Source organism: Streptomyces sp. NPDC051569 (genome assembly GCF_044454085.1).
GTDB lineage: Bacteria > Actinomycetota > Actinomycetes > Streptomycetales > Streptomycetaceae > Streptomyces.
In genome coordinates, this window is the sequence record NZ_JBITDJ010000027.1 from 1 (window position 1) to 57119 (window position 57119).

50 protein-coding genes and 4 pseudogenes (1 of these 54 running past the window's edge) are annotated in these 57119 nt (G+C 70.7%); 36 read left to right on the plus strand and 18 right to left on the minus strand.

All coding sequences use genetic code 11. The annotated features are described in order from the left end of the window. The 4 genes and pseudogenes from ACIBAE_RS27090 to ACIBAE_RS27105 all read left to right on the plus strand — a co-directional run. Window positions 1–154, plus strand: a pseudogene (locus ACIBAE_RS27090) (4-hydroxy-3-methylbut-2-en-1-yl diphosphate synthase); the annotation flags it as partial. A 251-nt stretch (window positions 155–405) separates the two neighbouring features. Further along, window positions 406–1248: a GNAT family N-acetyltransferase gene (locus ACIBAE_RS27095; protein ID WP_399290397.1), complete on the plus strand. Its 843-nt coding sequence runs from the start codon at window positions 406–408 to the stop codon at window positions 1246–1248. A 16-nt stretch (window positions 1249–1264) separates the two neighbouring features. Beyond that, complete coding sequence (locus tag ACIBAE_RS27100; RefSeq protein ID WP_399290301.1) at window positions 1265–1834, plus strand: GNAT family N-acetyltransferase; 570 nt, start codon at window positions 1265–1267, stop codon at window positions 1832–1834. 103 nt (window positions 1835–1937) lie between these two features. Next, on the plus strand, window positions 1938–3629 hold the full coding sequence (locus tag ACIBAE_RS27105; RefSeq protein WP_399290302.1) for a proline--tRNA ligase: 1692 nt from the start codon (window positions 1938–1940) through the stop codon (window positions 3627–3629). 137 nt (window positions 3630–3766) lie between these two features. On the opposite strand, the gene ACIBAE_RS27110 is transcribed toward ACIBAE_RS27105, so the two are convergent. From ACIBAE_RS27110 to ACIBAE_RS27120, 3 genes are read right to left on the minus strand one after another with little or no spacing between them, the layout of a single operon-like run. Beyond that, on the minus strand, window positions 3767–4660 hold the full coding sequence (locus ACIBAE_RS27110; RefSeq protein WP_399290304.1) for an aminoglycoside phosphotransferase family protein: 894 nt from the start codon (window positions 4658–4660) through the stop codon (window positions 3767–3769). A 32-nt stretch (window positions 4661–4692) separates the two neighbouring features. Next, window positions 4693–5121 carry a DUF4439 domain-containing protein gene (locus tag ACIBAE_RS27115; protein ID WP_399290306.1) on the minus strand — a complete coding sequence of 143 codons (429 nt, stop codon included), beginning with the start codon at window positions 5119–5121 and terminating at the stop codon, window positions 4693–4695. Then, window positions 5118–5642: a hypothetical protein gene (locus tag ACIBAE_RS27120; protein ID WP_399290308.1), complete on the minus strand. Its 525-nt coding sequence runs from the start codon at window positions 5640–5642 to the stop codon at window positions 5118–5120. Before ACIBAE_RS27120 ends, ACIBAE_RS27115 begins: the two co-directional genes overlap by 4 nt. Before the next feature lie 186 nt (window positions 5643–5828). Here ACIBAE_RS27120 and rimP point away from each other — a divergent pair, with 186 nt between their 5' ends. The 8 genes from rimP (at window position 5829) to ACIBAE_RS27160 (ending at window position 14162) form a co-directional block, all read left to right on the plus strand. Beyond that, entirely contained in the window at window positions 5829–6326 is a 498-nt protein-coding gene (gene rimP / locus ACIBAE_RS27125; RefSeq protein WP_399290309.1) for a ribosome maturation factor RimP, read from the plus strand. A 2-nt stretch (window positions 6327–6328) separates the two neighbouring features. Beyond that, complete coding sequence (gene nusA / locus ACIBAE_RS27130) at window positions 6329–7423, plus strand: transcription termination factor NusA (RefSeq protein WP_399290311.1); 1095 nt, start codon at window positions 6329–6331, stop codon at window positions 7421–7423. A 154-nt stretch (window positions 7424–7577) separates the two neighbouring features. After that, window positions 7578–7856, plus strand: coding sequence for a YlxR family protein (locus tag ACIBAE_RS27135; RefSeq protein WP_399290399.1), 279 nt, complete (start codon window positions 7578–7580; stop codon window positions 7854–7856). Between the two features lie 149 nt (window positions 7857–8005). Continuing rightward, complete coding sequence (gene infB, locus ACIBAE_RS27140) at window positions 8006–11161, plus strand: translation initiation factor IF-2 (protein ID WP_399290313.1); 3156 nt, start codon at window positions 8006–8008, stop codon at window positions 11159–11161. A 137-nt stretch (window positions 11162–11298) separates the two neighbouring features. Next, entirely contained in the window at window positions 11299–11592 is a 294-nt protein-coding gene (locus tag ACIBAE_RS27145) for a DUF503 domain-containing protein (RefSeq protein WP_399290315.1), read from the plus strand. Window positions 11593–11683: 91 nt separating this feature from the next. Next, entirely contained in the window at window positions 11684–12172 is a 489-nt protein-coding gene (gene rbfA, locus ACIBAE_RS27150) for a 30S ribosome-binding factor RbfA (protein WP_399290317.1), read from the plus strand. Further along, complete coding sequence (gene truB, locus ACIBAE_RS27155) at window positions 12169–13068, plus strand: tRNA pseudouridine(55) synthase TruB (protein ID WP_399290319.1); 900 nt, start codon at window positions 12169–12171, stop codon at window positions 13066–13068. Before rbfA ends, truB begins: the two co-directional genes overlap by 4 nt. 140 nt (window positions 13069–13208) lie before the next feature. Beyond that, entirely contained in the window at window positions 13209–14162 is a 954-nt protein-coding gene (locus ACIBAE_RS27160) for a bifunctional riboflavin kinase/FAD synthetase (protein ID WP_399290320.1), read from the plus strand. A 55-nt stretch (window positions 14163–14217) separates the two neighbouring features. Here the strand turns inward: ACIBAE_RS27160 and ACIBAE_RS27165 are convergent, their stop codons facing one another. The 5 genes from ACIBAE_RS27165 to ACIBAE_RS27185 all read right to left on the minus strand — a co-directional run bounded on the left by ACIBAE_RS27165 (window position 14218) and on the right by ACIBAE_RS27185 (window position 20234). After that, window positions 14218–15231 carry an ABC transporter ATP-binding protein gene (locus tag ACIBAE_RS27165; protein ID WP_399290322.1) on the minus strand — a complete coding sequence of 338 codons (1014 nt, stop codon included), beginning with the start codon at window positions 15229–15231 and terminating at the stop codon, window positions 14218–14220. Between the two features lie 88 nt (window positions 15232–15319). Beyond that, window positions 15320–16318, minus strand: a complete 999-nt coding sequence (locus ACIBAE_RS27170; RefSeq protein ID WP_399290324.1) for an ABC transporter ATP-binding protein — start codon at window positions 16316–16318, stop codon at window positions 15320–15322. Further along, entirely contained in the window at window positions 16315–17280 is a 966-nt protein-coding gene (locus ACIBAE_RS27175; RefSeq protein ID WP_399290326.1) for an ABC transporter permease subunit, read from the minus strand. Before ACIBAE_RS27175 ends, ACIBAE_RS27170 begins: the two co-directional genes overlap by 4 nt. Further along, window positions 17277–18353, minus strand: coding sequence for an ABC transporter permease (locus ACIBAE_RS27180; RefSeq protein ID WP_399290328.1), 1077 nt, complete (start codon window positions 18351–18353; stop codon window positions 17277–17279). The genes ACIBAE_RS27175 and ACIBAE_RS27180 overlap by 4 nt, the downstream gene beginning before the upstream one ends. A 3-nt stretch (window positions 18354–18356) precedes the next feature. Next, window positions 18357–20234, minus strand: coding sequence for an ABC transporter substrate-binding protein (locus ACIBAE_RS27185; RefSeq protein WP_399290330.1), 1878 nt, complete (start codon window positions 20232–20234; stop codon window positions 18357–18359). 284 nt (window positions 20235–20518) lie between these two features. Between ACIBAE_RS27185 and ACIBAE_RS27190 the strand changes: the two genes are divergently transcribed. After that, window positions 20519–20749, plus strand: a complete 231-nt coding sequence (locus ACIBAE_RS27190; protein ID WP_399290332.1) for a DUF397 domain-containing protein — start codon at window positions 20519–20521, stop codon at window positions 20747–20749. 139 nt (window positions 20750–20888) lie between these two features. On the opposite strand, the gene ACIBAE_RS27195 is transcribed toward ACIBAE_RS27190, so the two are convergent. The 3 genes from ACIBAE_RS27195 to eccE all read right to left on the minus strand — a co-directional run bounded on the left by ACIBAE_RS27195 (window position 20889) and on the right by eccE (window position 25626). After that, the gene (locus ACIBAE_RS27195) at window positions 20889–23315 is read right to left on the minus strand and encodes an SCO5717 family growth-regulating ATPase (RefSeq protein WP_399290334.1); all 2427 of its coding nucleotides are present in this window, start codon (window positions 23313–23315) and stop codon (window positions 20889–20891) included. A 158-nt stretch (window positions 23316–23473) separates the two neighbouring features. Next, window positions 23474–24328: a hypothetical protein gene (locus ACIBAE_RS27200; RefSeq protein WP_399290336.1), complete on the minus strand. Its 855-nt coding sequence runs from the start codon at window positions 24326–24328 to the stop codon at window positions 23474–23476. After that, window positions 24328–25626 (minus strand): type VII secretion protein EccE, encoded by a 1299-nt coding sequence (eccE, locus tag ACIBAE_RS27205; protein ID WP_399290338.1) that lies wholly within the window; start codon window positions 25624–25626, stop codon window positions 24328–24330. Before eccE ends, ACIBAE_RS27200 begins: the two co-directional genes overlap by 1 nt. 220 nt (window positions 25627–25846) lie before the next feature. On the opposite strand from eccE, the gene eccB reads away from it, so the two are divergent. From eccB to ACIBAE_RS27270, 13 genes are all read left to right on the plus strand, one after another. After that, a complete protein-coding gene (eccB, locus tag ACIBAE_RS27210) occupies window positions 25847–27433 on the plus strand; it encodes a type VII secretion protein EccB (protein ID WP_399290340.1) in 1587 nt (528 codons plus the stop codon). 224 nt (window positions 27434–27657) lie between these two features. After that, window positions 27658–27969: a WXG100 family type VII secretion target gene (locus ACIBAE_RS27215; RefSeq protein WP_399290342.1), complete on the plus strand. Its 312-nt coding sequence runs from the start codon at window positions 27658–27660 to the stop codon at window positions 27967–27969. 58 nt (window positions 27970–28027) lie between these two features. Then, window positions 28028–28318, plus strand: a complete 291-nt coding sequence (locus ACIBAE_RS27220) for a WXG100 family type VII secretion target (protein ID WP_399290344.1) — start codon at window positions 28028–28030, stop codon at window positions 28316–28318. Window positions 28319–28400: 82 nt separating this feature from the next. Then, window positions 28401–29798, plus strand: coding sequence for a type VII secretion-associated serine protease mycosin (gene mycP / locus ACIBAE_RS27225; RefSeq protein ID WP_399290346.1), 1398 nt, complete (start codon window positions 28401–28403; stop codon window positions 29796–29798). 52 nt (window positions 29799–29850) lie between these two features. Then, entirely contained in the window at window positions 29851–30210 is a 360-nt protein-coding gene (locus ACIBAE_RS27230; RefSeq protein WP_399290348.1) for a hypothetical protein, read from the plus strand. A 40-nt stretch (window positions 30211–30250) separates the two neighbouring features. After that, window positions 30251–31840, plus strand: coding sequence for a hypothetical protein (locus ACIBAE_RS27235; RefSeq protein WP_399290350.1), 1590 nt, complete (start codon window positions 30251–30253; stop codon window positions 31838–31840). 83 nt (window positions 31841–31923) lie between these two features. After that, window positions 31924–33300 carry a type VII secretion-associated serine protease mycosin gene (mycP, locus tag ACIBAE_RS27240; protein WP_399290352.1) on the plus strand — a complete coding sequence of 459 codons (1377 nt, stop codon included), beginning with the start codon at window positions 31924–31926 and terminating at the stop codon, window positions 33298–33300. A 134-nt stretch (window positions 33301–33434) separates the two neighbouring features. Further along, a complete protein-coding gene (locus tag ACIBAE_RS27245; protein WP_399290354.1) occupies window positions 33435–33677 on the plus strand; it encodes a winged helix-turn-helix domain-containing protein in 243 nt (80 codons plus the stop codon). Next, window positions 33640–33906 carry a hypothetical protein gene (locus ACIBAE_RS27250; RefSeq protein WP_399290356.1) on the plus strand — a complete coding sequence of 89 codons (267 nt, stop codon included), beginning with the start codon at window positions 33640–33642 and terminating at the stop codon, window positions 33904–33906. The genes ACIBAE_RS27245 and ACIBAE_RS27250 overlap by 38 nt, the downstream gene beginning before the upstream one ends. A 596-nt stretch (window positions 33907–34502) precedes the next feature. Next, a complete protein-coding gene (locus ACIBAE_RS27255) occupies window positions 34503–34961 on the plus strand; it encodes a hypothetical protein (RefSeq protein WP_399290358.1) in 459 nt (152 codons plus the stop codon). A gap of 422 nt (window positions 34962–35383) precedes the next feature. Continuing rightward, on the plus strand, window positions 35384–35725 hold the full coding sequence (locus ACIBAE_RS27260) for an ArsR/SmtB family transcription factor (protein WP_399290360.1): 342 nt from the start codon (window positions 35384–35386) through the stop codon (window positions 35723–35725). 3 nt (window positions 35726–35728) lie between these two features. Next, window positions 35729–36235 carry an SRPBCC family protein gene (locus tag ACIBAE_RS27265; RefSeq protein WP_399290362.1) on the plus strand — a complete coding sequence of 169 codons (507 nt, stop codon included), beginning with the start codon at window positions 35729–35731 and terminating at the stop codon, window positions 36233–36235. After that, window positions 36235–36855, plus strand: coding sequence for a dihydrofolate reductase family protein (locus tag ACIBAE_RS27270; RefSeq protein ID WP_399290364.1), 621 nt, complete (start codon window positions 36235–36237; stop codon window positions 36853–36855). Before ACIBAE_RS27265 ends, ACIBAE_RS27270 begins: the two co-directional genes overlap by 1 nt. Window positions 36856–37391: 536 nt before the next feature. On the opposite strand, the gene ACIBAE_RS27275 is transcribed toward ACIBAE_RS27270, so the two are convergent. From ACIBAE_RS27275 to eccCa, 5 genes are all read right to left on the minus strand, one after another. Beyond that, on the minus strand, window positions 37392–38813 hold the full coding sequence (locus ACIBAE_RS27275; protein WP_399290366.1) for an SUKH-4 family immunity protein: 1422 nt from the start codon (window positions 38811–38813) through the stop codon (window positions 37392–37394). Continuing rightward, a complete protein-coding gene (locus ACIBAE_RS27280; RefSeq protein WP_399290368.1) occupies window positions 38810–40741 on the minus strand; it encodes an ATP-binding protein in 1932 nt (643 codons plus the stop codon). Before ACIBAE_RS27280 ends, ACIBAE_RS27275 begins: the two co-directional genes overlap by 4 nt. Before the next feature lie 49 nt (window positions 40742–40790). Beyond that, window positions 40791–41087 carry a hypothetical protein gene (locus ACIBAE_RS27285; RefSeq protein WP_399290370.1) on the minus strand — a complete coding sequence of 99 codons (297 nt, stop codon included), beginning with the start codon at window positions 41085–41087 and terminating at the stop codon, window positions 40791–40793. A 234-nt stretch (window positions 41088–41321) separates the two neighbouring features. Continuing rightward, window positions 41322–41708 carry a hypothetical protein gene (locus tag ACIBAE_RS27290; protein ID WP_399290372.1) on the minus strand — a complete coding sequence of 129 codons (387 nt, stop codon included), beginning with the start codon at window positions 41706–41708 and terminating at the stop codon, window positions 41322–41324. A gap of 407 nt (window positions 41709–42115) precedes the next feature. After that, on the minus strand, window positions 42116–46060 hold the full coding sequence (gene eccCa / locus ACIBAE_RS27295; protein ID WP_399290374.1) for a type VII secretion protein EccCa: 3945 nt from the start codon (window positions 46058–46060) through the stop codon (window positions 42116–42118). A gap of 228 nt (window positions 46061–46288) precedes the next feature. On the opposite strand from eccCa, the gene eccD reads away from it, so the two are divergent. From eccD to ACIBAE_RS27325, 6 genes are all read left to right on the plus strand, one after another. After that, complete coding sequence (gene eccD, locus ACIBAE_RS27300; protein WP_399290377.1) at window positions 46289–47749, plus strand: type VII secretion integral membrane protein EccD; 1461 nt, start codon at window positions 46289–46291, stop codon at window positions 47747–47749. Window positions 47750–48010: 261 nt separating this feature from the next. After that, a complete protein-coding gene (gene rpsO / locus ACIBAE_RS27305; protein WP_399290379.1) occupies window positions 48011–48301 on the plus strand; it encodes a 30S ribosomal protein S15 in 291 nt (96 codons plus the stop codon). A gap of 354 nt (window positions 48302–48655) precedes the next feature. Continuing rightward, the gene (locus ACIBAE_RS27310) at window positions 48656–50872 is read left to right on the plus strand and encodes a polyribonucleotide nucleotidyltransferase (protein ID WP_399290381.1); all 2217 of its coding nucleotides are present in this window, start codon (window positions 48656–48658) and stop codon (window positions 50870–50872) included. After that, window positions 50869–52245, plus strand: a complete 1377-nt coding sequence (locus ACIBAE_RS27315; RefSeq protein ID WP_399290383.1) for a M16 family metallopeptidase — start codon at window positions 50869–50871, stop codon at window positions 52243–52245. Before ACIBAE_RS27310 ends, ACIBAE_RS27315 begins: the two co-directional genes overlap by 4 nt. 50 nt (window positions 52246–52295) lie before the next feature. Then, a complete protein-coding gene (gene dapB / locus ACIBAE_RS27320) occupies window positions 52296–53048 on the plus strand; it encodes a 4-hydroxy-tetrahydrodipicolinate reductase (protein ID WP_399290385.1) in 753 nt (250 codons plus the stop codon). 13 nt (window positions 53049–53061) lie between these two features. Next, complete coding sequence (locus ACIBAE_RS27325) at window positions 53062–53514, plus strand: hypothetical protein (protein WP_399290387.1); 453 nt, start codon at window positions 53062–53064, stop codon at window positions 53512–53514. Between the two features lie 83 nt (window positions 53515–53597). On the opposite strand, the gene ACIBAE_RS27330 is transcribed toward ACIBAE_RS27325, so the two are convergent. Next, on the minus strand, window positions 53598–54146 hold the full coding sequence (locus ACIBAE_RS27330; RefSeq protein WP_399290389.1) for a hypothetical protein: 549 nt from the start codon (window positions 54144–54146) through the stop codon (window positions 53598–53600). Between the two features lie 93 nt (window positions 54147–54239). Continuing rightward, window positions 54240–54479: a hypothetical protein gene (locus tag ACIBAE_RS27335; RefSeq protein WP_399290391.1), complete on the minus strand. Its 240-nt coding sequence runs from the start codon at window positions 54477–54479 to the stop codon at window positions 54240–54242. A 203-nt stretch (window positions 54480–54682) separates the two neighbouring features. Here ACIBAE_RS27335 and ACIBAE_RS27340 point away from each other — a divergent pair. From ACIBAE_RS27340 to dapA, 4 genes and pseudogenes are all read left to right on the plus strand, one after another. Beyond that, window positions 54683–54970, plus strand: a pseudogene (locus ACIBAE_RS27340) (FAD-dependent thymidylate synthase); the annotation flags it as partial. Beyond that, window positions 54950–55876 (plus strand): annotated as a pseudogene (locus ACIBAE_RS27345) (HNH endonuclease); the annotation flags it as partial. The pseudogenes ACIBAE_RS27340 and ACIBAE_RS27345, both read left to right, overlap by 21 nt. Window positions 55877–55879: 3 nt before the next feature. After that, window positions 55880–56329, plus strand: a pseudogene (thyX, locus tag ACIBAE_RS27350) (FAD-dependent thymidylate synthase); the annotation flags it as partial. A 206-nt stretch (window positions 56330–56535) separates the two neighbouring features. After that, window positions 56536–57119 carry the 5' portion of a 4-hydroxy-tetrahydrodipicolinate synthase gene (gene dapA / locus ACIBAE_RS27355; RefSeq protein ID WP_399290393.1) on the plus strand. Its footprint extends 316 nt past the window's final position, so 584 of the gene's 900 nt are visible here — the first part of the coding sequence; its start codon is at window positions 56536–56538; the stop codon falls past the right edge of the window.

The window sequence follows — 57119 nt, forward strand, 5'->3', positions numbered from 1 at the left end:
CAAGGGTCAGATCTTCGTCAAGGGCGAGATCATCAAGACCGTCCCGGAGTCGAAGATCGTGGAGACCCTCATCGAAGAGGCGATGAAGATCGCCGAGCAGATGGAGCGCGACGGCATCGCCTCCGGCGAGCCCGAGGTCTCCGTCAGCGGCTGACCCCTCGCCCCCCGGCCGACCCGGTTCGTCACGGGCCCCGCTGCCTCCGCCCCAGGGCGCCGGCGCGGGGCCCGCTGCCGTACGGAACCCACCGCCCCAGGGGCCCGACCCGTACGGGACCGGCTGCCGTACGGGTCGGAACCGCCTCCCGTACGGGCCCCGAACGGCTGTGACCGACCAGGCTCGGCATACCGCGAAAGTGGCGGGTAAAGTGCGGAGAATCAGCAGACCGCATGGTGAGGCCCCTCGTGTTGACGCAGACCACCACCCGGGTCCTCGAACCCAGTGACCTCGGCGCCGCGCTCGCCATCCTGGAGAGCGAACCCGTCGCCAACGCCTTCGTGACCTCCCGTGTGCGGGTCGCGGGACTCGACCCCTGGCGCCTCGGCGGCGAGATGTGGGGCTGGTACGCGGACGGGCGGCTGCGCTCCCTCTGCTACTCCGGCGCCAACCTCGTCCCCATCTGCGCCACCCCCGAGGCCGTACGCGGCTTCGCCGACCGTGCCCGCAGGACGGGCCGCCGCTGCTCCTCGATCGTCGGCCCCGCCGAGCCCACCGCCGAGCTGTGGCGGCTGCTCGAACCGAGCTGGGGACCGGCCCGCGAAGTCCGCTCCAACCAGCCGCTGATGGTCACCGAAGAGCTCCCGGCCTCGGTCGCGCCCGACCCCCTCGTCCGCCGCATCCGCAAGGACGAGCTGGAAGTGATCATGCCCGCGTGCGTGGCCATGTTCACCGAGGAGGTCGGCGTCTCACCGCTCGCGGGCGACGGCGGGCTCCTCTACCAGGCGCGCGTCGCCGAACTCGTCGGCGCGGGACGCTCGTTCGCCCGCATCGACGACGGCAAGGTCGTCTTCAAGGCCGAGATCGGCGCGGCCACCCAGCAGGCCTGCCAGATCCAGGGCGTCTGGGTCGACCCCGCGTACCGTGGCCGGGGTCTCTCCGAGAGCGGCATGGCGGCCGTCGTACGGTACGCGCTCGCCGATGTCGCACCGGTGGTGAGCCTGTACGTGAACGACTACAACACCCCGGCCCGCGCCGCCTATCGCCGCGTCGGTTTCCGCGAGGTGGGCGCCTTCATGAGTGTGCTGTTCTGAAAGTAGGGTTCGGCCCATGCTGAGCATCCCCGGGGACGACCCCCGGACCCCGGACGTACAGGTAGGGCCGGTCGATCTCGCCGAACGCGTCGACGAGGCGCTCGCCGTACAGGCCCTCGCCTTCGGGCTCAGCGACGAGGAGATCGCGGTACGCCGCCACATCGTCCTGCGACACCTGATGTACCCCGGCTGCCGCGCCTACGGAGCGACGACCGGGAGCGGCCGGCTCGTCGCGTTCGTGTACGGCCTGCCGAACGACCGCGCCCACTGGTGGTCCACGATCGTCGAGCCGTATCTGCGCACCACCGGCTCCGACGGCTGGCTCGACAACTCCTTCGTGATCACCGAGCTGCACGTCCATCCGGAGTTCCAGGCACGGGGCATCGGCCGGGCCCTGATCACCACCATCACGGACGGCGCCGCGCAGCCCCGCTCCATCCTCTCCGCCATCGACACGGAGAGCCCGGCCCGCCGGCTCTACCGCTCGCTCGGCTACGAGGACCTCGCCCGCCAGGTCCACTTCCCCAGCGCCCCCAGGCCGTACGCCGTGATGGGCGCCCCGCTCCCGCTGCGCCGGGCCCGCTGAGAGCGGCCCCCGCGCGGCGGGAGCGGGGCTTACTGATTTCCGCCCGCCCGGGCGCCCCGGATAACCTCCTGGCATCACCCGAGAGAACGCAGGAGTGCTCCCCATGTCCCAGGTCCAGCGCATGTCCCGTTTGATGGTCAAGACATTGCGCGACGACCCGGCGGACGCCGAGACCCTCAGCCACAAGCTGCTCGTCCGCGCCGGGTACGTCCGCCGCTCGTCCGCAGGCGTCTGGAGCTGGCTGCCGCTGGGCAAGAAGGTCCTCGACAACGTCTCGCGCGTCGTCCGCGAGGAGATGGACGCGATCGGCGCGCAGGAGGTCCTGCTGCCCGCGCTGCTGCCCAAGGAGCCCTACGAGGCGAGCGGGCGCTGGGAGGAGTACGGCGACCTGCTGTTCCGCCTCAAGGACCGCAAGGGCGCCGACTACCTGCTCGGCCCCACCCATGAGGAGATCTTCACCCAGCTGGTCAAGGACCAGTGCTCGTCCTACAAGGACCTGCCGGTGACGCTCTACCAGATCCAGACGAAGTACCGCGACGAGGCCAGGCCGCGCTCCGGCGTGCTGCGCGGCCGCGAGTTCCAGATGAAGGACTCGTACTCCTTCGACACCACGGACGAGGGCCTCGCCGAGTCGTACGCGCTGCACCGCGCCGCGTACCAGAAGATCTTCACCCGCCTCGGGCTCGACTACCGCATCGTGTCGGCGGTCTCCGGTGCGATGGGCGGCTCCGCCTCCGAGGAGTTCCTGGCCCCCGCCGCCGCGGGCGAGGACACGTTCGTGGACTGCCCGGCTTGTGACTACGCGGCCAACTCGGAGGCCGTGACCTACACCGCCCCCGCCACCGGCGCGGTCGAGCACGGCCCCGTGGAGGAGCTGGACACCCCCGACACCCCGACCATCGAGACGCTCGCCGCGCTCCTCGGCGTACCGGCCTCGACGACCCTGAAGAACCTGCTGGTCAAGATCGACGGCGAGATCGCCGCCGTCGGCGTCCCCGGCGACCGCGAGGTGGACCTCGGCAAGCTCGGCGAGCTCCTCGCGCCCGCCGTGGTCGAGCTGGTCACGGCCGAGGACTTCGAGGACCGCCCCGACCTGGTACGCGGCTACGTCGGCCCGCAGGGCCTCAAGCTCCGCTACATCGCCGACCCGCGCATCGCGGGCGGCACCGCCTGGGTGACCGGCGCCAACAAGCCCGGCACGCACGCGCGCAACGTGGTGGCCGGCCGTGACTTCGAGGTCGACGAGTACCTCGACGTCGTCGTCGTCGAGGAAGGGGACCCCTGCCCGTCCTGCGGCACCGGCCTCAAGCTCGACCGCGCGATCGAGATCGGCCACATCTTCCAGCTCGGCCGCAAGTACGCCGACACGTTCCAGCTGGACGTCCTCGGCCAGCAGGGCAAGCCGGTGCGCGTGACCATGGGCTCGTACGGCATCGGCGTCTCCCGCGCCGTGGCCGCCCTCGCCGAGCAGACGGCCGACGAGCAGGGCCTGAGCTGGCCCCGCGAGGTCGCCCCGGCGGACGTCCACGTCGTCGCCGCCGGCAAGGCGCTCCAGACGGAGCTGGCGCTGGACGTCTCCGAGCAGCTCTCGGCGGCCGGCCTGCGCGTGCTCGTGGACGAGCGCCCCGGCGTCTCCCCGGGCGTGAAGTTCACCGACGCCGAGCTGATCGGGGTCCCCCACATCCTGGTGGCGGGCCGCCGCTCCGCCGAGGGCGTCGTGGAGCTGAAGGACCGCCGCACGGGCGAGCGCGAGGAACTGACGGTCGCCGAGGCGATCGCCCGCCTCACGGCCTGACGGCCCGCACGGACCGACCGCGAGGCCCGGCGCACCACGCGCCGGGCCTCGCGGTCGGTCCGGAACGGTGACGGACCGCCCCTGCCGGGCCCGGCAGATCAGGCCGTCCGCCGCCACCGCAGCAGCCGTACCCCCAGCTACAGCCAGCCCGCGAACTCCAGCAGCAGCTCACCGGTCTGCCGGCGGCCCGCCCGCAGTGCGCGGGTGGCCGCTTCCACCGCCCGGAAGAGGGTCCAGCCGCGCAGCCGCTCGGCGTCCACGTCCAGCGAGTCGGCGAGTCTCCTGACGCGGCGGCGGGCCGACGAGGCGCCGGTGGCGGCGGCGACCTGGTCCTCGACGCGGTCGCGCGGCAGCCGGGCGAGGTCGTAGGCGCGCTCGCCGACCAGGGGTTCGGGGCCGACCGCCAGCCAGGGGACACGATCGCCCGCGAGGACCTTGCCCTGGCGGAAGGCGCCGTGCAGCAGCGACGCCTCGGCGGGAGGCCCGGCACAGAGTGCGTCGCGCGCCGCGAGGGCCGGGGAGATGAACGGCTCCAGCGTCTCGTCGGTCACCGCCCGCAGCGCCGACGCCTGGCGGGCGGTCCGCTCGGCGACCGTCTCGAAGTGGTGCCCCACGGGCGGCTCGATCCACAGCCGCCGGACCGCACCCGCCGCTTCGAGCAGCGCCTTGGCCTCGGGCAAGGAGCGCAGTGACATCTCGGGGTGCAGGCGTTCCAGCAGGAGGGCTCCGTCGGTGGCGCCGAACGACTCGACCGCCCCCGCGCCCTTCCAGTGCTCCAGCGCCGCCTGTTCCTGTGCGGGGGCGGCGAACGGCGGGACGATCTTCAGGGTGGCGGGGGAGCCCCCGGCCCGCCGCACGAGCACGACCAGACCGCTCCGGCCGCCCGGTGCCACCACCCGCTCGACGTCCAGCTCCCGCCGCGCGAGCGCCGCTCCCAGGAGGCCGGGCAGCCGGCCGAGCCACTCGGCGGCGCTCTCCCCGTACGTCTCGCCCAGCGCGCGCGCCAGCCGCCGGGGCGGTTCGAAAGCCATGCGTGTGCTGTTCCCCTCCGGAGCGGCGGGGCTCACACGCGCTCGGCGAGCCCCGGAAAGGCTACGCCGGTCCCGCGCCACCGGACCGCACGCACCGCGGCCTCCCGCAGCGCGGCCGCCGCCTCCTGGCGCAGCGGACCTCCGGCGGCCCGTACGAGATCGGAGTAGACGTCCGCGACCCGGTCCTCCAGTTCGGCGGCGAGCCGCACGGCCGCGGCGGAGTCCGGGACCGGGAACGGCAGGGCGTACGCGGCCGCCGCCACGGCCGGCTTGCCGCCCAGGTCCCGTACGGTCCTCGTGAGGGAGTCGCGCCGGGCCCGGTGCGCGGTGTACGCGGCGGTGGCCTCGTCGCGGCGCTTGCCGCCGACCCTGCCGCCGACGACTCCGTACCCGTACACGGCCGCGTGTTCGGCGGCGAGAGCGGCCTGTGCGGCGGTCAGCGCACCGGTGCTGCTGCTCACGAGCGGGATCCTTCCGTCAGCAGATAGGCGTGGGCGGCGCTCGCCGCCGCCAGGGAGGCCAGCAGCCGGGCCAGCTCCGGGGGCGCCTGGAGGAGTGCGGCGGTGTGCGCGTCGGCGGTACGGCGCTCGGCGGCGGACAGCGCGGCGAGGGCCCCCGCCGGGTCGGCCGCGACCGCCGTGACGGGTTCGACGCCGGCCGGGTCCGGGGCCGCCGTGGTCGCGGAGGCGGTGGGTGACGGCTCCTTGGAGTGACGTTCCTTCGGCGTCAGCGCGGCGATATGGAGCACGACGGCCGCACGCAGCGGAGTCAGCCGCGCGCTCTGCCCGGGATGCCGCTCCAGCACCGCGTCGTACTGCCCCAGCAAGCCCCGGCTCGTGGCCGCGGAGCGCAGCCGCAGCGCGTTCTCGGCGCGTACGGCCCGGGCGGCGGCAGCGGCCGGGCCCCCGGAGGTGCCCCCGTCGCCACGATCCGCCGAGGAACATGCGGTCAGCAGACCGGCGGCCGCGGCGCCCGCGGCCATGAGGGCGTGCCTCCGTGTCGTCCCCGTGCGCCCCACGCGTCTCTCCTCGGGCTCGCGATGATCACCGCAGGCGAGCGTACCTTCGGGTCACTCGTTCGTGGACGGCAACACCCCTTGGGACCGGATACCCTTTGATCTGACACACGACGATCCCACAACAGCACACGCGGCCGAGGAGTCACCCGGATGAGCACGACCGAGAGCGAGAGGCTGCGCGGACTGCTGGAACCGCTCGTCAGCGCGAAGGACCTTGATCTGGAAGAGATCGAGCTGTCCCGGGCGGGCAGGCGTCGTGTGCTGAGAGTCGTGGTGGATTCCGACGAGGGCGTGGACCTCGACGAGTGCGCCGAGCTGAGCCGCACCATCTCCGATCTGCTCGACGAGACGGATGCGATGGGCGAGGACGAGTACCAGCTCGAAGTGACCTCGCCGGGGGCGGAGCGCCCGCTGACCGAGCACCGCCACTACCTGCGCGCCGTGGGCCGGCTGGCCAGGATCCAGCCTCACGAGGGCGACGAGGTGGTGGCCCGCATCCTCGCCGTGGACGACGACGGACTCGACCTCGAGGTGCCGGGTGTGAAGGGGCGCAAGCCCACCGCCCGCCGCGTCGAGTTCTCGCAGATCGCCAAGGCGCGCGTGGAGATCGAGTTCAACCGCAAGGACAAGAAGGAAGAGGAGGCGTAGCCGTGGACATCGATGTGAAGCTCCTGAAGGGCTTGGCACAAGAGAAGGAGATCCCCTTCGATCTGTTGGTCGAGGCGATCGAATCGGCCCTCCTCATCGCGTATCACCGCACGGACGGCAGCCACCGCCGCGCCCGTGTCGTGCTCAGCCGTGACAACGGCCACGTCACGGTGTGGGCCAAGGAGGACCCGGCCGATCTGGAGGAGGGGCAGGAGCCCAAGGAGTTCGACGACACCCCGTCGGACTTCGGCCGGATCGCCGCCACCACCGCCCGCCAGGTCATCCAGCAGCGGCTGCGGGACGCCGAGAACGACATGACGTTCGGCGAGTACGCGCGCCGCGAGGGCGACATCGTCGCCGGCATGGTGCAGCAGGGCAAGGACCCGAAGAACGTCCTGGTCAGGCTGGACGACAAGCTGGAAGCCATCCTTCCGGTGCAGGAACAGGTGCCGGGCGAGAACTACACGCACGGGCTGCGGCTGCGTACGTACGTGGTCCGCGTGGCCAGGGGTGTGCGCGGTCCTTCCGTGACACTCTCCCGTACCCACCCGAACCTGGTGAGGAAGCTTTTCGCCCTGGAGGTCCCGGAGATCGCCGACGGCTCCGTCGAGATCGAGGCGATCGCCCGTGAGGCCGGTCACCGCACCAAGATCGCCGTGCGGTCGACGCGGTCCGGTCTCAACGCCAAGGGCGCCTGCATCGGTCCGGTGGGCCAGCGGGTGCGCAATGTCATGGCCGAGCTGCTCGGCGAGAAGATCGACATCGTCGACTGGTCGGACGACCCGGCCGAGATGGTGGCGAACGCGCTCTCCCCGGCCCGGGTCAGCAAGGTCGAGATCGTCGACCTCGGTGCCCGCTCGGCGCGGGTGACCGTGCCGGACTACCAGCTGTCGCTGGCGATCGGCAAGGAAGGGCAGAACGCCCGCCTGGCCGCCCGGCTCACCGGCTGGCGCATCGACATCCGCCCGGACACGGAGCAGACCGAGGACGAGGGAGCGGCCGGGGCGGACCGCGGCAACGACCGCGACCGCGGCAACGACCGTGGCGGTGACCGCGACCGCGACCGCGATCGCGGCCGTGGCGCCGAGCGTCGCTGACCACCGCTGACCGTCACCGGGGAATGATCGACGGCGGGATCCCTCGCGTTTCGCGAGGGGCTCCCGCCCGGAGCCGGCGCGATCTTTTTCGCCCGGCGCGTGTCCGAACCTTGCCCCCATGGGGTTGGCTCGGCGCGGGGAGGTAGACTTGAAGATGTCTGGCCGGACGAGCGACCGAGCCTGCCCTGAGCGAACCTGCGTGGGGTGCCGGGAGCGAGCGGCCAAGAGCGATCTACTGCGCATCGTGGTGGTCGGCGGACAATGTGTTCCCGATCGACGCGGTACGCTGCCCGGCCGGGGTGCGTACATGCACGCGGCCTTGGTCTGTTTCGATCTGGCGGTCCGCCGCCGGGCGTTCCCCCGGGCCTTCCGGGTCCAGGGACCGCTCGACAGCGCGGAAGTGCGCCGGTGTGTCGAGCAGGCAGAACGGTAAGAAGAAGCACGGCACGGGTCCCCGTGCGGTTCAAGTACCTCGCGAGTTGGAAGTAGGTCGAGATTGCGATGAGCACTCGATGAGTACGCGATGAGTACGCCCATGAAGTAGAGACGGTCCGGCGGTAACCCGGACCTAAAAGGAGCGAAGTGGCTAAGGTCCGGGTATACGAACTCGCCAAGGAGTTCGGCGTAGAGAGCAAGGTCGTCATGGCCAAGCTCCAAGAACTCGGTGAATTCGTCCGTTCGGCTTCCTCGACGATCGAGGCGCCGGTTGTACGCAAATTGACTGATGCTTTGCAGGGTCCCGGCGGCAACGGCGGCAAGACCGCCGCGAAGCCCGGGGCGCCCCGTAAGGCGACCCCCGCACGTCCCGCCGCGCCGTCCCCGGCGCAGGCCGCACGTCCCGCTGCCCCCAAGCCCGGTGTCCCGGCTCCCAAGCCGGCCGTCGCCGAGGCCCCCAAGAGCAGCACCCCCTCGCCCGCGCCGAGCCCCGGACCGCGTCCGGCCCCGGCCGCGCCGAAGCCCGCCGCTGCCGCGGCGAAGCCGGCACCGGCCGCTCCGGCCGTCCCGGAGTTCACCGCGCCCCCGTCGGCCCCGGCTCCGGCCGCCGGCCCCCGGACCGGTGCGACCCCCGGCCCGCGTCCCTCCGCCCGCCCCACCGGCGGTCAGGGTGACCAGCGCCAGGGTGACCAGCGCCAGGGCGCCGGTCAGGGCGATCAGCGTCAGGGTGACCAGCGTCAGGGCGGCCGCCCCGGCGGTGCGCGTCCCGGCCAGGCCGCTCGTCCCGGTGCCCGCCCCGCGGGCCCGCGTCCGGGCAACAACCCCTTCACCTCGGGTGGTTCCACCGGCATGGCGCGCCCGCAGGCGCCCCGTCCCGGCGGCTCCCCCCGTCCCGGCGGCCCCGGTGCTCCCGGTGGCGCGCCGCGTCCCCAGGGCGCCGGTCAGGGCGGACCCCGTCCGCAGGCCGGTCCCGGTGGACAGAGTGGTCGTCCCACCCCCGGCGGCATGCCGCGTCCGCAGGCTCCCCGTTCCGCGGGTGGCCCCGGCGGCGCCCCCGGTGGTAACCGTCCGAACCCGGGCATGATGCCGCAGCGTCCCGCTGCCGGCCCGCGTCCCGGCGGCGGTCCCGGTGGTGGCCGTGGTCCGGCCGGCGCCGGTCGTCCCGGTGGCGGCGCCGGTGGCGCCGGTCGTCCCGGTGGCGGCGGCGGCTTCGCCGGTCGTCCCGGTGGCGGTGGCGGCGGCGGTGGCTTCGCCGGTCGTCCCGGCGGTGGCGGCGGCGGTGGCGCTCCGGGTCGTCCCGGTGGCGGTGGCTTCGGTGGCGGCGGTGGCCGTCCCGGCTTCGGCGGACGTCCGGGTGGCCCCGGTGCCCGTGGTGGCACACAGGGCGCGTTCGGCCGTCCCGGCGGGCCCGCCCGTCGTGGCCGCAAGTCGAAGCGGCAGAGGCGCCAGGAGTACGAGGCCATGCAGGCCCCGTCGGTCGGCGGCGTGATGCTGCCTCGCGGCAACGGGCAGAGTGTCCGCCTGTCGCGCGGTGCGTCCCTCACCGACTTCGCGGAGAAGATCAACGCCAACCCGGCGTCGCTCGTCGCCGTGATGATGAACCTCGGCGAGATGGTCACTGCCACGCAGTCCGTCTCCGACGAGACCCTCCAGCTGCTCGCCGGCGAGATGAACTACGTCATCGAGATCGTCAGCCCGGAGGAGGAGGACCGCGAGCTTCTCGAGTCCTTCGACATCGAGTTCGGCGAGGACGAGGGCGGCGAGGAGTTCCTCGTGTCCCGTCCGCCGGTCGTCACCGTCATGGGTCACGTCGACCACGGTAAGACCAGGCTGCTGGACGCGATCCGCAAGACGAACGTCGTGGCGGGCGAGGCCGGCGGTATCACGCAGCACATCGGTGCGTACCAGGTCGCGACCGACGTCAACGGTGAAGAGCGCAGGATCACCTTCATCGACACCCCCGGTCACGAGGCGTTCACCGCCATGCGTGCCCGTGGTGCCAAGTCCACCGACATCGCGATCCTGGTGGTCGCGGCCAACGACGGTGTGATGCCTCAGACGATCGAGGCGCTGAACCACGCCAAGGCGGCCGACGTGCCGATCGTGGTCGCGGTCAACAAGATCGACGTCGAGGGCGCCGACCCGACGAAGGTGCGCGGTCAGCTCACCGAGTTCGGTCTGGTGGCCGAGGAGTACGGCGGCGACACGATGTTCGTCGACATCTCCGCCAAGCAGGGTCTGAACATCGACAGCCTGCTGGAGGCCGTGGTCCTCACCGCGGATGCCTCGCTCGACCTCCGGGCCAACCCGGAACAGGACGCGCAGGGTATCGCCATCGAGGCTCACCTCGACCGTGGTCGCGGCGCCGTCGCCACCGTGCTCGTCCAGCGCGGCACGCTGCGCGTCGGTGACACGATGGTCGCCGGTGACGCGTACGGCCGAGTCCGGGCGATGCTCGACGACAACGGCAACAACGTCGAGGAAGCGTCCCCGTCGACGCCCGTCCTGGTCCTGGGTCTCACCAACGTCCCCGGTGCCGGCGACAACTTCCTGGTCGTCGACGAGGACCGCACCGCCCGGCAGATCGCCGAGAAGCGTGCCGCTCGTGAGCGGAACGCGGCGTTCGCCCGCAGGGGTGTCCGGTTCTCCCTGGAGAACCTGGACGAGGCCCTCAAGGCCGGTCTGGTGCAGGAACTCAACCTCATCATCAAGGGCGACGCGTCCGGTTCGGTGGAGGCTCTCGAGTCCTCGCTGCTCCAGCTCGACGTCGGCGACGAGGTCGACATCCGCGTCCTGCACCGCGGTGTGGGTGCGGTCACCGAGTCGGACATCGACCTGGCGATGGGCTCCGACGCCATCGTGATCGGCTTCAACGTGCGCGCCGCCGGGCGTGCCGCGCAGATGGCCGAGCGCGAAGGTGTGGACGTCCGGTACTACTCGGTCATCTACCAGGCGATCGAAGAGATCGAAGCGGCCCTCAAGGGCATGCTCAAGCCGGAGTACGAAGAGGTCGAGCTCGGTACGGCGGAGATCCGCGAGGTCTTCCGCTCGTCCAAGCTGGGCAACATCGCGGGTGTTCTCATCCGCTCCGGCGAGGTCAAGCGCAACACCAAGGCCCGGCTCGTCCGCGATGGCAAGGTCATCGCGGAGGACCTCAACATCCAGGGTCTGCGCCGCTTCAAGGACGACGTCACCGAGATCCGCGAAGGCTTCGAGGGCGGTATCAACCTCGGAAACTTCAACGACATCAAGATCGACGACGTCATCGCGACGTACGAGATGCGCGAGAAGCCGCGAGGCTGACAGGCGTAACCGATCCGGGGCCGGTCGACGGGACGTATTTCCGTCGATCGGCCCCGGCCGTTGCGTGTACGGTTCTTGTGCCCCCGCCAAGCGCTGGCAGGGGTCTGAACCCGCACCGGCGGGACATCCGGACACGCATGTATGTGGGGACACTGTCCTTCGATCTGCTCCTCGGCGACGTACGGTCGTTGAAGGAGAAACGCTCCGTCGTCCGCCCGGTCGTCGCCGAGCTCCAGCGGAAATTCGCGGTGAGTGTGGCGGAGACCGGCGACCAGGACCTCCATCGCAGGGCCGAGATCGGCCTGGCGGTGGTTTCCGGGGACTGGGGACATCTCACGGACGTCCTGGACCGGTGCGAGCGCATGGTCGCCGGTCATCCCGAGATGGAGCTGCTGTCGGTACGCCGGCGGCTGTACGGCGCCGAGGACTGACCCGGCGCCACGCGTGCCCCGGCGCCAGGACCGACCCGGAGCCAAGACTGACCTGCACGACAAGAAACCCAGAAGGAAGAGTGACGGACCGGTGACCGACAACGCGCGGGCCCGCAAGCTGGCCGACCGCATCCAGGTCGTGGTCGCGGAGACCCTGGACCGGCGTATCAAGGACCCCCGACTCGGCTTCGTGACCATCACGGACGCCCGCGTCACCGGCGACCTGCGGGAGGCCACGGTCTTCTACACGGTCTACGGCGACGACGAGGAGCGCGCGGCCTCGGCGGCGGCTCTGGAGAGCGCCAAGGGCGTCCTCCGCTCCGAGGTGGGCCGCCAGACCGGCGTGCGCTTCACGCCGACGCTGACGTTCGTCCCCGACGCCCTGCCGGACAACGCCCGCACCATCGAGGACCTCCTCGACAAGGCGCGTGCCAAGGACGCGGAGGTGCGGCAGGTGTCGACCGGCAAGACGTACGCCGCCGGGGCCGACCCGTACCGCAAGGACGAAGAGGACGACAGCGCCGACGAGGCCGGCGGCACCGGTGCCACCGGCGGCACGGACGGCGCCGCCGCCGAATGACTCAGCACAACAGGACGCCCGACGGGCTTGTCATCGTGGACAAGCCGTCGGGCTTCACTTCGCACGACGTCGTCGCCAAGATGCGCGGCATCGCCAGGACCCGGCGCGTCGGCCACGCCGGCACGCTCGACCCCATGGCCACGGGCGTCCTCGTCCTCGGCCTGGAGCGGGCCACGAAACTCCTCGGGCATCTCGCGCTGACCGAGAAGGAGTACCTCGGCACGATCCGGCTGGGCCAGGACACCGTCACCGACGACGCGGAGGGGGAGATCACCTCCTCCACCGACGCGTCCAAGGTCGCGCGCGAGGCCATCGACGCCGGGATCGCGGCGCTGAGCGGCCCCATCATGCAGGTACCGTCCAAGGTCAGCGCCATCAAGATCGACGGCAAGCGGTCGTACGCGCGCGTGCGCGGCGGCGAGGAGTTCGAGATCCCGGCCCGGCCGGTGACCGTCTCCTCCTTCCGGCTCTACGACGTCCGCGAGGGCGTCGCGGAGGACGGCACCCCGGTGCTCGACCTGGTCGTCTCCGTCGTCTGCTCCTCGGGTACGTACATCCGCGCCCTCGCCCGCGACCTCGGGGCCGGCCTCGGGGTCGGCGGCCACCTCACCGCGCTGCGCAGGACCCGGGTGGGTCCGTACGCGCTGGACGGGGCGAGGACGCTCGACCAGCTCCAGGAGGAGCTGACCGTCATGCCGGTCGCCGACGCGGCCGCGGCGGCGTTCGCGCGCTGGGACGTCGACGAGAAGCGGGCCAAGCTGCTGCTCAACGGCGTACGGCTCGCCATGCCGGAGTTCGCGACCGGACCGGTCGCCGCGTACGACCCGGAAGGGCGCCTGGTGGCCCTGGTCGAGGAGCAGCACGGCAAGGCCAAGAGCCTCGCCGTCTTCGGCTGAGCGCTCCCGCCGGTCATCCGTGCCACGGTCCCCCTTTCCAGGGGACCGTGGCCGATGCGGGCGGTGAGCACCGGGCATGGCAGTCTTAGAGCTGCGTAACCGGCAATGACGTACACAGTTTCGGGCGAGGAGCGGTCACAGTGCAGCGCTGGCGTGGCTTGGAGGACATTCCCCAGGACTGGGGGCGCAGCGTCGTCACCATCGGCTCCTACGACGGAGTGCACCGCGGGCACCAGCTGATCATCGGCCGGGCCGTGGAGCGGGCGCGCGAGCTGGGTGTGGCCTCGGTCGTCGTCACCTTCGACCCGCACCCCAGCGAGGTCGTGCGCCCCGGCAGCCACCCGCCGCTGCTCGCCCCGCACCACCGGCGCGCGGAGCTGATGGCGGAGCTGGGCGTGGACGCGCTGCTGATCCTGCCGTTCACCGTCGCGTTCTCGAAGCTCTCGCCCGCCGACTTCATCGTGAAGGTGCTCGTCGACAAGCTGCACGCCCGGGCGGTCATCGAGGGCCCCAACTTCCGCTTCGGCCACAAGGCGGCCGGCGATGTCGCCGTCCTGTCGGACCTGGGCGTGACCTACGACTACGAGGTCGACGTCGTCGACCTCCATGTGACCGGCGTGGCGGGCGCCGGGGAGCCCTTCTCGTCCACGCTGACCCGCAGGCTGGTCGCCGAGGGCGACGTCGCCGGCGCGGGAGAGGTCCTGGGCCGCCCGCACCGGGTCGAGGGCGTGGTCGTGCGCGGTGCGCAGCGCGGGCGTGAGCTCGGCTATCCGACGGCCAATGTGGAGACGCTGCCGCACACGGCGATCCCGGCGGACGGTGTGTACGCGGGCTGGCTCACCGCCGGCGGCGAGCGCATGCCGGCGGCGATCTCGGTCGGTACGAACCCGCAGTTCGACGGCGTCGACCGGACCGTGGAGGCGTACGCGATCGACCGGGTCGGGCTGGACCTCTACGGCCTGCACGTGACCGTCGACTTCCTGTCGTACGTACGCGGCCAGCAGAAGTTCGAGTCCATCGAGGCGCTGCTGGAAGCGATCGCGGACGACGTCAAGCGCTCCCGTGACCTGGTCGGGGCGTACGACGCCCGGTAGCGCGGGCGGGGCGTCGCCGCGCTACCGGGCGCCTTTCCCGGTGCCGGGAGAGGGACTAGTTCCCGACGCCCGCCCCCGCGCGCGCCGCCGCCCAGTGGCAGGCGACCTGGGCCGTGTCACCGCCGGTGAGTACGGGCAGCGCCGCCGTACGGCACCGCTCGTCGACCCCGGCCCGCGCGGCCTCGCCCGAGGCGAGGATCTGGCAGCGGGCGTGGAAGCGGCAGCCGCCGGGGATGCGTGACGGGTCCGGGGGCTCGCCCGTCAGGACGACCGGCTCACCGTCCGATTCGGGAAGGACGGACAACAGCGCCTGGGTATAAGGATGCTGAGGATTCGTCAGCACCTGCTCGACCGGCCCTGTCTCGACGATCCGGCCGAGATACATCACCGCCACCCGGTCCGCGATGTTCCAGGCGAGCCCCAGGTCGTGTGTCACGACCAGCGCGGACAGACCGAGTTCGTCGCGCAGCGACAGCAGCAGCGCCAGGATCTCGCCCCGTACGGACGCGTCCAGGGACGCCACCGGCTCGTCCGCGACGATCAGCTCCGGCTGCAGGACCAGGGCGCCGGCGATGACGACCCGCTGGCGCTGGCCCCCGGACAGCTCGTGCGGGTAGCGCAGGAAGAACCGCTCCGGCGGACGCAGCCCCGCACGGGACAGCGCCTCGGTGACGGCTTCGCGTTCATCTCCCGGGTAGCCGTGGATCCGGAGCCCCTCGGCCACCGCGTCGTACACGGTGTGACGCGGATTGAGCGAGCCGCTCGGATCCTGGAGCACCAGCTGCACGCGCTTGCGGTACGCCTTGAGGGCGCGGGAACCGTACGCCAGTCCTTCCCCGGCGAAGGTGATCCTGCCCGCCGTGGGCGGCACCAGACCGAGCAGGCTCCGTGCCAGGGTGGTCTTGCCGCAGCCCGACTCGCCGACCAGGGCGACGATCTCCCCGGCGCCGATGTCGAGGTCGACGCCGTCGACGGCCCGGGCGGGAGGGGCGCCGCGCCGCCCGGGGAACGTGACGTTCAGTTCGGCGGCCGAGAGCAGCGGGCCGGGCGGCGGAGGGGTGGTCGTCATGGGTGGCTCCTGGGGGTCGCGGTCCTGCTGCCGTGCGTGCGGGGGCGTCGGGGAGAAGCCCCGTCCGGCCCGTCGGGCCGGCCGGCCGTCATGACCGCGGCTCCGCTCCGGCGGTCGCCGCCGGAGCCGCCGCGTCCACCCGTACACAGGCCGCGCGCCGACCGGGTCCCGCGATCCGCAGCGGCTGGTCCTCCGTCGCGCAGACGTCGAGGGCGACCGCGCAGCGCGGGTGGAAGGTACAGCCGGACGGCAGCGCGGAGGGGTCCGGCGGATCGCCGGGCAGCCCGCGCGGGGCCCGCCGTGACGCGGGGTCCCCGATGCGCGGGAAGGCGGCGGAGAGCGCGCGCCCGTACGGATGCGCCGCCGCGTCGTACACCGCCCGCGCCGGCCCGTCCTCGACGACGCGTCCCGCGTACATCACCGCGAGCCGGTCGCAGGTGTCCGCGAGCACCGCGAGATCGTGGCTGATCATCAGCAGGCTGATGTCCTGCTCCGCGACGAGCCGTTCGATCAGCCGCAGGATCTGCGCCTGGATCATCACGTCCAGCGCGGTCGTCGGCTCGTCCGCGACGATCAGCCGGGGATCACAGGCGAGCGCCATCGCGATCATCACCCGCTGGCGCTGTCCGCCGGAGAGCTCGTGCGGATAGGCCTGCGCGCGGGCGGCCGGCAGCCCGACCTGTTCCAGCAGCTCGGCGGCGCGGGCGCGGGCGGCGGCCGGGGTGGCGCCCCGGTGCAGCAGCACCGGTTCGGCGATCTGGTCCCCGATCCGGTGCACCGCGTTGAGCGAGTGCATCGCCCCCTGGAAGACGATCGAGGCCCCGGCCCACCGCACGGCGCGCAGCCGGCCCCACTTCATGGTCAGCACGTCCTCGCCGTCGAGGAGGATCTCGCCGGACAGCTTCGCCGAGGGCGGCAGCAACCGGAGCAGTGCCAGTGCCAGGGTGGACTTGCCGCAGCCGGACTCGCCCGCGATGCCGAGCTTCCGGCCGGCGTCGACGGTCAGGTCGACGCCCCGTACGGCGGCGACGGCCGACGCCCCCGAACCGTACGTCACCCGCAGGTCCTTGATCTCCAAGGTGTTCAACGAGCCACTCCCAGCTTCGGGTTGAGCACGGCCTCGATGGCACGGCCGCAGAGCGTGAAGGCGAGCGCGACGCAGGCGATGGCGATGCCGGGCGGTGCCAGGTACCACCAGTGCCCCGACGACACCGCGCCCGCGTCGCGCGCGTCCTGGAGCATGCCGCCCCAGGAGACGACGGACGGGTCGCCGAGGCCGAGGAAGGCGAGCGTCGCCTCGGTGAGGATCGCGCTGGAGATGCCGAGCGTCGTCTGGGCGAGCACCAGCGGCAGCACGTTGGGCAGTACGTGGCGCCTCATGATGTGGCCGTGGCCGCCGCCGAGGGCCCGGGCGCGCTCGATGTACGGACGGGACTCCACGGCGATCGTCTGGGCCCGCACCAGCCGCGCCGTCGTCGGCCAGGTGGTCACCCCGATCGCGATGATCACCGTCCAGACGGAGCGGGACATGACGGTCGCCAGCACGATCGCCAGGACCAGCGTCGGCATCACCAGGAACCAGTCGGTGATCCGCATGGTCACGGTCGCGAACCAGCCGCCGTAATGCCCGGCGATGACGCCGACCAGGGTGCCGATCGCCACGGACAGGGCGGCGGCGAGCAGTCCCACGGTCAGCGAGATCCGGGCTCCCCAGACCAGCAGTCCGAGCAGAGACCGCCCGAACTGGTCCGTTCCGAGGAGGAACGCACCGCTGGGCGCCTCCAGAGCCGTCCCCGGGGCGTTGGTCACGCTCTGTACGTCACCGCCGACGAGCAGCGGCGCGAGAAGCGCGGTCAGCGCGATCAGGACGAGGCCCGCGAGGCCGGCCAGTCCGGCCCGGTGGGTGCGGTACTCCCGCCAGAAGCGGGTGACCGAGCCGCGCCGTCGCGCCCAGGCCAGTGCGGAGGCCGAGCGGGGCGCCGGCGGCAGGGAGTCCGGGGCGGGCCCCTCCGGCGGGGTGCTGTCCGGCGGATTCTTGGCGAGAGTCATCGGCCCACCCGGGGATCGAGCAGCGGATAGAGCAGGTCGGCGAGGAGGCTCATCAGGATCATCGCACCGGCGATGACCACGAACAGCCCCTGCACGAGCGGCAGATCGGGCACACTCAGCGCCTGGTAGAACAGTCCGCCGAGGCCGGGCCAGGAGAAGACCGTCTCGACGAGGATCGAACCGGCCGCCACATGACCCAGGTTGATGAAGACCATCGTGACCGTGGGCAGCAGGGCGTTGGGCACCGCGTGCCGGCGCCGTACGAGATCGTCCCGCAGCCCCTTCGCCCGCGCCGTCGTCAGGTAGTCGCTGCCCATCTCGTCCAGCAGCGAGGAGCGCATGACGAGCAGCGTCTGGGCGTAGCCGACCGCGACCAGCGTCGCCACCGGCAGTACGAGGTGGTGCGCCACGTCGAGGACGTACGCGAAGCCGGTCGTGTCGCCCGACTCCATGCCGCCGGTGGGGAACAGACCGGGGACCGGCCCGATGCCCACCGAGAAGACGATGATCAGCAGCAGACCGAGCCAGAAGGCCGGGACCGACCACAGGGTCAGCGCGACACCGGTGTTGAGCCGGTCGCCGAGGCTCCCGTTGCGCCAGGCGGAGCGGGTGCCGAGCCAGAGGCCGAGCGACGAGTAGATGACCACGGCGATGCCCGTGAGCAGCAGCGTCGCGGGCAGTTTGGCGGCGATCAGCTCGCCGACCGGCGCGTGGAACTGGTACGAGGTGCCGAGATCACCGGTCAGCGCGCGGGCGCAGTAGTCGGTGAACTGCTGCCACAGCGGCAGATCGAGGCCGAACTGCTTGCGCAGGGTGGCCATCTGCGCGGCGGACGTCGGTATGCCATGGGTCATGGCCTTGACCGGATCACCGGGGATGACCCGGAAGAGGAAGAAGCTGGTGACGAGGACGGCGAGCAGCGAGACGGCCGCGCCGCCGAGCTTGCCCGCCACGTACAGGGGATACGCGGTGTTCCTGCCGGAAGTGGTACGGGGAGTGGAGCCGGACGGCCCGGTGTGCGCCGGGCCGTCGGCAGCGTCCCGCACCGCACCGGGGGTGCGTGCGGTAGTCATGCGTTATTCACGGTCTCCTGCGGTGGAACGGCGGCGCTTCGTGAGGAAGAGCCCGAGCGCGGCGGCGACCACCACGACCCCGGCGACTCCGATGATCATGCCGGTCGAGGAGGACGAGGAGCTGCCGGAACCGGCGCCGTCATCGGCGGGCACGGCGGACCACCAGCTCCAGTAGCCGTCCTGGCCCCAGAGGTTGCCGGCGGCCTCCGGCATCGTCGTGATGGACTTGATCTGGTCCGTGCGGTACGCCTCGACGGCGTTCGGGTAGGCCATGACGTTCATGTACCCGGTGTCGTACAGCCGCGACTCCAGCTGCTTGACCAGATCGGCCCGCTTGGCCGCGTCGTACTCCACCGCCTGCTGGGCGTAGAGAGCGTCGTACTGCTTGTCGCAGATGAAGTTGTCGGTGGCGCCGCTGTCCTTCGGCGTGGCCGGGAGCGCGTCGCAGGTGTGGATGGAGAGGACGTAGTCCGGGTCGGGGTTGACCGACCAGCCGTCGAAGGCCAGGTCGTAGTCGCCCGCGAGCCAGGGGTCGGAGACGTTGTCGAGGCACTCGACCTTCAGCCCGACGCCGAGCTTCCCCCACCACTCCTGGAGGTACTGGCCGACGGCCTTGTCGTTCGGGTCGGTGGCGTGGCAGAGGATACGGAAGTCGAGCGGCTTGCCGTCCTTGCCGACGCGCTTGCCGCTGCCGTCCTTCTTGTAGCCGGCCTGGTCGAGTGTCAGCGCGGCGGCGGTCGGGTCGTACGCGAGCTTCTGCGCGTCCGAGGGCTGCCAGAAGTACGAGTCGAAGCGCGGCGGTATGTAGCCCTGGCCCTCGACGGCGTGGCCCTGGAAGACCTTGTCGATGAGGGTCTTCCGGTCGACGGCCTGGAAGAGGGCCTTGCGGACCGCGGGGTCGAGCAGCGCGGGATTGCCGTTGCCGAACTTCGCGCCGTCCCTGGACCGGGCGCCGGGGTTGGTGGCGAGGGCGTAGAAGCGGCGGCCCGGGGCGTCGTTGACCTTGATGTCCGCCGCGTTCCCGAGCGCCACGGACTGGGCCGGGGTGAGGTTCGAGACGAAGGAGACCTCGCCCTTGCGCAGCGCGGCCACGGCCGCGTCCCCGTCCTTGTAGTACTTGAAGACCAGCTCGTCGAACTTGGGCGCGCCACGCCAGAAGCTCTTGTTCGGCTTGAGCTTGATGTACTGGTCGACCTTGAAGTCCGTGATGACGAACGGCCCGTTGCCGACGACCGGGAAGGTCTTGTCGTTGTTGAACTTGGAGAAGTCGGTGACCTTCTCCCAGACGTGTTGCGGCACGATCGGCACGTCGAGCGCCGTCATCGTGGCCTGCGGCTTCTTGAGCTCGATGACCAGCGTCCGCGGGTCCGGAGCCGTGACCTTCTTGAAGTTGGCGGTGAAGCTGCCGTTGGCGGTGGCCGCGTTCTCGTCCGTCATCATCGTGTTGAAGGTCCAGGCCGCGTCCTTCGCGGTCGCCTTCCGGCCGTCGGACCACGTGGAGTCCTCACGGATGGTGAAGGTCCACGTCAGCTTGTCCGCGGACGCCTTCCACGCGGTGGCGAAGCCGGGGATCGGGTGGGCGTCCTTGGGGTCGTAGTTCGTGAGGTACTCGTACGACAGCCGCTGAATGCTGGTGCTGGTCAGCTTCTGCGCCAGGAAGGGGCTGAGCGAGTCGATGCTCTGGTTGACCGCGACGGTGAGGACCTTCTTGCCGTCCTCGGCGGCCTGGGCCTGCTGGGGCGCCGGGAGCAGCGGACCGAACGGGATCACGGTTCCGGCCACGAGCGCGGCGGAAGCGGCACCGGAAGCCAGCAGCAGACGGAGGCGGGGGCGTTGCCGGGCGGGCTGCCGCGATGTGCGCGGGGAAACTCTCTGGGCCATGGGACGGTGACCTCGTGTCATCACTCGTACGGAGAATCCGGGTTGATTCTGGTGTGCCAATTGATGAAGCGAAGGTCTATCAGCGCTGGTCGGGCCCCGTCAACGGTCGTCCAAACCCCTTGTGGTCTGCGGTAATGCGAGTGAAGGCCGATATCACGGCGGAGGCGTCGCCGTCATTGGTTTACACCAATACCGCCTCGCTGTTGAGGAACTGAAGTGGCCGCCGACGGGCTGACGGTACAGTCCTCGCAGCCCGTCAGGACCAGTGGATCGGAGTGAGCGCGGTGGCGACCGAGCAGGAGAAGGCAGAGCTGTACGCCATGGACATCAGTGGTGCCGAGTGGCTCAGCGCACCCGGTGACCCGCAGGACGAGAAGGTCGAGATCGCGTATCTGGAGGGCGGGGCCGTCGCGATGCGCAGCTCCGCCGACCCGGACACCGTGCTCCGCTTCACGGAGGCGGAGTGGACCGCCTTCGTGCTGGGCGCCCGTGACGGGGAGTTCGACCTCACCTAGGGCGCGTTGCGCAAGTCCCGCCCGGCTCGCGACCGCGCCGGCGCGCCGTCCCCCGCGTAGCACCGTACCCGGGTACGTGACAGGGTCCGACACCGTGCTGGTGCCGGACCCTGTCACGTAGTCCACCGGGACACCGCCGCTACTGCGTCCAGCCGGACGGCGGCGCCCCGGGGGGCTGCTGCTGCGGAGGTTGCTGCTGGGGCTGCTGTTGCTGGGGCTGTTGCGGGGCTCCCCAGCCCTGGCCCTGCGGCGGGAATCCGCCGGGCGGAGCGTACGGCTGCTGGGGCTGCTGGGGGTATGGCGACTGCTGGGGCGGATACCCCTGCGGCTGCTGCTGCGGGGCTCCCCAGCCCTGGCCCTGCTGGGTGCGGGCGATGTCCTCGGCCACGAGCGCCGAGAGGTTGAAGTACGCTTCGCGCGTCTTGGGCCGCATCATGGGCAGATCGACCTCGGCGCCGGCCGCGAGATGCTCGTCGAAGGGCACCACGACGACCGCGCGGCAGCGCGTCTCGAAGTGGGCGACGATGTCCTCCACCTTGATCATTTTTCCGGTCTCGCGTACGCCCGAGATCACCGTGATCGACCGCTGGACCAGGTCGGCGAAACCATGCGCCGAGAGCCAGTCGAGCGTCGTCGACGCGCTGCTCGCACCGTCCACCGAAGGGGTCGAGATGACGATCAACTGGTCGGCGAGGTCGAGCACTCCGCGCATCGCGCTGTAGAGCAGCCCGGTGCCCGAGTCGGTGAGGATGATCGGGTACTGCCTGCCCAGCACCTCGAGCGCGCTGCGGTAGTCCTGGTCGTTGAAGGTGGTGGACACCGCCGGGTCGACGTCGTTGGCGATGATCTCCAGGCCGGACGGTGCCTGCGAGGTGAAGCGCCGGATGTCCATGTAGCTGTTCAGCTGCGGGATCGCCTGCACCAGGTCGCGGATGGTGGCGCCCGTCTCCCGCCGCACCCGCCGGCCGAGTGTGCCGGCGTCCGGGTTGGCGTCGATCGCGAGGATCTTGTCCTGGCGCTCCGAGGCGAGTGTGGCACCGAGCGAGATGGTCGTGGTGGTCTTGCCGACACCGCCCTTGAGACTGATCACCGCGATCCGGTAGCAGGACATCACCGGCGTACGGATCAGCGCCAGCTTCCGCTGCCGCTCGGCCTCCTCCTTCTTGGCACCGAGCTTGAAGCGGGACGGAACCGCGTTGTTCTTACGGGACTTCGGCTGGTTGCGCAGCAGACGGTCCGACGACAGTTCGACGGCCGCGTTGTAGCCGAGGGGGGCGCCGGGCATGGCCTGCGGCGGCTGGTGGCCGCCGGAATACGGGCCGGCCGGGGCCGACCAGCCCTGCGGGTTCTGCGGGTGCTGCTGCGGCTGGGGGTTTTGCGGCTGCGGCTGCTGTGACTGCGGGGGCTGGGGCTGTGACTGCGGCTCAGCCGACTGCGGGGGCTGCTGCGGGTAGCCGTAACCGCTCTGATCTGCCGGGTGCTGCGGGTAGCCGTACCCGGGAAGCGGGCCCGCCTGCTGCGGCGGGGTCTGCTGGTACTGCTGCGGCACCGGCTGCTGGGGTCCGGGCTGCCCGTACTGCTGCGGAGCGGGCGGACCTCCCGGCTGGAACTGCTGCGGCTGCTGGTACTGCTGGTACTGCGGGGGCTGCTGCGGGTATCCATAGCCGTACCCGGCATCCGGCGGGAACGGCTGCTGCTGCGCGTCGGGCATCGGCTGCGGCGGACCGAAGCCGCCCTGGGGGGCGGCCTGTGGCGCCACCGGCGGTACGGGCTGCGCCGTCTGCGGCGGCAACGGCTGCTGCGGGAAGGGTGGTTGCTGTGCCGGCTGCTGCGCGGGTGCGGGCGCGGGCTGGTACCCCATCGGCAACGGCGGCAGTTGCTGCTGCGCGACGTGCGGGTCGGCCACCGGCTCTGCCATGGGCTCAGGTGCGGGTGCGGGTGCGGGTGCGGGTGCGGCGCCGGTCCCGGCCTCCGGCGGGGCCTGGGGCTCCGGCTCGGGGGCGGCGGCTTCGGCGCCGGCGTCGGCGTTCCGCTCCGCCGGCGGGGCCTCGGGGGAGGGACTGTCGAAGAGAGCCGCCGCCTCGGCGTCCTCGTCGGCCGTACGCAGTACGGGGAAGCTGGGCGGCGGGGGCGCCGCGGCAGGGGCCGGCTGCGGTGCCTGGGGCGCCTGCGGGGCCTGCGGGGCCTGCGGGGCCTGCGGGGCCTGCGGGGCCTGCGGGGCCTGCGGGGCCTGCGGGGCCTGCGGGAAAGGCTGTTGGACCGGCGACCCGCCCTGCGGCTGAGCCGGTGGCGGCACCTGCGGCTGCCCGGGAGCCGGCGCCGGCGGGAATCCGTAGCCGCCCGGCGCGGGGGCGTAGGACGGCGGCACGGGCGGCCCCTGTGGCGGGGGCGGCGGCACCCGCCCGTCGTCGTGCGGACCGGTGGGCGCCGCCGGACCGTTCGCCCCCGACTGGTCGTACCAAGCAGGCGGCGTGTAAACGATCTCGAACTCGCCGGTCATATCCAGCTCGCGTTCTTCGCCGTCCGGGGGAGGGCTTCCGGTGTACTCGGATCGGTCCCTGCTCACTGCACTGCCTCCTGGTCGACCGCCGTATGCGGCGTCACGAACGAGCGGATGGGGCGCGGCGTGCGCGTCCACCACGTCACCGCATCACCAGAAGAGACTAATCACCCCCGCCCGGCAAGGGACAAGCCCACCAGTCCTGGTGGCCGCCCGCCGCCGGCTCAGTCGAGCCGGCGGGCCGTGCCGAGCAGACCGGTCTCCGTATCCGTGGGCTGGGTCATCACGTACTTGCGGTGCTTGCGCGTCGACCACAGCGCGACGTTGTCCGAGAGCGACGGCAGCACATCGAGATCGCTCGCCGGGATGCCCAGGGTCTCCCGTACGACCACGGTCTCCTGGGGCGAGACGCGCTGAAGTCCGACCAGATGCGCCTGGGAGAGCCACCGGGGCGCGTACTCCCCGATGAACGGCAGTACCGTCACCACCGCCTGCCAGGGCAGGGAGCTCACCCGCCCGCGCGGCGGCCGCACACCGCAGTCACGGATCAGGACGACGGGGCTGGAGACCGAGGGCCCCTGGGCGGGTACCTGCCCCACCGGGTGCACGGTCACGCACTGCTGACCGCCGCCCGCCACCTGGGCGAGCTGCGTCCAGACCTGCGGGCGGCCGGTCTCCACGGCGACCCGCGCACCGGTCGCCGCCGAACGCAGCGCCAGCACCTGTGCCATCCACAGGCCGCCGACCAGGACCACGTCGAAGCGGGTCGGGCGGGCGAGACCCAGCACCGCTGGCTGGTTGTCCGTGTCCATGCCGATGACCACGCCGTCGTCACCGATCGGCATGCTGATCGCCGTGACCGCGTCGGACGTGACCACGTGCCGGTTGCGGCGCGGGCCGCGCAGCCCGAACCCCGGGCTGAAGATACGCCGCAACTGCTGCGGCGCCGCCGGCTGCTGGACGAGCGGGATCAGGCCGGTGTCCGTGGGCGAGGCCACGTGCGCGGGCCTGCGGTCGGGACCACCGGGCTGCTGGTTCGGGGGCGGGGACGGTACGGGGGTCGGGGCGGGGTAAGACATCAGTACGTGCCTCCCAGCGGCAGCGTGGCGAGCACTCCGGGCACCTGTTCCCGGTCGAGACGGACCAGGCCCACCTTGGCGGCGCCCGCGGCGCGCTCCAGTTCCTGGCGGACGTTGGTCAGTTCGTCCTCGCCCCGGCCGGTGATACGCACATGTCCGGCGACCGAGGTGCCCCGGTTGCCGGCGCGGCTCAGCGTCAGGCTGAAGGTCGAGGCCAGCACCGGCAACGAGGTGAAGCGCGTGACCAGGTGCGGCATCGCGAGCCCGTCGGCCCCGAGCTGCGGCCAGCGGGAGATCCAGTACGTGCTGTGCCAGCGGTCGTCGACACGCCAGCTCCGCACCGACTCGGCCGTACGGCGCTGCGGCGGCCGGCCGTCCTGACCCTGCTGCACATTGGCACGCGGGTTCAGGCAGCTCGACGTCGCGATCGCCTGCACGAGCTCGTTCTCGTCGAGGATCGTCGCCTCGAACCCGGCGCCCGCCAGCCGGCTCGCCAGCTGGTCGGCGACGCGCAGCAGCGCCCGCTGGGTCCCGGGCACACCGTCCCCGCGTGCCGCGACGGCCTCGGGGCACAGCTCGGGGTCGAGTTTCAGCGCGATCCACGTCAACCGCAGTGCGGGCGAGCCCGCTTGGGCCTGGATCGGCGCGTACGACCGGGCGGACACGGACTGCGCGGGCAGGTGCGGCGCCGGCGCCGGCTGGGTGTGCTGGACGACCTGCGCCGAGGCCAGCCGGATGCCGTCGACCTCCAGGGCGTCCTGGATCAGGTCGAGCGGAAGCTGACGGTCGCCGATCGCCGGGCGCAGCGGCTGGTCGCCGGGCTGCACGAAGAGCACCGCCGTCAGGAACGTGCCGTCCCCGATCATGCCGATGGAGCGGTCGTCACGGGAGACGAAGCTGTACGTCCGCAGCGCGGGATCGCACTCCACCGCCGGCGCCAGCCACGGGTCCGTGCCCGGCGGTACGGGCAGCTTGGCGGCGCGCTGGCGGCGTTTGAGGGCGCGCACCGCGTCGTACGACTCCAGCAGCGGACGGTGGTGCAGGCGCAGGACCGCGAGCAGCAGCATCAGCGCCGCTACCACGACGGCGGGGACCAGCAGCCGGTGGTCGATGACCCAGGCGACCACCACGACCGCCGCCGCGCCCTCCAGCAGCACGAGCTGCTGCAGCCGCAGGGGGCCGATGCTCCCGGGCCGGGGCAGCGTGCGCGGTGACGCGGAGGTGACGGCCGCGGGGGCCGGGGCCGGTGGCCGCGAGGTGCGTTGGTTGCGTCGTCGGGTGCGGGTTGGGCTGGTCATCCCCCGGGACATCCCTTTCCGAAGTGGTGGCCTACTCCGCGTCGTTCGTGCCTGTTCGTCGTGGTTCGTGGTCGGTCGTGCTGACGAGGCGGGAGACGCATGCGAGTGGTTACCGTACAACCCCCTTGCCCCCAGGGGGACAAGCGGGCAGTGCATAGTAGGGGGCTGCTCGGGTTGAACAGGCCACATGTACGACGTGATACGGGGAGAACAGGCATACATGGCAACGCGTAAGGATGAGCTCAGCGCCTACTCGTTCGCTCGCAAGCGCACCGTCGCCGCGTTCCTGGCGCCGTCGCCCGGCGGGTCCGACGAAGGGGCGCCCCGCCCGCTCCGTACCATCATGCCCAGCATGGTGGTGGGGGTCGTGCTGGTCGTGGGCTGTATCGGCTGGGGCGTCATCAAACCGACCGCGCCCAAGGGCTGGGACAAGCCCGGCGAGTACATCGTCGTCGACAGCGATTCCACGACCCGTTACGTGGTCGTCCCCGACCTGGCGGCCGACGGCAAGAAGGTCCCCACCCTCCACCCGGTCCTCAACTACGCCTCCGCCAAGCTCCTGTTGGACAAGGACAAGGGCAAGGTCATCGAGGTCCCCGGCGACGAGATCGACAAGAGCGGCCTCCCGCACGGGGCGACGCTCGGCATCCCGTACGCTCCCGACCGGCTGCCTGACGCCGACGACGCCGAGAAGGCGAAGGCGTGGGCCGTCTGCGAGCGTCCCGCCTCCGGCCCGGGGACCTCTGTCGACCGGGGGGTGTTCGTCCTCGACGCCGCCGACGCGAAGGCGGTCACCGGCAAGGGCGCGCTGTCCCCGCGCGAGGTGTTGTACGTGGCCGATTCCGCGACGGGCTCCGAGTACCTCGTCGACGGCGAGGGCACCCGCTTCCCGGTCGGCGACCCGGAGCACGGTGACCAGACCGGGATGGAGCAGCTGCGCACGGCGGTCATGGGTATCTCGCCCAAGCCGCAGAAGGTCAGCAAGGAGTGGCTGGCGACGCTCAACAGCGGCGGCACCATCGCATTCCCGGAGGTGCCGGACCTCGGCCGGCCCACCGAGGTCGCGGGAATGCCCGACGAGGCCGGCACGGTGGGCCGGGTGCTCAAGGCGCAGGCCGCCCAGGGCACGCAGTACTACGTGGTGCTGAAGGACCGGATCGCGACCGTCTCCCCGTTCGTCGCCGAGCTGCTCAAGGGCTCGCCGGACGCGAAGCAGGCGTATCCGGACGCCGAGATCGCCGACATCCGCGTCAACAGCCAGGACGTCATCGCCGCCAACGGTGGTCAGGCTCCGGGCTTTTACCAGGACAAGGGCTGGCCGGAGCAATTCCCGAGGCAGGCGAACAGGGCGGTGGGGAAGGCCGGCGAAGGGCGCACCACATCGTGCAGCGTCTACAAGGGCAGCGTCGGGAGCGACGGGAAACCGCAGCTCGCGACCTGGGCGGGAACGGCGTATCCGAAGAGCGTGATCGCCGATTCGCTGAACGCCTTCGTCTCGTCGGGATCCGGCCTGCTCTTCAGCGAGGTGAGCGGAGCGGCGGCGGGCGGCGGCGCGACCTACCTGCTGACGGATACGGGGCTGCGCTATTCGCTGCCGGTCAACAATGACACCTCGGCGGAGGGGAACGCGGCGGCGGTCACCGGAGACGGCGAGTCGGCCGAGGCGTCCGAGACGGACAAGGCGCGTACGCGGCTCGGCTACGAGAAGGTCGCCCATATCGCGGTCGTACCCGCCACCTGGGCGGAGTTCATTCCGAAGGGGCCCACGCTGGACACCGGCAGTGCGAGCCAGCCGCAGAGTCAGTGATAAGTGGTGGCCAACTTCCTTGGATGAGTCCATACTTGACGGGTAGTTTGGCATGCACATCGTTAATGTCACAGCTCTGTGTGAGGTCTGTGAGCGATGGCTTCCGCCCGTAGTTCCGCGGCGGGCGGACGCTAGACTCGGTGCGGCACTCAACGATGTGCGGCTTAGCCCGGGAGGCCGCGAGGGCGTCCCGGTCATCGACAAAGCATGGGGGAAGGTGCACCATGGCCGGTCAGTTTCAGGTAACAGAGGACGAGCTTCGCGTCCTTTCGGGGAAGATCGACACGGTTCGCGGTCAGGTTCAGGGCGAGATCTCACGTCTTAACGGCGTGATCGATCAGATCGCTTCCGGCTGGAAGGGGCAGGCGGCCTCTTCGTACCAGCAGCTGCAGAACCGTTGGAACGAGGACGCCAAGCGGATGAACGACATCCTGTCCGACATCAAGGAAGCCGTCGACTCCACGCGTACCAACTACAGCGCGTCGGAGGAGCAGCAGAACTCGGAGATCAGCAAGATCATGTCCGACTTCGGCTGATCAGCTGTTCTGAACCAGATCATTCCGAATTCCGACTTCCTTCTTCCGAAAAGGAGCGTTGGCGATGTCCATCCTCGTCAATTTCGCCACGATCACTCAGGCGTCCACCGACGTCCAGAGCACGGCCGGCCGCATCAAGCAGCAGCTCGACGACCTGGAGGCGGCCGTCAAGCGCGTCGCCAACACCTGGGAGGGCGAGGCTCAGCAGGGCTACCAGGCCAAGCAGCAGCAGTGGGACACGACTGCGGCTGACCTGCACGCCACCCTTCTGAAGATCGCCTCCGCGCTGCAGAACTCGGCCGACAACTACCAGTCGACCGAGAAGAGCAACGCGGCGACCTGGGGCTGACCCACGGCGCTGAGGGGCCGGCCCGGCAGCGGTGCTGACCGGGTCGGCCCCTCTCCGTATCGGTCATGAACAGTCCTCTGTCATGAAGAAGCGAAACACCACCGTCGTCGAAGCCCTGGGAGTCCTGAACATGGGGGTCCTGCTGCCCCGATCGCGCACGCGCGCACGTACCCGCACGCGGGGGACCGACACACTGCGGCGGGTCCTCGGCGTGCTCGCGGCCACCGGCCTGTGCCTGTCGGCGTCCCCGGCCGCGCCGGCCGACGCCTCCCCTTCCACCTCCGGCCCTTCCACCTCCTCCCCTTCCACCTCCTCCCCTTCCACCTCCGGCCCTTCCACCTCCGGCCCGGGCCCGGACACGACCGACTTCGGCCTGACCTCCAGCTCCGAATGCGTCTTCGGCGGCGGCAACATCACGGCGACGCCGTGGTCGCTGCAGCGGATCCTCCTCGACCAGCTCCGGGGCGAGTCGACCGGAAAGGGCGTCACCGTCGCCGTCATCGACACCGGCGTCGACGGCACCAGCGCCCAATTGGGCCCCGCCGTGATCGACGGCAAGGACTTCGTCGGCTCGACGAACGGCACCCAGGACGTCGAAGGCCACGGCACGCGGGTCGCGGGCATCATCGCCGCGCGCGCGATCAAGGGGACCGGCTTCGCCGGCATCGCACCGGACGCCAAGATCCTTCCGATCCGCTACACGGGCGCCGAGGACAAGCAGGGCGACTCGGCCACGATGACGGAGGCGATCAGATACGCCCTGTCCCGGGGCGCCGAGATCATCAACATCTCCTCGGACACCACGGGCCGCAAGGACAACATCGATCTGCGCAACGCGGTCCAGGACGCCGTCGACGCGGGGGTCCTGATCGTCGCGGCCGCGGGCAACGACGGCGCGGACGGCACGTCGGCCCGGACCTACCCGGCTTCGTACGACGGAGTGCTGGCTGTCGCGGCATCGGACCGCAACGACGAACGGGCGTACTTCTCCCAGGCGGGCGACTTCGTGGACGTCGCGGCCCCGGGCGTCGGCATGGTCTCGACGGTCCCGAAGGGCGGTCAGTGCACAGCGGACGGCACAAGCTTCGCCGCCCCGTACGTGACCGGCGTGGCGGCACTGCTGAAGGCCAAGAACCCGGACTGGACGGCGGCCCAGATCTCCACCCGTATCCAGGAGACGGCCAAGCGCCCCGGCCGCGGCCCCAACCGCTTCCTCGGCTGGGGCGTGGTCGACCCGGTCGCGGCCCTGACGGACGACTCCACCCCCGCGAACGCCCCGGCACTGACCCCCCGGGCGGACATGGGCGCGGCCAAGGTGATCCCGATGGAAGTCACCATGGGAGAGAGCGACGCGGACCGCGACCGCCGCGTCGCGATGTACGTGATGGGCGGCTCACTGGTGCTGGTGCTCCTGGTGAGCGGCAGCGGCGTGGTGCTGCGCGACTGGCGCCGCAAACAGGCGGCGGCCGCCGCGCGGTAGGGCCGTCCCGACCGGGCGGCAAGGACTGGTACACGGGGAGAGGAACGGGGATATGGCGGACGGCACCGGGATGCGGGTCGACCTGAGCGCGATGGACGAGGTCATCCGGAAGCTCTGGGGACTGCTCGACGACATGGACAAGGCCGGTAGCACGGCGAAGTACAACACGGAGATCCCGAAGCATGCTCTGGGTCACGACGACTTCATGGAGTCGGCGGAGCTCCATACGGCTCACACCGAGATGAAGTTCAAGGTCGAGAGCACCATCAACCTGCTGCACGGACTGATCAAGGAGTTCGGGACGAACACCTCCGCGGTCCGGGACAAGTACAACGACCAAGAGGGTGCGGTCAAGAACAACATGGGGGGCAACTCTGAAGCGCCCCGGCCCAAGAACGCGCTCTCCAGTTGAGCGGAATCCGGGCAGTGGTGTCTCACAGAGGGGATGTTCGATGACGTACCCGTATTCGCCCCAGGACTACGAGGCGATGGAGAAGGTCCGTAAGGACCGCATCAAGCAGAAGCACGACGAGCGGCTCGAAAAGCAGGCCAACGGCGGGCAGGGCCGGCCCACAGGTCTCGACACCACCTTCATGAACTACTCGATCAAGGGCCTGAAAAGGATGATCGAGAACACGGATCCGGGCCAGATCTACGAAATCAGCCAGCACTGGAAGCAGGTCCACCTGATCCTCTCCGGTGGAGACGGCGACGGGACCGTGGGGGGTGTGGACTCGGTCTCCAGCGGCGACAGTATCGCCGGCATGCTGGACAAGGCCGTGAAGGACGTCCTTGACCACTGGGAAGGCGCGGCCGCCCAGGCGTTTTCCCGCAAGGCTCAGGACATCTCCCGGAACATCAAGAATGCCGCGGCCTACGCCAACCTCGCCTCGGGTCAGATGCACTTGGTGCAGCAGGACCTGCGGCAGGCCAAAGAACAGATGCGGGAGATCAGGGAACCTGGCTTCTTCGACAAGGTCGGGGACGCGTTCTCCAACGACGAAAAAGACGACACCCAGTTGCAGAAGGACCTCGCGAACGGTGTCAACGCGAGGGCGGCGGCCGAGGCCAATGCGGACTCCCTGGTCGCGGCGAAGGAAGAGCAACTGAAGGCCGTGGCTCTGATGGAGAGCCTGGGGGCCAACTACAAGGTCTACGCGAAGAACCTCTCCGACAACGCGGTCCGTGACGACCAGCGCAGGGACATTCCGCCTCCCAGCAGTGATGTCGCGGTGCCTCCACCCGTCACCGTACCGACGCCGTCGGCGACCGGCCCCGGCGCGGCAGGCGCCGTCGCCAAGCCCTGGAGCGCCGGCGATGCGAACGCGATCGGTGGCGCCCCTGCGGCGCCGACCGGTTCGGTGCCGCCCGGTGGTCAGCATCTTCCCCCGACGATCGGCACCAACATCGACAGCTTGGCTCCGGGTCAGTTGGGCGCGGGCCCGGGCCTGGGCTCCGTCGGGTCCGGCGCGTCCGGTGGGGGCGGCACGGCAGGCGGTGGCTTCGGGAGTGGGGCCATCCCCCCTGTAGGTGGTGTCGGACTCGGTAGCGCCGGCGGAACTCGTGGCAGCCTCGGAGCGGCGGGCGGCCGGGGAATCCCGGGCGCCACTTCCGGCGCGACGAGCGGCCGTGGCGCCGCAGGCGGTGGCGCAGGTGGCGCCGGCGCCGCGGCGGGTCGCTCCGCCGGTGGCCGTCCTGGTGCGGGCGGTATGGGTGGTGGCGCCGGGGCCGGCGCCGGCCGTGGTGGTGCGGGAACCGGCGGCCGTGGCTCCCTCGCCCGGGCGCGCGGGGGTGTGGTCGGTGCGGCCAAGGGGGTGACCGGCAAGAGTGCCGGCACCGGCGCGGGCGGCGGTCTGCACGGCAGCCGGGGTGGCTCGCAGAGAAGTGCCACGCCAGGTGGTGGCATGGGGGGCGCGGCGGGACGCGGTGGAAAGCGGTCCGACAAGGAGAACGGCGGCGACCGTCCGGACTACCTGGTCGAGGACGAGGAAACCTGGGTCTCCGAGGACCGGCGCCGGGTGGTGCCGCCGACCGTCGAGTAGCCGCCGAGCGTTCCGGCGGATGGATTTGTCGATTCGCACCCGAGGGTCGGCACAGCTGCGTGTAGTGGAGTGAGGAGCAAGGAATGGGTGTCAAGCGAGTCTGGTCCGCGACGGGAGTTGCGGCCCTGACGGGAGCCTTGCTCCTCACTACGGCCCCAACGGCTTCGGCGGACTATATCCGCGACAAACAATGGGCACTTGAGGCCTTCGACGTGAAGAAAGTAGCGTCCGAATCCGAGGGCCAGGGAGTCACCGTGGCGGTGGTGGACTCCGGTGTGGACGGAAGTCATCCTGATTTGGCCGGTCAGGTGTTGGATGGAAAAGATTTCACTCAGGGCGGTACGGACGCCGGGGCGGACCAGAACGGCCATGGCACGCGCATGGCAGGGATCATCGCAGGGCGCGGGCACGGATCCGATCACTCCGCCGGTGTCATGGGATTGGCGCCGAAGGTGAAGATCCTGCCGGTTCGTGTCTCGCAGACAGGAAAGGGCGATCTCGATCCCACGCAATGGGGCGAAGGTATCCGATACGCAGTTGATCATGGCGCATCGGTGATCAATCTGTCCTTCGGGGACAGTGCCGGTACGCCAGGAAGTGATGGAGCGAAAGCCATCGCATACGCTCAGGAGCACGACGTGGTGGTCGTGGCGAGTGCGGGAAACGATGGAATCGACACCATTGAGTACCCGGCGGCGCTTCCGGGTGTCGTGGCGGTGGGCGCCGTCGACGAGTCCCTGAAAGTGTCAGACAGATCAAATTATGGTTCCGGAATCACCCTTACGGCTCCGGGCGAGAATATCACCAGCGTAGACCCGGCCAGTTCCAGTGGTTATTCGGAAGCCACTGGTACCTCCGACGCGACTGCTTTTGTTTCGGCCGAAGCGGCTCTGGTGCGCTCAAAATTTCCGAACCTTACGGCCGGTCAGGTCATTAATCGCCTCATCAAGTCGGCGACGTTCCTGGACAACAAGGTCGAGAAGGTGCCCGATGAGAAGTTCGGATACGGGATGATCCGTCCGTACAACGCTCTGACGATGGATATCCCGGCCGGTCCCAAGGAAGGCCCACTCGCTCAGGCCGCGGTGACTCCGGAACCGAATGCGGCGCCGGGTGGCAGTGATGCGTCCGCTGCCGGGAAATCCGCTTCTCCGGCAGGGGGTCTTTCCCCCGGGAGGATCATCGCGATCGTCTTCGGTCTGGCAGCCGTCGTCGTCATCGGGATCGTCCTCGCGGTGGTTCTCCGTCGTCGCAACCGTGGCGGCCCCGGCGGCGGAACCCCGGCCCCGGGCGGTTACCCGAACCAGCCGCCGTACCCCACCCCCTACCCGGGCCAGGCCCCGCCGAGCGGCGGCCCCAATCCGTATGGGCACTACGGACAGCAGCCCCCGTCTCAGGGCCGGCAGCCGGGCGGCGACGCCGACCCGTACCGCCGGCAGCCCCCATATCAGGGTCACTAGCGCGCGGATGGTGCGGCTACGTATGGCGGTGGGGGCTTAAGGGGCCCACGGGTGGGCCGACCAGCGGTGGACGTTGGCCCGGGTGAAAACGTTGATCGGCCGTCTGTTCCACGTCTCGTACACGTGGAGGGCACGTGGAGGGCACGTGGCGGCCGCTGCGGCGGCACGGCTGGTCCTGGCAGCAGCCCGCCCGGCGCGCGATCGAACGCGACGAGCACGCGGTGGGGCTGTGGAGACGGGAGGTCCGGCCACGGGTAAGAGCACTGCGGCGGCGTCTGATCGCTGGTCAAGCGCGACATCAACCTCGCGGCGGCCGACCCAGGCCAGATCACCCAGGCGGTGAAGCGCCGGCTCCAGCAGATCCAGTACCGCCCTGATGTGGTCGACGGCTGTCTCGCCGGCGCCGGCCTGAGCATGGATCCGGGCCCTGCCGGAAGCGGTGATGCGAATGCCCGACCGCTGACGGCGCCTGGTGTGGCAGCATCATCGATTTGCTGGGACGCGCGTACGCGGCCCGAGCCGCAGGCAGATTCGTCGGTCACGGTGGCTGCTGTGATCGTCGCCGACGCCGGCTGGGTGATTCACGGCAGCCTGCCGCTTGCGTGAAGCGCGTGAGCTTACCCCGCACAGCATCTCTGTCGATGAGGCGGCGGTAAGGCGGACGGTGCGCGAGGATCTCCGGCTGTGGGACCCGCGCGCGGAGTGGCCGCTCTTCATCGGCCCGCGGCCGCCGGCTTTCCGTTGTTGTTCTCATGCTTTGCGCGGGGCTGCTTCTGCTCGACATGGGTCCGGGCCCGCGCCGGCTGGTCGGAGGTATCGCTGTCCTCACCATGCTCCGGAGCCTTGCCTCGTATCTCGATGCGGGCAAGCCCCTGAGCGGCCGTGTATCCCGGAAAGGTGCCATCCCCGACTGAAGGCGGACCGGTGTTTCCACGAACGAGGCCTGTGGCGTGTCGAGTTGGACCTCTGCCGTCCACGGCGGTGGTACCGGTCCGTCGTCGCACCGCTGCGCTACGGTACCCGTCGGGACGCGTTCGCCGGGGTGGACGCGCAGACGGTCCGATGCCGCGCGGCAGCCGGCGGACGAGGCGTCCCGGCGCACTCGGGACGCGCGGTCAGGAGGCCGCCGGGAGTGGGTAGGTGCCTGGTCCGGTCCACGGGTTCCTGTCCGACCGGACACGACGAGAGACGAGGGCAGAGAGATGGCGAAGCAGACGCCCGACCCGGCGGACCCTTCCACGGTCCACGGCGGCGGGGTGTCGGACGAGGCACTGGAGCCCGCGCAGCTCCGCTCGCTGAACTCCGCGCTGCGCAAGCTCGCCGACGGCGGCGGAGAGGCGAACAGCGCACTGCGTGAGAGCGCGCAGAAGTTGCTGTCCGGGCGCCTGACCCTGCGCGACGCCCTCGACGACCCCTCGGCTTCCCGCGGGCTGCTGACCGGCACCGCCTCCCTGCGGAGTACGTGGGACGCGCTGTCGGAGGAGGAGCGTGCGGAGGTACGGGAACGTGGAGCCGAGCGCGCTTCCGCACCCGGGTCCGTGCCCGGCCCCGTCCCTGAGTCCGGGCACGCCTCCGAGCCGGAGCGTCCCTCCGGAGGGTCCGAGGGGCCCGGGAAGAAGGCTTCCGGGCGACACCGCGGCGGATTCTCGCTCTACCTTTGATCTTGGCCGGTGCTCCGCTGACCCGGCCGGTGCTCCGTTGTTCACGGCGGGGGTGAAGGCCGTCTCGGCACTGCTCGGACCCGGACGTGAGCACGGGTCCGCGGCTGGTCAGAGACGCGCTGGGCTGCCGCGTCGCATTCCGCGTCGCATTCCACGTCAGTTCCGCGTCCAGATCCTCGAAGCCGAGCCCGAGCCTCACCGTGGGCCGGAAGTCGTCACGAACATGGTCACGTCCGCCGAGGGGACTTTTCCCGAACACCAAGCGTGACGGTTTCCGCCTGGACCAGGTCAGCCGCGCCGATCGCCGGGATCTGTCATCGCTCAGTTTCCGCAGCCGCTGACAAGGGTCACGATCGTCATCTGACATGACCGCCTGATTCCTTCCACCTTGACGCATGCCGATATCGGCATACGATTGCCTCATGGCACGAGCAGCGACGACCTCGGACGTCTTCAACGCGATCGCCGAGCCGCAGCGCCGGGAGATCCTGGTACTTCTGCGGGCGGGCGAGCGGTCGGTGACCGATTTGGCCCAGGAGCTGGGGATGACCCAGCCGGGGGCGTCCAAACACCTGAGGGTGCTCCGGGAGGTCGGGCTGGTGTGTGACCGCAAGGCAGGCAAGCAGCGCCTGTACGGTCTTGACGCCGGCGGGCTGCGGCCCGTCCACGAGTGGACCGGCGGTTTCGAGCAGTTCTGGAACGAGAGCTTCGACCGACTGGACGCCTACGTGCGGGACCTGAAGCAGACAAGGAAAGCGGAGTAGCTGATGAGCACGCCAGAACAAGGAACGCCGGCGCAGTCGGCGACAGCCGACCGCGAGATCGTCACCTCCCGGATCATCGACGCCCCACGGGAGCTGGTGTTCGAGGCGTTCACCGGCGTCCGGCACCTGTCGCGATGGTGGGGACCGGAAGGGTTCACCACCACCACGCGGGCGTTCGAGTTCCGCGTCGGCGGAGAGTGGGACTTCGTGATGCACGGACCGGACGGGACGGACTACCAAGAGTGGATCACCTGGACCGAGCTCGCCCCGCCGGAACGGATCGCGATGCTCCACGGTGAGACCCGCGACGACCCGAACGCCTTCGAGTCGGTCCTCACGTTCGAGCCCGACGGTGCGGCGACCCGGATCGAGATGCGCACGGTGTTCCCCACCAAGGAGCTGCGCGACGAGGCGGTCGAGAAGTACCACGCGATCGAGGGCGGCCGGCAGACCCTGAGCAACCTGGCTACGTACGTCACCGAGATCGCGCGGAAGGGGGAGGAGGGCTGATGGCCGGGAAGGTGTTCTTCAGCGTGTCGATGTCGCTGGACGGTTTCATCGCGCCCGAGTCCCCCGAGGAATTGATGGGGCGGCTATGGATGGAACTGCAGCAGTGGATCTTCCCGCAGCGGTTCTTCCGGGAGAACGTGAAGCTCGGCGAGGGCGGCGAGGAGGGGCGCGACAACGACATCGTGCGGGAGACGTTCGAGCGCACCGGCGCGAGCGTGATGGGCAAGCACATGTTCGACGCCGGGGAGCAGATGTGGCCGGAGGAGGCGCCGTTCCACACGCCGGTCTTCGTCGTGACGCACGAGAAGCGTGACCCCTGGGAGCGGCCGGGCGGGACCACGTTCCACTTCGTCAACGACGGCATCGAGTCCGCCCTCGACCAGGCCCGCGAGGCCGCCGGTGATCGCGACGTCCGCATCGCGGGCGGCGGCGCGACGATCCTGGAGTACGTGAACGCCGGCCTGATCGACGAGTTCTCGATCGCGCTCTCACCCGTGCTGTTCGGCTCCGGAATCCGCCTGTTCGAGGGCGTGGACGCCGGCCGCGTGGCCCTGGAGCAGGTCCGCGCGGAGCCCTCCCCGAGGGTGACGCATGTGACCTACGCCGTCCGGGAGCGGTAATTGTCCCGACCTCAGCGCTCTCCCGCCGAGGTCGGCTGGCCGCGTACGGGCCCGGCCCGCCCTGGCCGCGACGACGGATGGCGATACGTCCGCTATCCGCGCGACCGCGACCTTCAGCGCGAGATCCAAGAAGGGCTTCGGCGTCGTCGAGGGCTGGAACGGCGCCAACGACATCATCTTCCCCGGCAAGAGCGGGGAGCTGAGTCGCAACCGTCGTGACCAGCAAGAACTCTCTGCCTGACCGACGAGGACAAACGCCACCTGACCCCGCTGTTCCGGATGCACATCCAGCCCGACGGCGAGGTACGGCTGACTATGGGCCGCCGACTTCAGCTCGCGCAGCCCGACCCCAGAACCTCACCCGACCCCAGAACCTCGGAGGACCCCGGCCACGGCCGGGGTCCTCCGACATGCGCGCATACGGAGCGCCTTCGGTCCGAAAGCTCCTGGCAGGTTACGTGTCACCTGGTTCGCCGCTCCTTCACGGCGCCCCCTGTTCCGCGTGCCGCTTCACCCCGCCCGGCTTCAAAGCGCGCTCAGAACAGCCCGTGCCACATCTGTTCCACCACCAAGGACCACCAGTTTCCCGCGTCGTCCAGTGCCGTGGCGTCCAGCGCCACGAGCCGCTCCTGGAACGCGGCGACCGCCAGACCCGCCGCGACGGGGTCCAGGCCCCGCATCCGCCGCCGGGTGGTGGCGAGCAGGGCGAGCGAGCCGAGGTACGCGGCGAGGGACTCGTTCACGCGCCGGCCCGTCGCGTCCTGCGCCGAGATCGCCCAGACCGGGCCGAGCGTCTCCGGCGGGTCCTCCGGTGCCGGGCACTGCACCGTGATCACCGCCGTCCCGTCGGATCCGATCCGGACATAGTTCTCCAGGATCTCCAGGGAGCGTGCGCCCACCTCGCTCCCCAGCTCCCGCAGATGCGTCGCGGCGTCCGTGAACAGACCTCCGGCCGGCGGCGCGTCGGACCGGTCGGCCGTGAAGAAGAACGGCAGGTCGGCCGGGAGACCGGTGCGGGTCAGCGTCGCCTTCGCGGTGTCCGGCAGCACGGTGCCCGCGATGTCGTCGGGGTCGTAACGGCGTACCCCATCAGCACCGAAGACCTCGGTCAGATGGTGGCCGAGCGCCACATCGGGCAGCGGCTCGGCCGGTGCCACGTCCGTCGGCACCGGAAGGCGGTACGGGCGCGGCGGGGGCTGCCGGCCGGCGATCCGGCTCATCAGCTCGGCCTGCTGGACGAGGCCGGCGACGCCCTCGGCACGCTCCTCGGGCAGGAGGCCGTAGTTCTGCGTGCACGAGAACCGGGCGCGGGGGAAGGCATGGAGAACCCGCGCGGTATAGCCGCCGGGCAGCAGGCTCGGGCGCAGGTCGGTGTGGATGGCGACGACATGGTCCGTGGGGACGTTCATGCGCCGCAGCTCGGCCCACGCCTGGTGCTCGACGGGCGGCAGGCCCGGCCCCGCACTGCGGGAGAGGCTGGTCTCCTCCCCGTTCGCCGGGTCCAGGTAGGTGAAGACGGCCGTGTTGCCCGGCCCGGTGACGGGCCTGGCGCTCGTGTCCGCCGTGGCGCCGCCGTGCTTCCGCTGATACATCCGTACGACTTCCTCGACGGGCACGGAAGGCCAGAGGGTCAGCTCGCCGGAGCGCCGGTCGACGACCCCGCAGGCGTTCCCGAAGTCGGCGGGAGGCCGCCGCTCTCCCGTCAGCGGGTCGCGCTCGGGCGGCGTCGGCGCGGCCCAGACGACCCAGCCGAGCTCGAATTCGTACATCGCGACCTCGCGGCGCGGCGCCTGTGGGTCAGGAGGATTGAGCCACTGATCGGCGGTGGCGAGTGCCTGCGCCTGGCTGATCACGACGAGACTCCTTGGTAGGTCGTACGGGGCGGGTCGTACGGGCTGGGTCGTACGGGGGGTGGGTACGGCAGAGGTCGTACGGGCACGGGCGAGGCTATCGCTCACGCGCGGGGGCGGATACGAAGGGCCTTGGCCCCCTGCCCGGTCGCGACCACCAGAATGCCGTCCGGCGAGAGATCGGCACCGGCGAAGGGGATGTCGGAGACCAGAGCGGCCACCACCTCCTCGGTCGCCCGCTCCCAGACCCGCAGGTAGTCGGCGCCACGACTGAGGACGAGCGGAGCGGCGGCGCGTTTTTCCTCGGAAGGGCGCAGAATCCGCCCCGGGTCCACCGCGCCGAGCCGCCCGGGCCCCAGGAGGCCGTGCACGAGTACCGCGGCGTCGCCGGAGGGGGACGCACCAGGTGTACCGAAGGGGACGACGAGGGCGGCGACCGGCAGGGGCTCCCCGTCCGGCCGGGGGAGGACGCCGACCGTGACGGCGCTGATCCCCGGGGCCCGTACGCTCCACAGCGTCTGCCAGGGCAGCTCGAAGCCGAGCCGGCCGATGGCGGCAGCGTATTCGGGCAGTTCGTCCTCGACGAACGCGGTCTCCAGCAAGGCGGCACGCGCCTCGGCGCCCACCTGGTTACGGGTGAGCAGCGGGGCGGTGCGCCGGTAGGTGAGGGCCGGCGGGCCCAGTGTCCCGGGGTCGACGGCCTCGACGGCCGCCCGCAGCACCACGGGATCGGCGTGCACGAACAAGCTGGGATCCGTGAGGAGTTGGGGAAGCAGACCCGCCGCGAGGGCGTGCGCGGCGATGTGATCGCGTACGTACGGGTCGGCCCGGCTCCAGTCCTGGTCGGGCACGGCTTCGAGGAGCGCGACCGCGATCCGTGACTGTGCGGCGCGGACATCGGGCAGCCGCGCGCGGATCTCGTTGCCGATGGCGGGGTGCAGCAGGCGCAGCGACATACGCCCGCCGCCCGCGCCCCCGTCCGTCCCCTCTTCCCCCTCCTCGTCCGCCGGTTCCTCCTCCACAAGCTCCACGAAGGGGCCGGCCAGCAGCATTCCGCCTGCGATCTCCTCGCTCAGGTCGCGCCCGGCGACGGCCCGGGCCAGCCGACCCCACAGCTCCGTCGGAAGCCCCGCCCCCTCGGCGAGGGCGAGAGGCGCGAGCATCAGCCGTAGCGTCCGTGGATCCGCTCCGAGCCGACGGGCGTGCAGATCGAGAGCTTCACCCACGCTGGACGGCAGAGCCGTCTCGTCGGCGGGGTCAAAGCCCTCCGGCGCCATCAGGACGCCGCTGACGGCGAGCCGTACGACGAGCGCGCTGGTGCCCGCCCGCCGGCCGATCGCCCCCGCGAGCGCCCGGCGGGCGCCGGGATCGGTGGTGAACGCCGGCTCCGGGGCACCGGCCGCCGGAGTCAGCGACGTCTCGGCATACAGGACGAGCCCCTCGGGATCGGCCCACGGGGGTTCGTCGAGATCGATGATCTGCGCGGTGCCGGGAGGCAGGTCCTCGACCAGCTCGGCGGCGTACGCGCGCGGCAGGTCGGCGAGGAGACGTACGGTCCCCGTCGCCGCGAGAGGCTTCAACACCTCGCGTACGAGCCTGGCCGGTTCGTCCGCCGACCGTACGGGCCCCGCACGGTCGACGTCGGGGACGACGACGGTGACGGGCCGGTCGAGCGCGGCGAATTCGGCGAATATCTCTTCGGCACGGGAAGCCCGCAGCCCGAAGTGGTCGGCGAGCGTCCACAGGACCTGCGCGGCGGTGAGCCCCTCCGGGCCGGGTACGGCGGGGGCGGGCAGCTCGGGCGGCACCGTCACGGGATCCAGGTCGTCGAGCGGCAGCAGCCCCCGGAACTCCGGGTCGCAGAGCATCAGGAACCCGGTGAGCAGTCGCGAGACCCCGCTGCCGGGGGCCCCGGTGAGTACGACCACGTGGGGTGTTCCGGGCCATTCCATCCGCCACGCGGCGAGCGCGCGGAGCGCGGTGTTACGGCCGCCTATGTGGGGGTGAGGTGCGTAGTCTCTGGTCGCCGTGGCCATGGGTTCCCGTCCTCCGTCCGTACGGATACGTACGTGTGAGCCCCCGATTCTATGATCGGGAGCCGGGGCGGTAGTGCCTGCGGAAGACTTCGGCGGCCTGCTCCGGCGGGTAGTTGGGGACGGTCGCGATATCGCCGCTGTCCTTGGTGACGACGAAGCTGCTGCCGCCGGGCTGTGCGGGCCGGGGGACGCCCCCCTGGTCGGTGGGCCGGGGGAGAACGCCGTACACCACGTATCCGAGGTCGAACTCGTGCACGTGCAGCGGTGCCGGTGTGTCGTCCGGCAGGGTCGGCTGCCCGAACCGTCTCCGCACCAGGTGCACGGCTTCCCCGGGCGTGCGTGGCACGGGCTGGTCCTCGGGTGAAGGGCTTCCTGGACTCATCACGGTGTTCCCTTGGCCGGGGACGGTCGGCCGCCCGCCGGCTCGATCGACGCTCTCGATCCGTCCTCGCGATCCACTTTCTGCCCGCCGCCGGCCGGTCGCGGCCGAGCGTCTCCGGGCCCCACCCGGCCTCGTCCGGCAGCATGATCGACTCAGCGGCACAACTTCCGTCGTACGGCAGGACCGCGACGGCGTCGACTACGTGCCACCGAGGAACCGGCTCCGGCCCTCGTCCGTACGGACGTCGGACTCGCGGTCCTTCATCAGCACCTCCGTGGATTCCTCGTTCGCCTCGTGCCGGGCGCCCATCTCCGTCAGCGCCGCACCCATCCCGCCGAGCCGGTCCGCCAGGCTGCCCATCGACTCCCGCATGCCGTCGCGAAAACCTTCGTAGACGACGCCGAACTTCTCCCCGAGGTCGTCATCGCCCCACGGCGGGGTCCCCGAGCCCTCCAGCGCGGACAGGCCGGTGCTGAGCCGGGTCAGCGCGTTTCCGAATTCCTGCCCGATCGTGGAGAAATTGGCGCCTTCGGCCCTGAGGACCGGAGTCTCCACCTCGAACTGCCCACTCGCCGACACAGGCACCGTCTCCCCTCATCGACATCTCCGTAGATCCCAGCAGCCTAGTGCCGTTCCCGGCAGGGTTCGCCCTGTCGGCCAGACATCGCCCGTCGCGGCAGTAGGCATCGGTGGCCGGATCCGCGCGCGGATGCGCCGAGAACTTCGAGCCCGGCATGGAGTACACCCGGCCCGAACCGACCGCGCCCTGGTGGGACCGGGCGGAGGCGGCGCTCGCCGCGCACCAGGGCGACGGCGCCGGGATGGCGCCCGTGGCGGCCCTCGTCCTCGACCGGTGCCGCTCCGGCAGCCGCACGAGGCGCGAGCGCGGCGCCCGCCCCGTGACGGGGCGGGCGCCGGCGCGTAGTGCGCCGGTGGACGGCGCCGTACGAGGCCGGCGGGCGGCGCCGTACGAGGCCGTCAGTGCCGCGACATCAGTGCCGCGCCGGCAGCCAGCCTGTCTGGACCATCTGCCCGCCACGCCGCCGGGTATGGAACGTGCCGCGCCCCGGAGGCAGTTGGGTCGGTGCCACATTGCCGAGCAACTGGCCCTCCGACTTGTCACCCGAGAGCACGATGCCCTGCGCGCCCAGCTCGCGCATCCGCTGCATCACCGGCTCGTACAGCGACCGGCTGGCGCCGCCCGAGGCGCGGGCGACGATGACACGCAGGCCCACGTCGCGGGCGAAGGGCAGGTACTCCAGCAGGGGTGCGAGCGGATTCTGGCCGCTGGCCACCAGGTCGTAGTCGTCGACGATGACGAACGCGTCCGGACTGCTGTACCAACTCCGGTTACGCAGCTGCTCGGGCGTGACATCCGGGCCCGGCATCCGGCGCTGGAGCGAACCGGCCAGCCCCGCGATCGTCTCCGTGAGCGCAGGCGACGACGCGCAGTAACGCGACAGGTGCGACTCCGGGATGCCCTCCAGGTGCGCGCGCCGGTAGTCACCCATGACGATCTTCGCCTGCTCCGGGGTGTACCGCTCGCAGATCTGCTTGACGAGCATCCGCAGCACCGCGGACTTGCCCGACTCGCTCTCGCCGAAGACGATGAAGTGCGGGTCCGACTCGAAGTCGACGTAGACCGGCGCGAGCGCCGACTCGTCGATACCGAAGGCGATGCCCCGCTCCGGATGCTCGAAGCCCTTCGGCAGCCGGTCCGCCTCCAGCAGCGTCGGCAGCAGCCGTACGACCGGGGCGGGCGCGCCCTGCCAGCTCTCGTTGACCGCCCGGATGAACGAAGCCGTCGCGTCCGACAGGTCCTCCGTCTCGAAGGAGCCGTCGATGCGCGGCAGCGCCGCCATGAAGTGCAGCTTGTCCGAGGTCAGGCCGCGACCGGCGACACCCGCCGGGACGTTCTGCGCCACCTTCCGGTCGACCTCGGACTCGGTCGGATCGCCGAGCCGCAGCTCGATGCGGTTCTGCAGCATGTCCTTGAGCGCGGGACGCACTTCCGTGTAGCGGCTCGCGGTCAGGACCACATGGACACCGAAGCCCAGACCGCGCATGGCGATATCGGTGATGGCCGGTTCGAGCTGCTCGTAGTCGGTCTTGAAGGTGGCCCAGCCGTCGACGATCAGGAAGACATCGCCCCAGATCTGGTCGGGCAGCTGTCCCGAGGCCCGGCGCTGCCGGTACGTCGTGACCGAGTCCACGTTGTTCGCGCGGAAATACTCCTCGCGTGCGTTGAGGATGCCGGCGACCTCGCTGACCGTACGGCGCACCTTCTCCCCGTCGAGGCGGTTGGCGACCCCGCCGACATGCGCCAGGTCCTCCATCGCGATCAGACCGCCGCCACCGAAGTCCAGGCAGTAGAACTGCACTTCACCCGGCGTGTGGGTCAGCGCGAACGACGAGACGAGAGAGCGCAGCAGCGTCGACTTGCCGGACCGGGGCCCGCCGACGAACAGCCCGTGGCCCGCGCCGCCCGCGAAGTCCCGGTACAGCACGTCACGCCGCTGCTCGAACGGCTTGTCCACCAGGCCGACGGGAACGGTGAGCCGGCCCAGCGCGGTGTAGTCGGGCGCGGTCAGACCGCGGTCGGGCGACACCGCCAGCGCGGGCAGCAGCTGGTCCAGCGACGGCGCCTCCTCCAGCGGCGGCAGCCAGACCTGGTGAGCGGGCGGCCCCTGGTTGGCCATCCTCCCCACCAGGACGTCGAGGACGGTCTCGGCCAGCGCGTCGTCGATCCGCGCGGCGGGCTCGGGCTCCTCCACCACCGGCTGGGGCGGCAGCTCCACATGCCCCGCGGTGAACAGAGCGGGCCGCAGCTGCGTGGAGCGCTGCGCCCGCGCCGGGCCCTCCCCGTGATAGGCGCCGGAGACGTAGGCGGCCTTGAACCGGACCATGGTGTCGGTGTCGTACCGCAGATAGCCGGAGCCCGGGATCGACGGCAGGTGGTACGCGTCCGGCACACCGATCGCCGTACGCGACTCGGCGGCGGAGAAGGTACGCAGACCGATCCGGTACGAGAGGTACGTGTCGAGGCCGCGCAGCTTGCCCTCCTCCAGGCGCTGCGAGGCGAGCAGCAGATGCACACCCAGCGACCGGCCGATCCGGCCGATCTGGATGAACATGTCGATGAAGTCGGGCTTGGCGGTGAGGAGTTCGGAGAATTCGTCGAGCACCATCACCAGCGAGGGCAGCGGCTCCAGCGGCGCCCCCGCGGCCCGCGCCTTCTCGTAGTCGTGAATGTTGGCGTAATTGCCCGCCGAGCGCAGCAGCTCCTGGCGGCGCTGCGTCTCACCGGTGATCGAGTCCCGCATACGGTCGATGAGTGTGAGGTCGTCGGCCAGGTTGGTGATGACCGCCGCCGTGTGCGGCATGTCCGCCATACCGGCGAAGGTCGCACCGCCCTTGAAGTCCGCGAGGATGAAGTTCAGCGTCTCCGACGAGTGCGTCACCGCGAGGCCGAGCACCAGCGTACGCAGCACCTCCGACTTGCCGGAGCCGGTGGCGCCGACGCACAGACCGTGTGGGCCCATGCCCTCCTGCGAGGCCTCCTTGAGGTCGAGCATGACCGGCTCGCCGTTCTCACCGACACCGATCGGTACGCGCAGCCGCTCGTGCAGGGTGCGCGGACGCCAGGTCCGGGAGACGTCGACCGAACCCGCGTCGCCGATGCCCATCAGGTCGGTGAAGTCCAGGTTGGACAGCAGGGGTTCACCCTCCTCGGCCGTACCGACCCGGAAGGGGGAGAGCTGCCGCGCCAGGGACTCGGCCTGGGCCAGACTCAGCACATCCGGCGTGCCCGTGTAGGCCGACTCACGGCCCACGTACAGCTGAAGCCGGTCCGGCCGCAGGTAGGCGGTCAGATTGCCGCGCAGCTCGTCCTCCAGCTCGCCGGGAGCGATCTCCAGGAAGGTGACCCCCTGGAGCCCCTCGGAGCTGGCGAGTTCGGAGTCCGGCGGCACCGTGCCCCCGTCCAGCAGGACGAGCAGGTGCGGCTGGTCGTAGACCGGAGTGGCCTCGCGGTTCCAGCGGGGCCGGTCGGCGAGCTGATCGGCCAGCGCGTCCTCCAGCTCGCCGAGGTCGTCGAAGAGGAGCCGGGCCGAGCCCGCGCCGTCCTTCGCCTTCGGATGCTGACTGTGCGGCAGCCACTTGATCCAGTCCCACTCCGCGGCCGAGGCGGGGTGCGAGACCACGGCGACCACGAGGTCCTCGGGGGAGTGCAGCGTCGCGAGCTGCGCGACGAGCGAGCGGGCGTTCCCGTACACCGTGTCGCTGTCACCGCACAGCGCCACGTGGTAGAAGGCGCGCAGCGAGACGGAGACGGGAAGGTCCGACACCCTGCCGTGCGCGTCGAGGAACGCCTTCATCGCCGCCGCCGTCAGCGGCTCCAGCTCCTCCTTGGGCGCGGTCTGCGGCGCGACGAGCGGAGTGCTCAGCTGCTGACTGCCGAGCCCGACCCGTACGGAGGCGAAGTCCGCGTCCATCGGGCGCCGTTCCCACAGCCGTTTCCCGTCGGCCGCCACCGCCCACAGCTGGTCGGAGTCCGGGTGCTGGTAGACCTGCGCGTGGTATTGCAGCTCCGCGGTCCTGTGGATGTCCTTGCGGATCTGTTCGAGATAGCGGAAGTAGTCCCGCCGCTCCTGACCCATCGCGGAACCCCCGCCGCGCCGGGACCGGACGAGCTGGGCGACCGCCATCGCGACCGTGGAGACGGCCATGAGGGAGCCGACGACCTTCATGTAGGCCGGAGCACCCGGCATGAAGAAGAAGGCCACCGAGCCGAACATGCCGAGCAGCGGCAGCAGATTCATCCAGACGCTGTCCTCGCCCTCCCGTGGAATCTCGGGCGGCGATTCGAGTTTGATCTCGCCGTCCGGCACAGCAGGCGGCTGGATCCGCGGCTGCCGTTTGATGATGACGACGCTCACCGATGCACTCATCCTTCGCGATTGTTACGTCTCTGCCCGACGCCCCCGTGTGCGGCGACGGCTTCCCGTCAGCGTCCGCCGATCCTACTGACACACGGGCAACTGGCGAGAGGGAGGAGGGAAGTTGTGGCCGGGCGGCGCGCCCGGGGCCGCCGCAGAACGATATGGTGGCGCACCGCGTCGCAATGGCGACGCCTCGCAGTCTTGCCGAACAGGGGGAAGAACCAGGTGAGCACGGGCACATCGACCGGCTTCTGCCGGGTCACCGTCGCAGCGCCGGACAGCCGGATCGATGTGGCGCTGCCGGAAGACCTGCCGATCCAGGACATCTATCCGGAGATCATCCGGCTCTCGGGCCTGGCCCAGGCCGACGGCAGCCTCGCCGGCTATCACCTGGTACGGGGTGACGGCGCCGTGCTCGACGCGAGCCGTTCTCTCGTCGAACACCGGGTCAGGGACGGTGAAGTGCTGCTCCTGCGCCCCTTCGCCGACTCGCTGCCCCCGGCCGTGCACGACGACGTCGTCGACGCCATCGCCACCGCCGTCAAACAGGACAACCGCGGCTGGAACGACAACCTGATGCGCGTCGCGGGACTCGTCTCCGGCGTCCTGCTGCTGACGATGCTCGGCTTCGTCCTCTGGTTCGCCGACCCGCTCCGCCACGACATGCACGGCTTCCAGGGCATCCTGGCCGGCGTGGCGGCCGTCGCCCTGACCGCGCTGGCCGGCGTACGGGCCCGGGTGTACGAAGACCGCGCCTCGGCCGTCGCCCTGGGTATCGCGGCCCTGCCCCACGCCCTCATCGCCGGCTCCGGGCTGCTGCCCCAGGACGCCGCCGAAGGCCCGGGCCGCCTCCAGTTCCTGGTCGGCTGCGTCTGCGTCCTGATCGTCTCCGTCGTCCTGATCATGCTGCTGCCGCAGGGAGACGCGCCCTTCGTCGCCGCCGCACTGGCCGCCGTGATCGGCACGCTCGCCGCGTTCTGCGCCGTACTGACCGAACTCCAGCCCCGCGGAATCGCCGCGGGCACCGCGGTCGTCGCCCTGGCCGTCGTCGGCTTCCTGCCCGCCTGGTCCTCCCGCTTCGCCAAACTGCCCATCGGCTTCCGCTCGCCGGAGGACCTGGCCCGCGCCCGCCGCGAAGGCACGGCCGAAGGCGGCCTGGAAGCCGTCGACATCCAGCGCATCGTCGCCCAGACGAGCCGCGGCCACGAACTGCTCCTCGGCCTGGTCGGCGGCTGCGCCATGGTGGTGGTCGGCGCCGGCGGCGCGGTGCTCGGCTTCAGCGAGAACGGCTGGGCCCAGCTGCTCGCCCTGGCCACCGGCCTCGCCGCGATGCTGCGCGCCCGGCTCTTCCGCTACACGGCCCAGGTCACCTGCCTGCTGGTGGCCGGCGTCAGCACGCTGAGCCTGCTGGTGCTGGGACTGGCTATCTCGCCCCCGTCCGGCATCATCAGGGACCTGGCGCTCGGCCAGCACGCCGCGGTGGACGTACGGACCCTCTGGCTCGGCGCGGCGGTCGCGGCCGGCGCCCTGCTGCTGATCGCCATCGGCCTCATCGTGCCGGACAGGGGACTCTCGCCCTTCTGGGGCCGCATGCTGGACATCGCGGACTCGGTGGTCCTGCTCTCCCTCATCCCGCTGTGCCTGGCCGTGCTCGACGTCTACGGCAAGGTGCGAGGCGGCATCTGACCTGGCGGAACGTGCTACCGCACGGGTGGCGGGGCGTATCGCGGGACGGGGGGAAGCCCCGTGCCGGAACCTGTCACGGACCCCGTGGCAGGGCGCACCGGACCATCCTGGTACGCTGTGTAACGGCCGTTTGTGTACGTGATCCCGGAGCCTGAGGTTCCCCGATCAGCGCGCAGCGGATCCCGCCTCCCGAGTAACGGAAGCTCCCCAGAGTATTCGACCTGGGGCACTCGGTGGCCTGATGACTCACGAGGAGTACGCGTGTCGCTCGACGCCGCTACGAAGAAGCAGATCATGACCGAGTTCGGCACCAAGGAAGGTGACACCGGCTCCCCCGAGGTCCAGGTCGCCATGCTGTCGCGCCGGATCGCGGACCTGACCGAGCACCTCAAGCTCCACAAGCACGACCACCACTCCCGTCGTGGTCTGCTGATCCTGGTCGGCCAGCGTCGCCGCCTGCTGCAGTACCTGGCCAAGAAGGACATCCAGCGCTTCCGTGCGCTGGTCGACCGCCTGGGCATCCGCCGCGGTGCGGCCGGCGGCGCCAAGTAAGACGCCGTGAAGGGAGCGGTTCCCACCACCCGGGAATCGCTCCCTTTGCCGTATGTACGGAGCAGGGCACGCACGGAGCAGGGCCCGTCGCGCCCCGCCGGGGCAGGCCGAGCGCCCCGCCCGGGACGGCCGGAATGTCATCCCGTGGTGAAGCTCAGTAATCTGGACCACGAGCACAACTGAAGAGGAGGAGCGACCTCCGCCGCCGCCGGTCCTCGGTAGTGGCTCCCGGAATGGCGCGGCCCACGCCGCCGCCCCGGGTGCTTCGATCGAAGACCGGCCCGCACCAAGGAGCGCTTCTCCGCCACGTCCCCTGCCACACGGGCACCGGACGAAGACGAGGAGAAAACACTAGTGGAGAACGAGACCCACTACGCCGAAGCCGTTATCGACAACGGAACCTTCGGCACCCGCACCATCCGCTTCGAGACGGGCCGGCTGGCCCGTCAGGCCGCCGGCTCCGCCGTGGCCTACCTGGACGACGACACCATGGTGCTGTCGGCCACCACCGCCTCCAAGAAGCCCAAGGACCAGCTCGACTTCTTCCCCCTCACGGTGGACGTCGAGGAGCGCCAGTACGCGGCCGGCAAGATCCCCGGCTCGTTCTTCCGCCGCGAGGGCCGCCCCTCCGAGGACGCGATCCTCACCTGCCGCCTGATCGACCGCCCGCTGCGCCCCTCCTTCCGCAAGGGCCTGCGCAACGAGATCCAGGTCGTCGAGACGATCATGGCGCTCAACCCCGACCACCTGTACGACGTGGTCGCGATCAACGCCGCCTCCTGCTCCACGATGCTGGCGGGCCTGCCCTTCTCCGGTCCCATCGGCGGCACCCGTGTCGCGCTGATCAAGGGCCAGTGGGTCGCCTTCCCGACGCACACCGAGCTTGAGGACGCCGTCTTCGACATGGTCGTCGCGGGCCGCGTCCTGGACGACGGCGACGTCGCGATCATGATGGTCGAGGCCGAGGCCACCGACAAGACGATCCAGCTCGTCAAGGACGGCGCCGAGGCTCCCACCGAGGAGATCGTCGCCGCCGGTCTGGAAGCCGCGAAGCCCTTCATCAAGGCGCTCTGCAAGGCACAGTCGGACCTCGCGTCCAAGGCCGCCAAGCCCACCGGCGAGTTCCCGATCTACCTCGACTACGAGGACGACGTCCTGGAGGCCCTCACCTCCGCCGTCCGTTCCGAGCTGGCCAAGGCGCTCACCATCGCCGGCAAGCAGGAGCGCGAGGCCGAACTGGACCGCGTCAAGGTCCTCGCCGGCGAGAAGCTGCTCCCGCAGTTCGAGGGCCGCGAGAAGGAGATCTCCGCCGCGTACCGCTCGCTGACCAAGACCCTGGTCCGTGAGCGCGTCATCAAGGACAAGGTCCGTATCGACGGCCGTGGCGTCACGGACATCCGTACGCTCGCCGCCGAGGTCGAGGCCATCCCGCGCGTGCACGGCTCCGCCCTGTTCGAGCGTGGCGAGACCCAGATCCTGGGCGTCACCACCCTCAACATGCTCCGCATGGAGCAGCAGCTGGACACCCTCTCCCCGGTGACCCGCAAGCGCTACATGCACAACTACAACTTCCCGCCGTACTCCACCGGTGAGACCGGCCGCGTCGGTTCGCCGAAGCGCCGCGAGATCGGCCACGGCGCCCTGGCCGAGCGCGCGCTCGTGCCGGTGCTGCCGACGCGCGAGGAGTTCCCCTACGCGATCCGCCAGGTCTCCGAGGCGCTGAGCTCCAACGGCTCGACGTCCATGGGCTCGGTCTGCGCCTCCACCATGTCGCTGCTGAACGCCGGTGTGCCGCTCAAGGCCCCCGTCGCCGGTATCGCCATGGGCCTGATCTCCCAGGAGATCGAGGGCGAGACCCACTACGTCACCCTCACCGACATCCTCGGTGCGGAGGACGCCTTCGGTGACATGGACTTCAAGGTCGCCGGTACGAAGACCTTCGTCACCGCGCTCCAGCTCGACACCAAGCTCGACGGCATCCCCGCCTCGGTCCTGGCCGCCGCGCTGAAGCAGGCCCGCGACGCCCGCCTCCACATCCTCGATGTGATGAACGAGGCCATCGACGTCCCGGACGAGATGTCCCCGAACGCCCCGCGGATCATCACCGTCAAGATCCCGGTGGACAAGATCGGTGAGGTCATCGGCCCCAAGGGCAAGATGATCAACCAGATCCAGGAGGACACCGGCGCCGACATCACGATCGAGGACGACGGCACCATCTACATCGGTGCCGCCGACGGACCGGCCGCCGAGGCCGCCCGCGCCACGATCAACGCCATCGCCAACCCGACCATGCCGGAGGTCGGCGAGCGCTACCTGGGTACGGTCGTCAAGACCACCACCTTCGGTGCGTTCGTGTCGCTGCTCCCGGGCAAGGACGGTCTGCTGCACATCTCGCAGATCCGCAAGCTCGCCGGTGGCAAGCGCGTGGAGAACGTCGAGGACGTGCTCGGCATCGGCCAGAAGGTCCAGGTCGAGATCGCCGAGATCGACCAGCGCGGCAAGCTCTCCCTCATCCCCGTCATCGAGGGTGAAGAGGGCGACGAGGACAAGGACGACGCTGCCTCGTGACGCGTAGTTCCAGGACGACGGCCCGCCCCTCCTCGGAGGCGCGGGCCGTCGCCCGTACCCAAACACTGCTCAAGGGTGAGAACGGGATCGGCACGGTCCGCCGTACGACCCTCCCCGGCGGCCTGCGCGTCGTCACCGAAACCCTGCCGTCGGTACGCTCCGCGACCTTCGGCATCTGGGTCCAGGTCGGCTCCCGCGACGAGACGCCCGCCCTCAACGGCGCCACCCACTACCTGGAACACCTCCTCTTCAAGGGCACGAGCAAGCGCAGCGCCCTCGACATCTCCTCCGCCATCGACGCGGTCGGCGGCGAGATGAACGCCTTCACGGCGAAGGAGTACACCTGCTACTACGCGCGGGTGCTCGACACCGATCTGCCGCTGGCCATCGATGTCGTCTGCGACATGCTGACCGGCTCCCTCATCGAGGCCGCGGACGTCGACGCCGAGCGCGGCGTCATCCTCGAAGAGATCGCCATGACCGACGACGACCCCGGCGACGGCGTGCACGACCTCTTCGCCGAGACGATGTTCGGCGACAGCCCCCTCGGCCGCCCGGTCCTCGGCACCGTCGACACCATCAACGCCCTGGACCGCGACCGGATCGCCCGCTTCTACAAGAAGCACTACGACCCGACGCGACTCGTCGTCGCCGCCGCCGGCAACGTCGACCACGCCACGGTGGTACGCCAGGTCCGCCGCGCCTTCGAGAAGGCCGGGGCCCTGTCCCGTACGGACGCGGTGCCCGTCGCGCCCCGCGAAGGCAGCCGCACCCTGCGCACCGCCGGCCGGGTCAATCTGCTGAACCGCAAGACCGAGCAGGCCCATGTCGTCCTCGGTATGCCGGGCCTCGCCCGTACCGACGAGCGCCGCTGGGCCCTCGGCGTGCTGAACACCGCCCTCGGCGGCGGCATGAGCTCCCGCCTCTTCCAGGAGGTACGGGAGAAGCGCGGCCTCGCGTACAGCGTCTACTCGTACACCTCGGGCTTCGCCGACACCGGACTCTTCGGGGTCTACGCCGGCTGCCGCCCCAGTCAGGTCCACGACGTCCTCCAGATCTGCCGCGACGAGCTCGACCGCGCCGCGTCCGAGGGCATCAGCGACGAGGAGATCGGCCGCGCCATCGGCCAGCTCTCCGGCTCCACCGTCCTCGGCCTGGAGGACACCGGCGCGCTGATGAACCGGATCGGCAAGAGCGAGCTGTGCTGGGGCACCCAGATGTCCGTGGACGACATGCTGGCGCGGATAGCCGCGGTCACCCCCGACGACGTACGCGCGGTCGCCCGCGACGTACTGGGTCAACGTCCCTCGCTGTCCGTGATCGGACCGCTCAAGGACAAGCAGGCGGCCCGCCTCGACACCGCGGTCGCCTGACCGCGCCGTCAGGCCGGCCGGCACCCCCGATCCCTGAAGGAAACAGAGCAATGAGCAAGCTGCGCGTGGCCGTTCTCGGCGCCCGGGGCCGTATCGGCTCCGAAGCGGTACGGGCGGTCGAGGCCGCCGACGACCTCGAACTCGTCGCGGCCCTCGGCCGGGGCGACAAGCTGGAGACCCTCGTGGAGGCCGGCGCCCAGGTCGCGGTGGAACTGACCACCCCGGCCTCGGTGATGGGCAACCTCGACTTCTGCGTACGCCACGGCATCCACGCGGTGGTCGGCACCACCGGCTGGACCGATGAACGCCTCGCACAGCTCGACACCTCGCTCGCCGCCTCCCCGGACACGGGGGTGCTGATCGCACCAAACTTCTCCATCGGCGCGGTCCTCACCATGACGTTCTCGCAGGCCGCGGCGCGCTACTTCGAGTCGGTCGAGATCATCGAGCTGCACCACCCCGGCAAGGCCGACGCCCCCTCCGGAACGGCCACCCGCACCGCCCAGTTGATCGCCGCCGCCCGTGCCGAAGCGGGCAGCGCCCCGCAGCCCGACGCCACGGTCACGGCCCTGGACGGCGCACGCGGTGCCGACGTCGACGGCGTGCCGGTGCACTCCGTACGGCTCCGGGGCCTCCTCGCGCACCAGGAAGTCATCCTCGGCGGCGAGGGGGAGACCCTCACCGTCCGCCACGACTCCCTGCACCACAGCAGCTTCATGCCGGGCATCCTGCTCGGCGTGCGCCGCGTGGTCTCCACCCCGGGCCTCACCTTCGGCCTGGAACACTTCCTCGACCTGAGCTGACGAGCTGACTCACATGCGTGCAAAGATCACTTACTGCGTCACGGCCGCCGTCCTGGTCGTCTACTTCGTCCTGGTCGGCAGCCGGGGTGTGCTGCTGATCCAGCACGGCACGGCGCTCACCGTCACCTTCGGTGTGGCGGTGCTGATCCTGCCGGTCATCGGCGTCTGGTTCCTCTGGAAGAACACCCAGTTCGTCCAGCGCGCCAACCGCCTCGCCGCGGAACTGGACGCCGAGGGCGGCCTGCCCGTCGACGAGCTGGTCCGCACCGCCGGCGGCCGGATCGACCGGGACTCCGCGGACGCCGTCTTCGCCGAGCGCCGCGCCGAGACGGAGGACACCCCCGACGACTGGCGCTGCTGGTTCCGTCTGGCCGTGGCCTATCACGACGCCCGGGACACCCCGCGCGCCCGCAAGGCGATGCAGCGGGCGATCGCTCTCCACGGCGGCCGGCCCGTACAGGCCTGACGGCACGGACAAGGCACCAGAACGGAACGGAGCGGGGCCCGGCCACAGATGTGGCCGGGCCCCGCTCCGTTCCGCCGGAAACGTCAGGCGCGGCTGTACTCCTCGCCCCACGCCTCCATGGTGTCCGCGGCCCGGTCGAAGGCCTCAGAACGGGAAAGGAAGTCCGCGTTGTGGTCGGTGAGCAGCGCGAGCTTCTCACCCTTACGGCGCTCCAGGAGCAGCGCCTGGCCCTGCACGGTGCGCGGCAGCCCGAGCCACCGCACCGGCTGCTGGACCGTACGGACCGCGGTGGTCCTCTCCCACGGCACGGTGACGGTCCTGAACAGACCCACCCGCCGGACACCGTGCCGGCTCACCCAGGTACCGGCACGCAGAATCCGCAGCGCGACGGCGATCGCCACCGCGGCGACGGCCAGGCAGCCGGTGGCACCGGGGAGATCGCCCGCGGCGGCGATGATCACCGTCGCGAGCAGGACGAACGAGGCCAGCAGCAGAAGCAGCGCGGCCGCCGCCACCCGCCACGGGCCAGGGCGGTACGGACGCCGCCAATGATCATGATCGTTGAACGGCAGCGCGACATCCTCGCTGGTCGCGTCAAAAGCCCGGTCGGCCGTCAGGAAGGGCAGGGGCACGACTGATCCTCACTCACAAGCACGCTCGAATTGCTGTGCCCGGTGAGGCTACCGATGACGCCCGGTCCGGACCACCCGAGGGGGCCGGACGAGTCAGCGGCCCTGAGCGGCCTCGGACTGCTGGCCCTGGCCCGCCGTCCGATCCGTCCTCATCGACGGCAGTCCCAGCAGCAGCCCGCCCGCGAGCCCCGCTGTCACGACCAGGCCGATCAGCGTGCGGCCGGCGAGCTGAGACCTGCTGGCGCGCTGCCTCGGAGGGGGAGTGACATTACTGCGGAAGCTGTCGGCCTCGGCGACGAATGCGAACGGGACGGCCTCACGCCGGCGGAACATCGGGTGTTCTCCTCGCGGTCTTGTGTCGGTAAGCGGCTGGTCCGGCAGCCGCTACCCGGTCAGACGAACACCAGCGCCATTCGGTGCCCTATTTTGCCGAATTGGCCGAAGAAGGACGACGGCGGCCGCCCTGTCCGGCGTTGTCGGTGCCGCGCCGTAGAGTGGGCGCCGCCCGAGCGATGCGACTGGAAGGACCCCCGCCGGTGAGCGACACCCCCGCCGAGACCAAGCCGAGCTTCCGCAGCGATGTCACCGTCGACCTGGTGAAGCACGCCGCCGGCGACTCCGACGTGCTGTGGGCCGCGCGCGTCTCCACCGCAGGTGAGCAGTCCCTGGAGGAGCTCTCGAAGGATCCCGAGCGCTCCAAGGGGCTCATCAATTACCTGATGCGGGACCGCCACGGAAGCCCCTTCGAGCACAACTCGATGACCTTCTTCATCAGCGCCCCGATCTTCGTCTTCCGCGAATTCATGCGCCACCGGGTCGGCTGGTGCATCGCGGGGGACACCGAGATCACGCTGGAGAGCGAAGCCGGGAATCTCCGTCGCCGGACGATCGCGGACCTGTACAAGCACTGGCATCTGGGTGTGGAGGACCAGCTCCCGCACTCGGCCGGGGGCGTCACCTGGCACAGCGGGTCGGGCACCTGGACGGCGCGGGTGCGCCACGGCGACAGGGACGACTACCTGGGTCGCTACGGGAGCAGGGAGGCGGCGGAATCCGCCGTCGTCGAATTCAGGGAACGGCATCCGGGCGCGCGCCTGCCGAAGCTGGAATCGGTACGCCGCCAGCACGTCCGCTGCTATGACGAGGAGAACCTGACCGCCCGGCGGGCGCGAATCGTCGACGTCATCGAGTCGGGCGTCAAGCCGCTCATCAAGATCACCACGGCGGACGGCCGGTTCCTCCGGTCCACGGTGGACCATGCCGTACTGACCCCGGACGGCTGGCGCAAGGCCGGTGAGCTGGCCGTGGGGGACGCGGTGATGGCCGACGCCGCCGCTCCCCGGCCCACCCAGGGACTCGTTCCCCCGAGCCTGCGTCGCGGTATCGGTGTGTGGACATCGACGCGGCACGAGCGCCTGATCAAGGAAGTGGACTCCTGTCACCTGTGCGGAGGGAGCTTCCCCCGTGGTGAGCTCGCTCTCGACCACGTGATCCCCGTCGCGGACGACCTCACGCGCGCACTCGACGAAGACAATCTCGCCCCGGCGTGCGAACCGTGCCACGCGCGGAAGAGCACGGAGGAGGAGGCGCTCGCGCGGCGCGACGGCAAGGTCGCCGTGGCGAGGCCGGACAGTATCGTCTCCATCGCCGACGACGGCGAGGAGATGACGTACGACCTCTCCGTCGAGGGCCCGTGGCACAACTTCCTGGCCAACGGCATCGTCGTGCACAACTCCTACAACGAGGAATCCGGCCGCTACCGCGAGCTGCTGCCGGTCTTCTACGTTCCCGGGGAGGAGCGCAAGCTCGTCCAGCAGGGCCGGCCCGGTAAGTATGAGTTCGTGCCCGGGAGCGCGGCTCAGCAGGAGATCGTGGAACGGTCCATGGAGCAGTCGTACGTGCAGGCGTACGAGGCCTACCAGGAGATGCTGGCGGCGGGTGTCGCCCGTGAGGTGGCCCGCGCGGTGTTGCCCGTCGGGCTGTTCTCGTCGATGTACGCCACGTGCAACGCGCGCTCGCTGATGCACTTCCTCGGCCTGCGCACCCAGCACGAGCTGGCGAAAACCCCTTCCTTCCCCCAGCGGGAGATCGAGATGGTCGGGGAGCGGATGGAGGAGCACTGGGCGGAGCTCATGCCGCTCACCCACGCCGCCTTCAACGCCAATGGCCGGGTCGCCCCGTGAGCCTCGGAGGCCTTGCGGCGCCTGGGCGGGGTACAGGTGTACGGTCAACCGAGGGAAGTGTCCGTATTGCGGCGTTTCGAGAAGTTCATCTAGGCTGATGAAACGGACCCGGCACTGCTTGAACCCCCGAGCAGGCAGTGCCGGGCTCCTCTTGTCCCGTCCCCCAAAGGGACACGGCGAGCTGAGCAGCGAGTAGCGTGTTACCCATGGCTCCGATCTCCACTCCGCAGACCCCCTTCGGGCGGGTCCTCACCGCCATGGTCACGCCCTTCACGGCGGACGGCGCACTCGATCTCGACGGTGCCCAGCGACTCGCCGTCCACCTCGTGGACGCGGGCAACGACGGCCTGATCCTGAACGGCACCACCGGTGAGTCGCCGACCACCAGCGACGCGGAGAAAGACCAGCTCGTACGGGCTGTCCTGGAGGCTGTCGGAGACCGGGCCCACATCGTGGCCGGTATCGGCACCAACGACACCCGGCACAGCATCGAGCTCGCGCTCGCGGCGGAACGCGCCGGAGCGCACGGCCTGCTCGCTGTGACGCCGTACTACAACAAGCCGCCGCAAGAGGGTCTCTTCCGGCACTTCTCCGCCATCGCCGACTCCACCGGCCTGCCCGTGATGCTGTACGACATCCCCGGCCGCAGCGGTGTCCCCATCGACACCGAGACGATCGTCCGGCTCGCCCAGCACCCGCGCATCGTCGCCAACAAGGACGCCAAGGGCGACCTCGGCCGTGCCAGCTGGGCCATCGCCCGGTCCGGCCTCGCCTGGTACTCCGGCGATGA

What these genes read in the sequence shown, in the direction of transcription:
- ACIBAE_RS27105 (WP_399290302.1), top strand. Translation starts at nt 1,938, where the DNA reads ATGTCCCAGGTCCAGCGCATGTCCCGTTTGATGGTCAAGACATTGCGC.
- ACIBAE_RS27200 (WP_399290336.1), bottom strand. Translation starts at nt 24,328, where the DNA reads ATGTCTTACCCCGCCCCGACCCCCGTACCGTCCCCGCCCCCGAACCAG.
- mycP (WP_399290352.1), top strand. Translation starts at nt 31,924, where the DNA reads ATGGGTGTCAAGCGAGTCTGGTCCGCGACGGGAGTTGCGGCCCTGACG.
- truB (WP_399290319.1), top strand. Translation starts at nt 12,169, where the DNA reads ATGACTCAGCACAACAGGACGCCCGACGGGCTTGTCATCGTGGACAAG.
- dapB (WP_399290385.1), top strand. Translation starts at nt 52,296, where the DNA reads ATGAGCAAGCTGCGCGTGGCCGTTCTCGGCGCCCGGGGCCGTATCGGC.
- ACIBAE_RS27280 (WP_399290368.1), bottom strand. Translation starts at nt 40,741, where the DNA reads ATGGCCACGGCGACCAGAGACTACGCACCTCACCCCCACATAGGCGGC.
- ACIBAE_RS27235 (WP_399290350.1), top strand. Translation starts at nt 30,251, where the DNA reads ATGACGTACCCGTATTCGCCCCAGGACTACGAGGCGATGGAGAAGGTC.
- ACIBAE_RS27325 (WP_399290387.1), top strand. Translation starts at nt 53,062, where the DNA reads ATGCGTGCAAAGATCACTTACTGCGTCACGGCCGCCGTCCTGGTCGTC.
- ACIBAE_RS27185 (WP_399290330.1), bottom strand. Translation starts at nt 20,234, where the DNA reads ATGGCCCAGAGAGTTTCCCCGCGCACATCGCGGCAGCCCGCCCGGCAA.
- ACIBAE_RS27165 (WP_399290322.1), bottom strand. Translation starts at nt 15,231, where the DNA reads ATGACGACCACCCCTCCGCCGCCCGGCCCGCTGCTCTCGGCCGCCGAA.
- ACIBAE_RS27260 (WP_399290360.1), top strand. Translation starts at nt 35,384, where the DNA reads ATGGCACGAGCAGCGACGACCTCGGACGTCTTCAACGCGATCGCCGAG.
- eccB (WP_399290340.1), top strand. Translation starts at nt 25,847, where the DNA reads ATGGCAACGCGTAAGGATGAGCTCAGCGCCTACTCGTTCGCTCGCAAG.
- ACIBAE_RS27270 (WP_399290364.1), top strand. Translation starts at nt 36,235, where the DNA reads ATGGCCGGGAAGGTGTTCTTCAGCGTGTCGATGTCGCTGGACGGTTTC.
- ACIBAE_RS27265 (WP_399290362.1), top strand. Translation starts at nt 35,729, where the DNA reads ATGAGCACGCCAGAACAAGGAACGCCGGCGCAGTCGGCGACAGCCGAC.
- ACIBAE_RS27100 (WP_399290301.1), top strand. Translation starts at nt 1,265, where the DNA reads ATGCTGAGCATCCCCGGGGACGACCCCCGGACCCCGGACGTACAGGTA.
- ACIBAE_RS27180 (WP_399290328.1), bottom strand. Translation starts at nt 18,353, where the DNA reads ATGACTACCGCACGCACCCCCGGTGCGGTGCGGGACGCTGCCGACGGC.
- ACIBAE_RS27230 (WP_399290348.1), top strand. Translation starts at nt 29,851, where the DNA reads ATGGCGGACGGCACCGGGATGCGGGTCGACCTGAGCGCGATGGACGAG.
- ACIBAE_RS27215 (WP_399290342.1), top strand. Translation starts at nt 27,658, where the DNA reads ATGGCCGGTCAGTTTCAGGTAACAGAGGACGAGCTTCGCGTCCTTTCG.
- ACIBAE_RS27255 (WP_399290358.1), top strand. Translation starts at nt 34,503, where the DNA reads ATGGCGAAGCAGACGCCCGACCCGGCGGACCCTTCCACGGTCCACGGC.
- ACIBAE_RS27110 (WP_399290304.1), bottom strand. Translation starts at nt 4,660, where the DNA reads ATGGCTTTCGAACCGCCCCGGCGGCTGGCGCGCGCGCTGGGCGAGACG.
- ACIBAE_RS27145 (WP_399290315.1), top strand. Translation starts at nt 11,299, where the DNA reads ATGTATGTGGGGACACTGTCCTTCGATCTGCTCCTCGGCGACGTACGG.
- ACIBAE_RS27335 (WP_399290391.1), bottom strand. Translation starts at nt 54,479, where the DNA reads ATGTTCCGCCGGCGTGAGGCCGTCCCGTTCGCATTCGTCGCCGAGGCC.
- ACIBAE_RS27135 (WP_399290399.1), top strand. Translation starts at nt 7,578, where the DNA reads ATGTCTGGCCGGACGAGCGACCGAGCCTGCCCTGAGCGAACCTGCGTG.
- ACIBAE_RS27120 (WP_399290308.1), bottom strand. Translation starts at nt 5,642, where the DNA reads ATGGCCGCGGGCGCCGCGGCCGCCGGTCTGCTGACCGCATGTTCCTCG.
- eccE (WP_399290338.1), bottom strand. Translation starts at nt 25,626, where the DNA reads ATGACCAGCCCAACCCGCACCCGACGACGCAACCAACGCACCTCGCGG.
- ACIBAE_RS27175 (WP_399290326.1), bottom strand. Translation starts at nt 17,280, where the DNA reads ATGACTCTCGCCAAGAATCCGCCGGACAGCACCCCGCCGGAGGGGCCC.
- mycP (WP_399290346.1), top strand. Translation starts at nt 28,401, where the DNA reads ATGAAGAAGCGAAACACCACCGTCGTCGAAGCCCTGGGAGTCCTGAAC.
- rimP (WP_399290309.1), top strand. Translation starts at nt 5,829, where the DNA reads ATGAGCACGACCGAGAGCGAGAGGCTGCGCGGACTGCTGGAACCGCTC.